Origin of the sequence: Streptomyces antarcticus, assembly GCF_026627255.1 — a bacterium.
Classification (GTDB): domain Bacteria; phylum Actinomycetota; class Actinomycetes; order Streptomycetales; family Streptomycetaceae; genus Streptomyces; species Streptomyces antarcticus.
Genome location: NZ_JAPNLM010000025.1, coordinates 1 through 57,050 on the forward strand (window position 1 = coordinate 1; position 57,050 = coordinate 57,050).

The 57,050-nt window shown below is 70.9% G+C and carries 50 protein-coding genes and 2 pseudogenes (1 of these 52 running past the window's edge); 22 read left to right on the forward strand and 30 right to left on the reverse strand.

The window, feature by feature from the left end:
- Positions 1-258 precede the first annotated feature (258 nt).
- From OTB16_RS29860 to OTB16_RS29875, 4 genes are read left to right on the forward strand one after another with little or no spacing between them, the layout of a single operon-like run.
- Positions 259-1,011, forward strand: coding sequence for a TnsA-like heteromeric transposase endonuclease subunit (locus tag OTB16_RS29860; protein WP_267724161.1), 753 nt, complete (start codon positions 259-261; stop codon positions 1,009-1,011).
- Positions 1,012-1,022: 11 nt separating this feature from the next.
- On the forward strand, positions 1,023-3,053 hold the full coding sequence (locus OTB16_RS29865; protein ID WP_267724162.1) for a helix-turn-helix domain-containing protein: 2,031 nt from the start codon (positions 1,023-1,025) through the stop codon (positions 3,051-3,053).
- Positions 3,050-4,138 (forward strand): TniB family NTP-binding protein, encoded by a 1,089-nt coding sequence (locus OTB16_RS29870; RefSeq protein ID WP_267724164.1) that lies wholly within the window; start codon positions 3,050-3,052, stop codon positions 4,136-4,138. Before OTB16_RS29865 ends, OTB16_RS29870 begins: the two co-directional genes overlap by 4 nt.
- Entirely contained in the window at positions 4,135-6,444 is a 2,310-nt protein-coding gene (locus tag OTB16_RS29875) for a TniQ family protein (RefSeq protein ID WP_267724166.1), read from the forward strand. The genes OTB16_RS29870 and OTB16_RS29875 overlap by 4 nt, the downstream gene beginning before the upstream one ends.
- 56 nt (positions 6,445-6,500) lie before the next feature.
- On the opposite strand, the gene OTB16_RS29880 is transcribed toward OTB16_RS29875, so the two are convergent.
- Positions 6,501-7,109, reverse strand: coding sequence for a hypothetical protein (locus tag OTB16_RS29880; RefSeq protein ID WP_267724168.1), 609 nt, complete (start codon positions 7,107-7,109; stop codon positions 6,501-6,503).
- Positions 7,067-7,585: an ATP-binding protein gene (locus tag OTB16_RS29885; RefSeq protein WP_324290896.1), complete on the reverse strand. Its 519-nt coding sequence runs from the start codon at positions 7,583-7,585 to the stop codon at positions 7,067-7,069. The genes OTB16_RS29880 and OTB16_RS29885 overlap by 43 nt, the downstream gene beginning before the upstream one ends.
- 130 nt (positions 7,586-7,715) lie before the next feature.
- On the opposite strand from OTB16_RS29885, the gene OTB16_RS29890 reads away from it, so the two are divergent.
- Positions 7,716-8,639, forward strand: a complete 924-nt coding sequence (locus OTB16_RS29890) for a helix-turn-helix domain-containing protein (RefSeq protein ID WP_267724170.1) — start codon at positions 7,716-7,718, stop codon at positions 8,637-8,639.
- Positions 8,636-8,962 (forward strand): hypothetical protein, encoded by a 327-nt coding sequence (locus tag OTB16_RS29895; RefSeq protein ID WP_267724172.1) that lies wholly within the window; start codon positions 8,636-8,638, stop codon positions 8,960-8,962. The genes OTB16_RS29890 and OTB16_RS29895 overlap by 4 nt, the downstream gene beginning before the upstream one ends.
- Positions 8,963-9,013: 51 nt before the next feature.
- On the opposite strand, the gene cutA is transcribed toward OTB16_RS29895, so the two are convergent.
- Complete coding sequence (cutA, locus tag OTB16_RS29900; protein WP_040025600.1) at positions 9,014-9,340, reverse strand: divalent-cation tolerance protein CutA; 327 nt, start codon at positions 9,338-9,340, stop codon at positions 9,014-9,016.
- Between the two features lie 279 nt (positions 9,341-9,619).
- The gene (locus OTB16_RS29905) at positions 9,620-10,486 is read right to left on the reverse strand and encodes a PDDEXK family nuclease (RefSeq protein ID WP_267724176.1); all 867 of its coding nucleotides are present in this window, start codon (positions 10,484-10,486) and stop codon (positions 9,620-9,622) included.
- Between OTB16_RS29905 and OTB16_RS29910 the strand changes: the two are divergent.
- From OTB16_RS29910 to OTB16_RS29930, 5 genes and pseudogenes are all read left to right on the forward strand, one after another.
- Positions 10,478-11,352, forward strand: a pseudogene (locus tag OTB16_RS29910) (transposase); the annotation flags it as partial. The gene OTB16_RS29905 and the pseudogene OTB16_RS29910 overlap by 9 nt on opposite strands.
- A gap of 84 nt (positions 11,353-11,436) precedes the next feature.
- Complete coding sequence (locus OTB16_RS29915) at positions 11,437-12,210, forward strand: GIY-YIG nuclease family protein (protein WP_267724178.1); 774 nt, start codon at positions 11,437-11,439, stop codon at positions 12,208-12,210.
- On the forward strand, positions 12,207-13,334 hold the full coding sequence (locus tag OTB16_RS29920; protein WP_267724180.1) for a PD-(D/E)XK nuclease family protein: 1,128 nt from the start codon (positions 12,207-12,209) through the stop codon (positions 13,332-13,334). The genes OTB16_RS29915 and OTB16_RS29920 overlap by 4 nt, the downstream gene beginning before the upstream one ends.
- A 446-nt stretch (positions 13,335-13,780) precedes the next feature.
- A complete protein-coding gene (locus OTB16_RS29925; RefSeq protein WP_160310979.1) occupies positions 13,781-14,044 on the forward strand; it encodes a hypothetical protein in 264 nt (87 codons plus the stop codon).
- A gap of 155 nt (positions 14,045-14,199) precedes the next feature.
- Positions 14,200-15,000, forward strand: coding sequence for a hypothetical protein (locus OTB16_RS29930; RefSeq protein ID WP_267724184.1), 801 nt, complete (start codon positions 14,200-14,202; stop codon positions 14,998-15,000).
- A 159-nt stretch (positions 15,001-15,159) separates the two neighbouring features.
- Here OTB16_RS29930 and OTB16_RS29935 read toward each other — a convergent pair whose 3' ends face one another.
- The gene (locus OTB16_RS29935; protein ID WP_030577858.1) at positions 15,160-15,393 is read right to left on the reverse strand and encodes a helix-turn-helix transcriptional regulator; all 234 of its coding nucleotides are present in this window, start codon (positions 15,391-15,393) and stop codon (positions 15,160-15,162) included.
- 374 nt (positions 15,394-15,767) lie between these two features.
- Here OTB16_RS29935 and OTB16_RS29940 point away from each other — a divergent pair, with 374 nt between their 5' ends.
- On the forward strand, positions 15,768-17,042 hold the full coding sequence (locus OTB16_RS29940) for a tyrosine-type recombinase/integrase (protein ID WP_267724187.1): 1,275 nt from the start codon (positions 15,768-15,770) through the stop codon (positions 17,040-17,042).
- A 226-nt stretch (positions 17,043-17,268) separates the two neighbouring features.
- On the opposite strand, the gene OTB16_RS29945 is transcribed toward OTB16_RS29940, so the two are convergent.
- Positions 17,269-17,799, reverse strand: a complete 531-nt coding sequence (locus OTB16_RS29945; protein WP_267724189.1) for a site-specific integrase — start codon at positions 17,797-17,799, stop codon at positions 17,269-17,271.
- Positions 17,800-17,867: 68 nt separating this feature from the next.
- On the opposite strand from OTB16_RS29945, the pseudogene OTB16_RS39695 reads away from it, so the two are divergent.
- From OTB16_RS39695 to OTB16_RS29955, 3 genes and pseudogenes are all read left to right on the forward strand, one after another.
- A pseudogene (locus tag OTB16_RS39695) lies at positions 17,868-18,118 on the forward strand (hypothetical protein); the annotation flags it as partial.
- 391 nt (positions 18,119-18,509) lie between these two features.
- Positions 18,510-18,929 (forward strand): SRPBCC family protein, encoded by a 420-nt coding sequence (locus OTB16_RS29950; RefSeq protein WP_267724191.1) that lies wholly within the window; start codon positions 18,510-18,512, stop codon positions 18,927-18,929.
- Between the two features lie 135 nt (positions 18,930-19,064).
- On the forward strand, positions 19,065-19,304 hold the full coding sequence (locus OTB16_RS29955; protein ID WP_267724193.1) for a hypothetical protein: 240 nt from the start codon (positions 19,065-19,067) through the stop codon (positions 19,302-19,304).
- A 272-nt stretch (positions 19,305-19,576) separates the two neighbouring features.
- Here the strand turns inward: OTB16_RS29955 and OTB16_RS29960 are convergent, their stop codons facing one another.
- On the reverse strand, positions 19,577-20,026 hold the full coding sequence (locus tag OTB16_RS29960) for an SRPBCC family protein (protein WP_267724355.1): 450 nt from the start codon (positions 20,024-20,026) through the stop codon (positions 19,577-19,579).
- A gap of 781 nt (positions 20,027-20,807) precedes the next feature.
- Here OTB16_RS29960 and OTB16_RS29965 point away from each other — a divergent pair.
- Positions 20,808-21,317 (forward strand): hypothetical protein, encoded by a 510-nt coding sequence (locus OTB16_RS29965; protein WP_267724195.1) that lies wholly within the window; start codon positions 20,808-20,810, stop codon positions 21,315-21,317.
- A 75-nt stretch (positions 21,318-21,392) separates the two neighbouring features.
- Entirely contained in the window at positions 21,393-21,854 is a 462-nt protein-coding gene (locus OTB16_RS29970; RefSeq protein WP_267724197.1) for a hypothetical protein, read from the forward strand.
- Between the two features lie 151 nt (positions 21,855-22,005).
- On the opposite strand, the gene OTB16_RS29975 is transcribed toward OTB16_RS29970, so the two are convergent.
- From OTB16_RS29975 to OTB16_RS30000, 6 genes are all read right to left on the reverse strand, one after another.
- Entirely contained in the window at positions 22,006-22,149 is a 144-nt protein-coding gene (locus tag OTB16_RS29975; protein WP_267724199.1) for a hypothetical protein, read from the reverse strand.
- Positions 22,150-22,355: 206 nt separating this feature from the next.
- The gene (locus OTB16_RS29980; protein ID WP_420717828.1) at positions 22,356-24,329 is read right to left on the reverse strand and encodes an APC family permease; all 1,974 of its coding nucleotides are present in this window, start codon (positions 24,327-24,329) and stop codon (positions 22,356-22,358) included.
- Between the two features lie 27 nt (positions 24,330-24,356).
- On the reverse strand, positions 24,357-24,701 hold the full coding sequence (locus OTB16_RS29985; protein WP_267724202.1) for a hypothetical protein: 345 nt from the start codon (positions 24,699-24,701) through the stop codon (positions 24,357-24,359).
- A gap of 48 nt (positions 24,702-24,749) precedes the next feature.
- Positions 24,750-25,799: an ABC transporter ATP-binding protein gene (locus OTB16_RS29990; protein WP_267724204.1), complete on the reverse strand. Its 1,050-nt coding sequence runs from the start codon at positions 25,797-25,799 to the stop codon at positions 24,750-24,752.
- A complete protein-coding gene (locus tag OTB16_RS29995; RefSeq protein ID WP_267724205.1) occupies positions 25,796-27,391 on the reverse strand; it encodes an ABC transporter permease in 1,596 nt (531 codons plus the stop codon). Before OTB16_RS29995 ends, OTB16_RS29990 begins: the two co-directional genes overlap by 4 nt.
- A 6-nt stretch (positions 27,392-27,397) precedes the next feature.
- Positions 27,398-28,393: an iron ABC transporter substrate-binding protein gene (locus OTB16_RS30000; protein WP_267724207.1), complete on the reverse strand. Its 996-nt coding sequence runs from the start codon at positions 28,391-28,393 to the stop codon at positions 27,398-27,400.
- Positions 28,394-28,634: 241 nt separating this feature from the next.
- Between OTB16_RS30000 and OTB16_RS30005 the strand changes: the two genes are divergently transcribed.
- Entirely contained in the window at positions 28,635-31,181 is a 2,547-nt protein-coding gene (locus OTB16_RS30005; RefSeq protein WP_267724209.1) for an AMP-binding protein, read from the forward strand.
- On the opposite strand, the gene OTB16_RS39700 is transcribed toward OTB16_RS30005, so the two are convergent.
- Entirely contained in the window at positions 31,178-32,077 is a 900-nt protein-coding gene (locus tag OTB16_RS39700) for a zinc ribbon domain-containing protein (RefSeq protein ID WP_420717826.1), read from the reverse strand. The two genes, OTB16_RS30005 and OTB16_RS39700, sit on opposite strands and share 4 nt — an antisense overlap.
- A gap of 1,241 nt (positions 32,078-33,318) precedes the next feature.
- The gene (locus tag OTB16_RS30015) at positions 33,319-34,002 is read right to left on the reverse strand and encodes an IS607 family transposase (protein ID WP_267724213.1); all 684 of its coding nucleotides are present in this window, start codon (positions 34,000-34,002) and stop codon (positions 33,319-33,321) included.
- A gap of 402 nt (positions 34,003-34,404) precedes the next feature.
- Here OTB16_RS30015 and OTB16_RS30020 point away from each other — a divergent pair, with 402 nt between their 5' ends.
- Positions 34,405-35,808, forward strand: a complete 1,404-nt coding sequence (locus OTB16_RS30020) for a cytochrome P450 (protein WP_267724215.1) — start codon at positions 34,405-34,407, stop codon at positions 35,806-35,808.
- A 10-nt stretch (positions 35,809-35,818) separates the two neighbouring features.
- Positions 35,819-36,448 carry a class I SAM-dependent methyltransferase gene (locus OTB16_RS30025; protein WP_267724217.1) on the forward strand — a complete coding sequence of 210 codons (630 nt, stop codon included), beginning with the start codon at positions 35,819-35,821 and terminating at the stop codon, positions 36,446-36,448.
- Here the strand turns inward: OTB16_RS30025 and OTB16_RS30030 are convergent.
- Positions 36,445-37,977 (reverse strand): MFS transporter, encoded by a 1,533-nt coding sequence (locus OTB16_RS30030; protein ID WP_324290899.1) that lies wholly within the window; start codon positions 37,975-37,977, stop codon positions 36,445-36,447. The genes OTB16_RS30025 and OTB16_RS30030 overlap by 4 nt on opposite strands.
- A 98-nt stretch (positions 37,978-38,075) precedes the next feature.
- Here OTB16_RS30030 and OTB16_RS30035 point away from each other — a divergent pair, with 98 nt between their 5' ends.
- Entirely contained in the window at positions 38,076-40,223 is a 2,148-nt protein-coding gene (locus tag OTB16_RS30035) for a S9 family peptidase (RefSeq protein ID WP_267724221.1), read from the forward strand.
- Positions 40,224-40,307: 84 nt separating this feature from the next.
- Here OTB16_RS30035 and OTB16_RS30040 read toward each other — a convergent pair whose 3' ends face one another.
- Genes OTB16_RS30040 through OTB16_RS30060 form a run of 5 tightly spaced genes read right to left on the reverse strand, consistent with a single transcriptional unit; the run spans position 40,308 to position 46,077 of the window.
- A complete protein-coding gene (locus OTB16_RS30040; protein ID WP_267724223.1) occupies positions 40,308-41,363 on the reverse strand; it encodes an ABC transporter ATP-binding protein in 1,056 nt (351 codons plus the stop codon).
- A complete protein-coding gene (locus tag OTB16_RS30045; RefSeq protein WP_267724225.1) occupies positions 41,360-42,370 on the reverse strand; it encodes an ABC transporter ATP-binding protein in 1,011 nt (336 codons plus the stop codon). The genes OTB16_RS30040 and OTB16_RS30045 overlap by 4 nt, the downstream gene beginning before the upstream one ends.
- Positions 42,370-43,356 carry an ABC transporter permease gene (locus tag OTB16_RS30050; protein ID WP_267724227.1) on the reverse strand — a complete coding sequence of 329 codons (987 nt, stop codon included), beginning with the start codon at positions 43,354-43,356 and terminating at the stop codon, positions 42,370-42,372. The genes OTB16_RS30045 and OTB16_RS30050 overlap by 1 nt, the downstream gene beginning before the upstream one ends.
- A complete protein-coding gene (locus tag OTB16_RS30055) occupies positions 43,353-44,303 on the reverse strand; it encodes an ABC transporter permease (protein WP_267724229.1) in 951 nt (316 codons plus the stop codon). Before OTB16_RS30055 ends, OTB16_RS30050 begins: the two co-directional genes overlap by 4 nt.
- A 28-nt stretch (positions 44,304-44,331) precedes the next feature.
- On the reverse strand, positions 44,332-46,077 hold the full coding sequence (locus OTB16_RS30060) for an ABC transporter substrate-binding protein (protein ID WP_267724231.1): 1,746 nt from the start codon (positions 46,075-46,077) through the stop codon (positions 44,332-44,334).
- Positions 46,078-46,385: 308 nt separating this feature from the next.
- Between OTB16_RS30060 and OTB16_RS30065 the strand changes: the two genes are divergently transcribed.
- The gene (locus tag OTB16_RS30065; protein WP_267724233.1) at positions 46,386-47,309 is read left to right on the forward strand and encodes an NADP-dependent oxidoreductase; all 924 of its coding nucleotides are present in this window, start codon (positions 46,386-46,388) and stop codon (positions 47,307-47,309) included.
- A 20-nt stretch (positions 47,310-47,329) separates the two neighbouring features.
- Here OTB16_RS30065 and OTB16_RS30070 read toward each other — a convergent pair whose 3' ends face one another.
- From OTB16_RS30070 to OTB16_RS30110, 9 genes are all read right to left on the reverse strand, one after another.
- Positions 47,330-48,040 carry a GntR family transcriptional regulator gene (locus tag OTB16_RS30070; RefSeq protein ID WP_267724235.1) on the reverse strand — a complete coding sequence of 237 codons (711 nt, stop codon included), beginning with the start codon at positions 48,038-48,040 and terminating at the stop codon, positions 47,330-47,332.
- A 40-nt stretch (positions 48,041-48,080) separates the two neighbouring features.
- Positions 48,081-49,076, reverse strand: a complete 996-nt coding sequence (locus OTB16_RS30075; RefSeq protein WP_267724236.1) for an ornithine cyclodeaminase family protein — start codon at positions 49,074-49,076, stop codon at positions 48,081-48,083.
- The gene (locus tag OTB16_RS30080; protein WP_267724357.1) at positions 49,073-50,107 is read right to left on the reverse strand and encodes a proline racemase family protein; all 1,035 of its coding nucleotides are present in this window, start codon (positions 50,105-50,107) and stop codon (positions 49,073-49,075) included. Before OTB16_RS30080 ends, OTB16_RS30075 begins: the two co-directional genes overlap by 4 nt.
- Entirely contained in the window at positions 50,095-51,099 is a 1,005-nt protein-coding gene (locus OTB16_RS30085; RefSeq protein WP_267724238.1) for a proline racemase family protein, read from the reverse strand. Before OTB16_RS30085 ends, OTB16_RS30080 begins: the two co-directional genes overlap by 13 nt.
- A gap of 17 nt (positions 51,100-51,116) precedes the next feature.
- The gene (locus OTB16_RS30090) at positions 51,117-52,043 is read right to left on the reverse strand and encodes a dihydrodipicolinate synthase family protein (RefSeq protein WP_267724240.1); all 927 of its coding nucleotides are present in this window, start codon (positions 52,041-52,043) and stop codon (positions 51,117-51,119) included.
- Between the two features lie 76 nt (positions 52,044-52,119).
- Positions 52,120-53,694 (reverse strand): FAD/NAD(P)-dependent oxidoreductase, encoded by a 1,575-nt coding sequence (locus OTB16_RS30095; protein ID WP_267724242.1) that lies wholly within the window; start codon positions 53,692-53,694, stop codon positions 52,120-52,122.
- Entirely contained in the window at positions 53,675-53,986 is a 312-nt protein-coding gene (locus OTB16_RS30100; protein WP_267724244.1) for a (2Fe-2S)-binding protein, read from the reverse strand. The genes OTB16_RS30095 and OTB16_RS30100 overlap by 20 nt, the downstream gene beginning before the upstream one ends.
- A complete protein-coding gene (locus OTB16_RS30105; protein WP_267724246.1) occupies positions 53,986-55,197 on the reverse strand; it encodes an NAD(P)/FAD-dependent oxidoreductase in 1,212 nt (403 codons plus the stop codon). The genes OTB16_RS30100 and OTB16_RS30105 overlap by 1 nt, the downstream gene beginning before the upstream one ends.
- A gap of 154 nt (positions 55,198-55,351) precedes the next feature.
- A protein-coding gene (locus OTB16_RS30110) for a collagenase (RefSeq protein WP_267724248.1) crosses the window boundary here: on the reverse strand, positions 55,352-57,050 show its 3' portion. 689 nt of this gene lie beyond the right edge of the window; only the last 1,699 of its 2,388 coding nucleotides appear in the window; its start codon lies beyond the right edge, outside the window — the gene reads right to left on this strand; its stop codon occupies positions 55,352-55,354.

The window sequence follows — 57,050 nt, forward strand, 5'->3', positions numbered from 1 at the left end:
CCCCTGGACCAACCCGAGGCCCAGGAGACCCCGGCCTCGGGCCAGCCAACACCGACCAGGCGACTACGACCGACCCCGCCAGCCCCGACCACCCACCCGCTTGCCCGTTACCGACCCACGCTCCTAGGTACGGCGTCAGCGTCACGCTGACAGTTCGCGGTCCAGCCTTTCGTTTGGTTTGTCCGCCTTTCCGCTCACGTTAGCGCTGGTGGTGGCCAGTGTCCTGGTGTCGGCAACATCGGGCACGAAGGGGCGGCCATGGGGACTGGTGCAGGCGACGCGGATGCGACAGATTGCCGGACAGTCCGGGTCACGTATCGGCGGGCCAACGAACGACTGGTCGAGGCTGAGCTCGACCGGGTTCCGGTGGACGAAGTCGCCGGCGGACTTCCGGTACGCGAGTTCCGTTGGTACCGGGGCCAGAAGCACTATTCGGGCTGGTACCACGCCTCGACAACAGGTCGGATGGTGGCGTACGAGAGCCGGTTGGAGCTCGCCCGAATCCTGATCGCCGACTTCGCCGGTGACATCGTGGAGATCGCGGCCCAGCCCTTCCAACTGGTCGGCTCGGACGGTACCCGCATCCGCCGCCATGTTCCCGATCTGTTCCTTGTCCACGCCGGCGGTCTGGTGACCGTCGTGGACGTCAAATCCCCCTCACGCATGAAGGATCCCAAGGTGATCGCACAGTTCGACTGGACACGCCAGGTGTGTTCGCGCCGCGGCTGGGTCTATGAGACCTGGTCGGGGGCCGAGCCTGCTGTCGTGGAGAACGTGCGCTTCCTGGCCGGCTACCGGCGCCGCAATCTGGTGGAAACCTCGCTCATTGCACGCGTGCTGGACGCCGCGGTGGACCAGCCGACGATCGGCGGCGTCGAGGCCGCCCTGGCCGGACACCACTCGTGCGAGATCGTCCGTCCGGTCGTCCTGCACCTGGTCTGGTCCGGCCAGCTCGTCACCGACCTGTGTGCTCCGCTGAACCGTGCGAGCCGCATCCGGGTGGCGGCATGAGTGCGTACGCGATGACCCTGTTTCCAGGGGCCCGGCTCTTCTTCAGCGGTGACGCCGTCGAGGTCGTGGACGTCGAGGGTCTGCACACGACGGTCCGCAACGAGCGGACGGGCGAGTACAGGTCCGTTCCGCTCGGACGGCTGGCAGCCGGAGCCCGGTCGATCGGTGTTCCCGCGCCGACCGGCTCAAACGGGGTTGGCCTGCTGCTGGCGGGCTTGTCGGCAGACCAGCGTCAGAGGCTGGAGGAACGGGCGGGGCACGTCCGGGAGGTGCTCAGCGGCTACCGGTCCGGGCATGTCGGCAGTGCTTTGCCGAGCGAGCCCAGGCCCGCTTACGATCCCGATCTTCCGCTGAAGGACCGAACTGCGGCCAAGGCCGCTGAGCTGGGTGTTTCGGCTCGCACGATTGAGCGGTGGCTGACCGCCTACCGGGAAAGTGGTGAGGCCGGCCTCGTCGATGCCCGCACGGGGAGGATCTCCAACGTCGATCCCCGCTGGGAGGAGGCGGTGCGCCGGGTGATGGCGGAGTCGGTGACCGGCTCGACCCCCACACGGTCGGCTCTACTGCTGTGGGCCGAGGAACGGCTGACCAGCGAGTACGGCAAGGGGACGGTTCCGATCCCGTCCCGGAGCACGGCCTACGCCCGGCTCGCCTGGCTGGCCAAGGGCACGAACGCGGTGTCCGGCAGCGCCAAGGCCCGCCGCTCGATCGCGGAGAGGCCGCAGGGCACTTACGGACGACTGAGGGCCACCCGGCCCGGTGAGTACGTCGTGCTCGACACCCAGGACCTGGACATCTACGCCATGGAACCGGTGACCTGCCGCTGGGTTCCGGTCCAGCTCACCGTCGCCCAGGACCTGTTCTCGCGCTGCATCGTCGGCCTGCGGGTGACGGCCTGCTCCACGAAGGCAGTGGACGTCGCCGGAGTGCTGTTCGAGGCGGTCTGCCCTCCCCTGGACGACACGGTCCGGCCCGCGCTCGCTCCTTACCACGGGCTGTGGGACGAGGTGGTGTTCACCGAGGACAGGCTCACCCCCGGCGGCGGACTGTGTCCGCCAGAGACGCTGGTCATCGACCACGGGCGGGCGTTCATGTCCGCGCACGTGATCGGCGTCTGCACCCGGCTGGGGATGTCCATTCAGCCGGCCCAGCCGAAGAAGCCCACGGACAAACCAACCGTCGAACGCTTCTTCCGCACCCTGCGGGAAGGGCTGATCCAGCACCTTCCCGCCTACAAGGGGCCCGACGTCCACAGCCGCGGGCAGGCGGTCGAGGACGCCGCGTTCTTCTTCATCCACGAGGTGGAGGAGATCATCCGCGAGTGGATCACGGAGGTCTATCACCGGCGTGAGCACGACGGACTGGTCATCCCGCAGTGGCCGAAGCTGTCGCTGTCCCCGTTGGAGATGCTGCGCATCGGCCTGGCCCGCGCCGGACGACTGCGCATGCCGGCCTCGCCGAACCTGGCCTTCCAGTTCCTCGCGGTCAAGCCGCGCACGATCCAGCACTACGGGGTCGAGGTCGACGGCCTGCGTTACAACGGGCCCGTGCTGGATGGCTACCGCAACGCACCGAGTCCTTATGCCGGTCTCGGGCGGCAGTGGCCGATCCACGTCAACCCTGACGACGTGCGGTTCGTCTACTTCCAGGACCCGGCCGACGACTCCTGGCATCCGCTGCTCTGGGAACACGCTCCGGCGCTGAAGATGGCCTTCAGCGGTGAGGCCGCCGCCTATGCTCGCCGTCTGGCCGCACGCGAGGGCCGGCACATCGACGCCTCTCAGGCCCTGTCGGATCTTCTGGCCCGTTGGGACCAGGGGATGGTCACCGACCGGCGCGAACGCCGCATGGCGGTGCGGCTGTCGGCAGATCGCCGCGCCCTGTCCCTGCCGGTGCTGCCCGAGCAGTCCGGCCCCTTGACGCCTCCGGAGCTGAGGCTGGTGCCCGACCTGCCGGCCGGGGACAGCGATGAGGAGGACGAGCTGTTCGACGCCCCCGAGGGCGACGACTTCTACGCCGACGCCTTCGAGGTGATCGAGTGAGGCAGCCCAACCTGTTCAGCCTCTCCCGCAAGGAGGGCTGGCGCCGCTTCGCCGACGCCGCGCCGCGGCAGCGGCCCGAGACCCTGCCCCGGGCCCAACTGGCCGCGCTGACCGAGGCGGCAGCCGAGGACTACAACGACTCCCGGCACGACTGGCACGCGAACTTCGGCATCATCCAGACGCCTCAACTCGCGGGCATCCACGACGAACTCGAACAGATCGTCGCCGCCAATCGGCAGGACGGCGACCGCATCCGTTCCGCCGCCGTCATCGACGCACTGCCGGGCCTGGGCAAGACCACCATCGCCAACCTGTTCGGCCGCGACTTCGACCGCCAGCAGATGCGCCGCTTGTCCACGGTCACCGAGGCCGGACACGAACGCATCCCCATCTTCCGTGTCGGCCTGACCTCCAACACCACCCTGCGAACCCTGAACCGGATGATCTGCGAGTACTACGGCCACCCCGCCACTGACCGGGCGAACGCCGCCGCCCTGGCCAGCCACGCGCTGGACTGCGTCCTGTCCTGCGAGACCCAGCTCGGCATCATCGACGACATCCACTTCATCGACCTGGACCGCCGCGACGGCCTGGCGGTGTCCAACCACCTCAAGTGGCTCGCCAACGAGCTGCCGGTCACCTTCGTCTATGTCGGTGCCGGCCTCGCCGAGCGGCGGTTCTTCGCAGACGGGCTGACCGGCAAGAATGTGGCCCTGGCCCAGACCGCCCGCCGCTGGACCCGCCTGGGTGTCGATCCGTTCCGTCTCGACACCGAGCAGGGCCGACGCCACTGGCGGAGCCTGATCAAGTCCACCGAACGTCAGCTCGTCCTCGCCGAGCACCGGCCCGGGATGCTGCTGCGCCACGCCGACTACCTTTTCGAACGCACCAGCGGGCACATCGGGTCGTACTTCACGCTGCTCATGCGCGGCTGCTACCGCGCGATCCGCACCGGCACGGAAGCCATCACCCGCGAGGTCCTGGACGGCGTCCGGCTCGATGAGGCGTCCGAGCAGGCACGCAAGCAGCTGGCCGCCACCATGGCTCACGCGAAGATCACTTCCGTGCTCGGTGATGCCTCGTGACCGAAGCACGTGTCCTGCCGCTGCGGATCCCGATCCTGGACGGCGAGAGTCTCGACAGCTGGCTGGAGACACTGGGCCGCCGCAACGGCCTGACGCTCTCCGCGTTCCTGCGCGTCCTGGGTATGCCCCGGCAACACCTCACCCGCCTGCTGGTCAGCGCCCCGCCCGTCGCCGTGCTGCGCGAGCTGGAGATCCGCACCGGCCTGCCGGCGGGTCGCCTCGATCAGGCGGTGATCGGCAGCGACTTCCCCCTCGGCCCCAGGCGGCAACGACGATGCCGGTTCTGTCCCCAGTGCCTGGCCGAGCGGGAAGGACGGTGGCTGCGGAAGTGGTGGCTGCCCTGGACGTTCGCCTGCACCACGCACGAGGCCCTGCTGCACGACACCTGTTCCGGCTGCGGCGAAGGAGTACGCATCAGGCTCCCCGGACACACTCTGCGGTTCCCGGCGGGAACCTGCACCCTCGGTTCCCGGCTCACGTCGGTCTGCGGCACCGACCTGACCAGCTCCGACGTTCTGCCGCTGGACTCCGATCATCCATTGCTCGCCGCTCAGCACCGCGTCGACGTCCTGCTCGCCACGCCGTCCACGGCCGGCACGGTCCTGGCCGACCTGAACCAGTGCACGCCATGGCTGATGCACACGATCGACGACAACGACATCCAGACGATGGGCCGGACGGTCCGCGAGCGCTGGCGCCGCCGGCCGCTGGCCACCCGGACTCCGGCCGACCGGGTCAAGCCGCTCGACGCCGCCACCAGCGGTGTCATCGCCCACGCGGCCCTGGCCTTCCTCGACACACCCGACGACGACTCGGCCGTCCACGCTGTCCACGTCCTGCGGTCCCGGCGCGACACCCCGAACAAGGTGATCCCCAAGGGCATGACCGCCGAGCAATGGTCCCGGCTCTCGCCAGGCACACGGCGCCGTTTCCTGCACGCCGGCGATCAGATCATGGGCGCCCTGGACCGCGTCCGCTTCTCCTCCTCCACCCCACGCGCCCGCGTCCCCGAACCCGGCGATCGCAGCGCGAGCGCACGCATCCGAAACGTTCCGCAGCTGCTCTGGCCCGGTTGGACAGTGCGACTCATGCCCCAGGAGGGGATGCAAGAGAACCTGTTCCGCGGCATCGCCGCCGCACTGCTTCTCCTGCCCGGGGAACCTGTCCTTCGGGCACGCGGCGTCACCGACCGATTGGGACCGCACCTGCCGAACGCCATGACCGTCACCTTGCAACGAGCCCTCAAGTCCGGCCACCCGGACGTGCTCACCGCACTCTGCAACCTCGCCCACCATCTCGACGACCACGGCAGCCCCATCGACTACGAACGTCGGCGGCACATCATCCCCGCGGCCCCGATCAGTCCCGACCAGTGGCGCGAGCTGTGTTTCCGCACCGGCACCCAGCCCGGTGAACAGCTCAGCGCCAAGACCACCCAGGCCCCCCGCTACCTCAACGCCCAGCGCTACCTCAACCAGCTCCTCACCGGCGCCGACCTCACCGACCCCCGCCATCCCCTCGTCCTGCGATCGGCGCCCGACCGCTCCCGGTACTTCGCCTTCCCGCCCTCCCTGACCCTCGACCAGCGAGATGCCCTCCACCAGCACGCGATCGGCATCCTGCACGACCTGAACATCGACGAGCCACTGACCTGGGAACCACCGCAAGAATGCGCCGACGGACTCGATCTCCCCGGCCGGCACCTCGACGACATCGACCTGGAAGAAGTACGCCGCATCGTCATCACCGAACAACGCGCACCGCGAGAAGCTGCCAAGGATCTGGACACCACCCTGACCCACATCCGGTTCGCACTCGAACGGGTTCCCCGCGAACCGCGCGAGTGGGCCAGGTCATCGAGCCTCGGCTCCTGGCGCCTCCACCAACAGGCCAAAGAGGTCCTCACCACCGCCTTCCTGCAACGCGAGTACATCGACAGCGACAAGACCCTGGCTCGCATCGCCCAGGAAACCGGAATCCCCCGCCACATCGCCGTCGCCCAAGCCCGCGCACGACCGATCCATTCGGCGCGGCCGGCAGGCGCGACAGCCGGTGAAAGCGCGAGAGGTCGAAGCCACGCCCCTGAACCTCAGCCGCGGGCACGGCGAAGAGGTCGATGCCGTCTTCGCTGGGCGGCGACGGGGCGGCTTCCCGGATGGCGAGGAGCGCTTCGCCCTGCTCGCGGTGCGGCAGGAGGCGCGGCGCGCGATCGGTGTGTCCCTCGAAAGTCATGGTCAGCCCTCGGCCAGGTGTATTTGAAGGTGAAGGCGAGCGCGACGCTCACGGTGGCGATCAGGGCGATCTGAGCGCTGATCTGCCGCCAGCCCCAGCCCTTCCTGTCCATCCAGCGCAGTGGACGCCTTCAAGTCGGCGCGACGGGCTCCTCGGAGATCACGAGGTGGAGAAACGCCCGGCAGTGCTCGCCCAGATGTTTGATCACGGCGTCGTACTCGTCGTCATCGGAGCTGATGTTGTGCCGGTCGAGAACGATCACGCCGTCGGCCAAGCCCTCTCGGAGCTGCCGCTCGGCTTCCCGCCAACCAGGTCGATCCCAAGGCGGCGTGTAGACGCCCTGGCTCGCACTGGATGCCGGGAAGTACGTCGTGGTCACCGGGACGGCCACATCGTGGAGCCGGGCGGCGATCGCGTAACCGAGCTGGTCGGCCTCAGCCTGTAGCGTTCCCCAGTCCTCGTCAGGTCGGGCCCTCGGAGTCGGTACCAAGCTGTACGCCAGCACGCGCAGCGACTGATCGTCCTGCGTGTCGACGACCTGTCGGTAGAAGTGCTCACGGAAGCCTCGGAGTTGGCCGGCTCGGGACTGGCGCTTCACCCGGGGAGAGGTGCGGGGCCATCTCGGGTGGTCGTTGCCAGCAATCGGCGACCCAGCGCCCGTGTGCTTCTCACGTCCCCAGTCGAAGGCAACGAGGCTCAACACGTCGGGTCCGTGCTTGATTGCGTCGTGCGGTGACATGGGGGTGCCTCCGTGAGAGTGGGGATGACCGCGTACGTAGTTCGGCCGCCGTCCGCGACGCCCCACCGAAGCGACAGGCAGGCGACGAGGTGCAGCCCTCGACCACCGAGGCCAGCGGCACTTGCGCGTCGTCGCCTCGCCGGTGCGGTGCTGTCGTCGGTGACTCGGATTCGAAGCTCGTGATCGTCGTGTCGCAGTCGCAGTCGAACATCCCCGGAACCGTGGATGATCGCGTTGGACACCAACTCCGAGACGACGAGCCGGGCGTCCTCTGCCGGCGCGTCCGGCAACGACCACTGCTTCAGCACGGTGGCCGTGGTTCGCCGTGCTTGAGCGACGTGCACATCCACCGGCTCCATGACCATCTCGAAGACGTGAGAGGCCAGCGGACACCGAGCGGTCGCGGCGCCGACGAGGTGGGCGCCACAGTCGTCGCCCCCAGGTCGAGGTGGCGTTGCTGTCCGGTGCGTGGTCATGCGCACATCGCACCGTGGCTGCGCGATCCGGAACAGGGGAAACCGGAGGGGGGAAATCTTTGTCAAGGGGGGAAATCAGGGGGGAGTTGAGGAGAGTATTGGCTTTCTCCCACGAACAGGGGTCAGACTCATGGCAGTGGATCCGTTTGCCGATCTGCTCCGTCACCTGCGGCGTAACGCGGATCGGACGCAGGACGAGCAGGCCGGTGCGATCAACGCCGCTTCCGGCCGGGCAACGATGACCCGCCGAGAGGTCAATCGGTACGAGAACGGTGCCAACGTTCCGACGGACCACACCCTGGGGAACATCGCTTTGGCTTGCGGCGTCCCGCTGGAGCCGCTGCTGCGCGAGGCGAAAGCCGCCCGCGCCAGGCGGCGAGAGAAGAACAAGGCCGAGGCGGAGGACCTGGACGACGTGAAACGCCGAACGCTGCTGGGAGGCGCAGTCATCAGTGCGGCTGCGGCTGCCGAGCCGTGGGGCCGGCTGGCCTATGCCCTCAGCAAAGGTTCCAAGATCGACCCTGAGTCAGCGGGGGTGCTTATTGATCATGCGGCCCGGTTGCACGTGGACGAGCTGAGCGAGAGCGCGCTCAGCCTGCAGTCTCGGGTCGAGGCACACTTGGACGCGATCACCGCAGCCCTTCCCCGCGCCGGAACCCACGAGCGAGCACTGACCATCGCGGCGGGAGAGACCGCAGCTCTTGCCGGATGGGTTGCCTGGGACCTCGGCGAGCACGACAAGGCCATCTCCTATTACGGAGTGACCTCGGAGTGCGCGAAGAAGGCTGGGCACCCCCCTCTGCGCGCCCTGGCTCTGGGCTACGCGAGCTATGGTGCCCCCAGCCCTGCGAAGGCGCTGGAAATGCTCTCGCAGGCAGCTCAGGACGTACGCGGACGTGGCAATGCAACCGCCGCAGCATGGGCCCTGGGCCGGTACGCGGAGGAGGCCGCTCAGTCAGGCGATGACGCTGCGGCCCTTCGCGCGCTGGACCAGGCCAAGTTCGCCTATGACTTCGCCGACCATCGAGCGAGCAGGCGTGGGTCCGCTTCGTGACGCCGTACCGGATTGACTCCTTCGCCCTCTCGGTCTACGGCGAACTCAAGCGTCAGGAGCTGACGGCCACGGCCGACTCCGCAGTCGAGCGCCTCGGTGGTGAACTCCCCGAGTCCGGTGTGGTCGTCCTGGGGGACCTGGCGTCCGCCCTTCTGCGCGGCGGCGACGTAGACCGCGGGGCCTACGTCGCGCACCAGTTCGCGGCAGCGGCGGAGTCGAAGCCCAACACCATGGGCCGTCAGCGGGCGCAGGCCATCGCTGCCGGGCTCCCCGACACCGAGCATGACCTGGCCAGCCACCTGCTGACGTTCGCGACGCTGTGAAGCGTCCAAGCGCACGGGCTCGGTGAGAGCGAGGCGCTGCGGTGGTGACCTCTACTGCGGACGCGTCTCGTCGACGACCCAGGACAAGTACGCCTCCGACCCTCCGGTCACAGGCAGCGTGACCCACTGGGGGACGTCGTACGGGTGCCTCTCGTGCAGCCATGCCTCAAGCGCGGGGAGGCGATCCGCCGACGTCATGTAGGAGATCCGCCACTCCTGAGCCGCTTCGACCTTCCCCTGCCACCAGTAGAAGGCGGTGATGGGCGCATCGATGTGAACGCCCGCCGCCAGTTTGCTCTCAACAGCGCCTCTGGCGAGGGTCTTCGCCTGCTCCTCGTCGTCACTCGTCGTCTGCGCGATCACGATCTCGGGGTCCATGCGGCTACCTCTCCACCTCGGGTACCGCGACCCTACCCATGTGTTCGACGCAGGCCAGCGAGAGGGGCGGAGGCGGCCCGTAGTGTTCGAGCCGCCATGATTTGAAAACGCCGGGCGCGCGAATCTGTTCCAGGCCTGCCGGGTTCAGCGCCCCCAGCCGACCGTCCCTGGGGAGCCGTCGAAGTGTCGCCGCCTCGTGGCGGCAGCACGGCGCCCAGTCGGAGCCGGGCGAGAGTGGACCTTCACCCGCGAGTGGGCGAGCATTACGCGCCCGCGCCCTCACGCTTCGTACGGGGCCTCCGAGCGAGAGTCCTCCGAGTCAGCGGCCTCTGCCTCAGCTATCTGTTCGGCGATCTCCCTGCGGATGGCCACCGTGTCCGCAGGAGACCACCCCGAGCCGCTCCCGAAAGGCAGCACACGGTCGTGGGGCTGGTACAGCTCCTCGCTTTCCAGACTGCGGCGACAGGCGCGGCACTTCCACGGACGGCGCAGGGTGATCCACTGTCTGAGCCCGCACCAGGGGCACAACGCGAAGTACGCGCTGGGCCCGTGAGCGGCAGCCCAACTGGCGTAGCCCGACCGGCTACGAGCCACGTTGATGTCGCCGTGGGCGCGTTCCGCGACCCAGCCAAGGAGGACCATCTCGCCACCGGGCCACGCGCAGGCGCAGGGGCCGTCGCAACGGCAGGCGCGCACCTTGCCCAGCTCGACGGCCTTTTCCTTGCGGGGGGTGGCTGGCCCCTTGACCTCAAGCCATGTCCCGATCTCGGGCAGCCAGAAGTCCGGCAGGTAATGCGCCCCCGACGGCAAGGTGAACTGCTCGGGCTCGTACTGCCAGAGGATGCTTTGAGTGTCGAGGGTGCGGGCCCAGTCGGCTTCGAGCCGAGAACGGAAGGTGGTGCCGCTGTACACCGTCGATACGGCCTCGATGGGCTGGCCCTCTTCGGGGAGGTCCGTCACGGCGTCTCCGTTCTGGGTCAGTTCTGCGCCGCCCCGCAGTTTGACCGCTAACCTCGCGCTTTCATGAAGCGAGCTGTCCGACGGGTGGTCACGTAGGCGAGACGCGCTTCTGAACAGCAAGAATACGGCTTCTCTACTTTGTTGGCCATCACCGAGCTCGCCCTCAACAATGGCGAAATGCTCCACTCACAGGCCGGGTCGGTGCTGCTGGCCGAGATGGTCTGCAAGTCCGGTCTGAACACCGCGATATCGGTGGCACTCACGCCGTGGCGCAAGCCGCGGGCCGTGCACGATCCGGGGAAGATCCTGCTGGATGTGGCCTTGGCCGTCGCACTCGGCGGGGGCTGTCTGGCCGACATCGGCATGCTGCGGGCCGAGCCGGATGTTCGGCCCGGTGGCCTCCGATCCCGCAGTCTCCCGTGTCATCGACAGACTCGCCGCATCCGCCCGAAAGCCCACGCGGCGATCCGGGACGCACGTTCCCGAGCACGGGGCGGGTCTGGGAACTGGCCGGTGCGTACAGTCCGGCCACCGACGGCCAGGTGATCGTGGACATCGGCGGAGTGCTAACCCTCGCGCACTCCGAGAAACAGGACGCCACCGCGACCCGGAAGAAGACCTTCGGCCACCACCCCCTCGTCGCGTTCGTCGACCACGGCCAGGCCGGGTCCGGGGAGCCGGTGGCCTCCCTGCTGCGGCCCGGCAACGCAGGCTTCAACACCGCCGCGGACCACATCGAAACCGCCCGACTCGCCCTGGCACAACTCCTCAAGGCTCTGCGGCTGGGACGGCAGACACTGATCCGCACCGACTCCGGCGGCAGCATCCACGCCTGATGGGCAGCGGCTGTCGTATTCCGTCGGAATGACCATCACCGACGCCATCCACCAAAGCCGTACTGAAGATCCCTAAGAAGGCGTGGACGCCGGCCCTAATACGCCGGCGGCACCGAACGGCCCGGCGCCTGGGCTGCGGAGATCGCCGATATGCCCGACCTGGGCACCTGGCCCAGGGGGATGGGGCTGGTCGTCCGGGAGGAGCGGCCTCACCCCCGGAAAAGCCGCACCCCACACGCACAGCGTCCCCGTCAGCGAACTGATGAGAACCCATGAACGATTGAGACTAACCTCCGTTCCATGCAGTTCACCCTCGATGGCGAATCCTTCGAGCTGACGCCCACGCTTGTTCGTGGGCGTCTTGCTGGTCACGTGCCCGAGGAGATCCGCGAGTACTGGGTCGAAGTAGATGGTGTGCGTTGGCCGGTCAAGCAGGTCATCTTCCTTGCGACAGGTGCCAAGCGCAGCAGGTTTCAGTCGCAGGCCTCTCGGCGGTGGCTGCAGAACCTCGGGTTCTTGATCGGTGCCGGATCCTCGGCCGCCGAGAGCGGCTCAATCCCGCGGCTGACCGGCGCGGCGCGTCGTAGGCCCTTCGACGAGTCCCAGCTCAAGGAACTGGAGGCGCTCGACGTCCGCGTTGCGTTCTCGTGGCTGAGCGCCGGCCCGATCACGCTGGACAAAGTCGGCCTGCCGAGGTTTCCCGGACTCCCGCGAGCGCCAGGGCTCTACCGCTACGATTTCGGTGTGGACGACGACGGCATCCGCGTGCTCTACATCGGGGAGTCCGTGGAGCTGGCCAGGCGAGCCAGCAACTACCGCAACGCCAAGACGGATCGCTCTAGTCAGCGCACCAGCCGCCGCATCCACAAGGAGATCGTCGGCCACTTGGAGTCCGGCGGTTCGATCGCATTCGCCATCGCAACGTCAGTCCGCTGGGGTGACAATGTCGAGCTGGACCTGCGGCTCAAGTCCGCCCGTCGCCTTGCCGAGAACGCTGCGGTGCTCCTCGCGCAGTCGCAGTCCAGGATCCGCGTGCTCAACATCGACGCGGAGCTGGGAGAGGGCAGCGAGTGAGCAGTCTTCCGGACCTTCGCTTCCTGCTCTCGATCAACAGCGAGAACGCGTGGAGCGATCTGCTCGCCACCCTCATGAATGCCGACCAGGCGATCACCCGCTCCGTCCTCGGCATCGACGCTGTTGGCCCGCTCCAGATCCGTCGGGAGGTCTCGAAGTCGCGGGGCCGGAAGGCATCGGATCGCCCCGACCTGGTGGTGGAGGCGAACGGTCAGGTTGTCGCTGTCGTCGAAGTGAAGCTGCTTGCCGGCCTCGGAATTGAACAGTTGGAGCGGTACTACAGATACGTCGCCGAGGAGGACCGAGACGACTGCCGGTTCGTGGCGGTCTCGCTTCAGCGCATCCGTCTCGACACCACCCATGCCCAGGACTGGCAGAACCTCACCTGGGAAGAGCTCATCGCTCCCTTCGCCTCGTCCCCGGTACCGTGGGCCGCGACGACCGCTACAGCCTGGACGAGCCACATCGAGTCCCAGGTGCCGGAGGTGGATGGCCACACAATCTGGAATCAGATCGACGGTATCGACCTGTACCTCGCCCTCCGGCTTCGTGCTGCCTATATGTACGACAACGTCGCCTTGCCCGGCGGCTCATCGAAGGCCATCCGGGAGATCGGCTCCGGTGGCCTGTACGTCGCGATCGTGGACGCCCCGATTCCGGGCAGCGGCTACACCGTCCGTTGGGATGCCACCGAGAGCTTGCCGACTCAGGAGGTTGGCAATCTCGTCGACAGCAGCGGGCTTCGCGGGGTCGACTTCCGCTTCTTCCTCGCGCAGCAGCGAGTCACCTCCTCCAAGGCCTTCGACTGGGATCACCTGGCGCTGCTCTGGCAGGAGTACCTCGCCCAAGAGGACTGGATTCCGTGGAGACCCCATCCGCCGCGCAAGACCTTGCAGTGGGAGAAGGATGGCGTGGCTAGACTCAAGGCGCTCGGTGCTCCAGCGTTCCTCGGCGCTGGCTACGGCGAGAAGCAGGCCAAGCTCAGCGGTGAAGTCGAGTTCGGCGCGCGCTTTGTGCTGCCGCCCTCAACCACACTCAAGGAAGCCACCGAGGTGCTCAGCAGGGTGGCTGTGATCGGGTCCCGGATGGCACAGCACGCGACTCAGCCGCAAGGGAGACTGTGATCGCATTAATCGACGGAGAATCTGACAGCGGCGATGCAGGGGTGGACGGATAGATGATGGGCGACTTTGGACCCGACCGCTTGCGGCAGCTCTTCGGCGACCCGAACGAGAACGGGGTCTACCTGGTCGGCGTCGTGGAGTTCTCGGACGATGCGAGCGAGGACCAGTGGTCGTACGTCGGGAACACTCAGATGGGGACCCTGGAGTCAGTTGCCAGCAGGCTCGGCTATGAGCGGCGTGACATCAGGATTACGGAGCCCTACCGAGAGCCTGGCCGTGGGGTGCTGCCGGACGGAACAGAGCTGGCAGTCACCTCGACCACCGTGCCGGGGAGCGCATCCTGGCATCGGAGTAGCCGGGAGCCAACGCCGGAGGAACGGCTCCGGTGGGCAGGGCATCCAGTGCCGCCGCCACCTCCACCCGAGCCGGTGCCGGTCGGTCCCAACATGGAGACGGCGAGGCCTCGGATCGAGGAGCACCAGGGCGAGGTCTTCTACACGAAGACCGGCAAGCCCTTCACCTACCGGACCAACCACTACACCCTGGTCATCGTCGAGAGTCGGCGCAACGTGCAGTGGCACGAGATCAGGTCAGCGCTGGAGGCATGGCCGATCGCGGGGCCGTCGGAGATTCCACGATGCCCCGAACGTTCTGGGCGGTACGTCTACGGGATCGTGTCCGACGAGCGGATCCGGCAAGGGGACTGGTGACAACCTTGGACCTGCGGCTCTGTGGCGGCTGATGCGATGCTCGCCGAACCTGCCAAATCGTCGGACGCTACAGCTACGGTCATGAGTGAGGTTCTACTACCGCGACTTCCTCGCCGACCGAGCGCCGAGGAAGACCCGAGCACTGACGAGGACGCATGGCCGAGGACCAGGAGTACGACGAGGTCGACGCAGTTGTTCGTATCCCCAAGGGCGAGCACCTCGCCGACTCGCGGAAGAGCAAAGGCTGGAGCCGTGGGTTCACTCCCAAGACGAGTGACAAGGGGCCGGAGCACGTTGAGATCCGCCTGAAGGCCGAAAAGGAGTCAGGTTTCACAGACAAGCCCGAGATCGTCTACGTCACCAAGTACGTGGAGGATCAGCGTCCTCAGCTCACCCCCGGCCAACAGGCCGTGGCTGACATCACGGGCCAGATCATCGAGGGTCTCGTAGAAATCGCAAAACCTCACGTTGCCCACTGGTGGCACACCCAGGCCGTACCGGTCCTCGTTGCCAAGGGCGAAGCCTTGGTGCTGAAGCAACAGGCCCGCAGAGCCCAGAAGAAGGCCTTGCGGGCCGGGGCCACGACGACACCTCCTGCTGCCGTCCCGGGAGGCGAGGCGGACGCGCCTTCCCAAGATCTGGCCACCGCGCCCAGCGACCCGAAGGTCACTGTGACGAGCCAGCAGTTCCAGCAGATGTTCATGACTTGGCTCGCTCGTGAGGACGCCCAGCAGGCACTCTGGAGCCTCATCGTGAATGCCCAAGTCGAGGATGGCGGTGCTGCCACCCTGGCATGGCAGCAGGAACTGAAAGAGCTTTCGCCTGAGCAGCGAACCGAGGGGGTCATGGAGTTCCTCGCTAACAACCCCTCAATTCTGGAGGACTTCGCTCGTCAGCTCATGGACAGCATGGCCCTCGGGCTCGGCGAGACGGCTCTCAGGCGCGACCGGGCGTAGGGGGCCGTGCCGTTTCAGGATGGCGTCACTAGAAGGGGCCTCCGACCTGCGTCGGAGGCCCTCTCCAAGGCAAAGCCGCTGGTGGCGTCAGGCGAGTCGGGCTGTACGCCGGGTTCTGTCGCCCGACCAAGGACAAGGGCACCAGCCAATTTTGGCCGATCAGGTCGCGCGATTCACTGCTTGAGCTTCCAGCCATGCCTCTACCTCCGACCAGCGGTAGCGCAAATAGCGGCCGACCTTGTGGGCTCGCGGACCCTGGTGTCGGTGATTCCATATGTAGACCGTATTCAGAGGTACGCCCAGGAAGTCGGCCAGCTCCTCCGCGCTCATCAAGGGACAACGGTCCCCCGCGCCACTAGCGGCTTCTTCTGCGCGGGCAGTGGTTCGACGCATGGGCACTCCAGAACGGTTCGAAGCGGGCAGGAAAGAACCACGTGAGCGGTATTCCGCCGTGGTGGTGCACGGAACGTTTGCATTAAATTCCGGCCGGACCAAACAGAGGGCCTTTCGACGAAATGCCTACGCCTCTTGCGAACTCTCGAAGGACACCGGCGAATCTTCGCTGAGGTGAAATCTTCTCTACCACTCTGCACCCTTTGTCGCGAAGACCCCAAGAATGCATTTGACATCTTCAGCTCGCCTGGATCAACATCCAATTCACTCAGGGCGCGATGAACGGGCAGACAATCTCGCCGTCGACGATGGCCCTGATTAGAAAGAGTCCACAAATAGACTCAAAGGGCCGTTGGAAACTAGGAGTTGAGTCGATGCCGTACGACCGCTGGCACAAGTCGCGCCCGAAAGACGGGGAGTCGACCTGCAAGGAACACGGCAAAGTCCCGACGCGGGATCACGGGACGGGGAAGCGGTGGCAGGCCCGATGGCGCAACCGGGAAGATGTCCAGCAGACGGAGCTGTTCCGCACCGAGGTCGAAGCCCGCAAGCACGAGACCAAGATGCGGTCCGGAGTGGACGACGGTTCGTACATCAACCCTCGCGCCGGTGAGGTCAGGGTCGGTGAACTCGCCCTTACGTGGCTCAAGGGGCACGAACACAAGAATCCACGGACTTACCGACGCCACAAGGAGCGGATTCTCCTGCACGTCGTTCCTACCGCAGTCGGGAAGATGCGCGTAAAGGACGTGAACGCCTCATCTTTGCTGGACTGGCTGCACGACCGTCGCAGGCTGCTCGAAAGTTCCACACTGCGCCTGGTCTTCGACAATCTTCGGGCTGTCTTTGACCTGGCCGTGGACGACAGCCTGATACACAAAAATCCGTGCCTCGCCAAATCGGTGCAGGACGCCAAGCCGAAGCGAGGAGGTGGCGGCCGGGCAGAGCTGACCCTGACATGGGAGGACACCGAGAAGATTCGTGCCGAACTTCCCGACCGCTATAAAGCACTCGTCGACTGTGGTCGCGGCCTGGGTCTTCGGCAAGGAGAGATATTCGGCCTGTCACCAGAAGATATCGACTGGGCACATCCGGACGGTGCCATGGTGCACGTGCAACGGCAAGTAGTCCACGACGGCTCGTTCCTCGTATACGACCTCCCCAAGGGCGGAGACGACGAGGACCCGAAGGACCGGTGGGTCAAGCTGACCGACGACGTGGCCATCCCCCTGCGCGAGCACATGCAGAAGTACCCGCCGGTCGAGGTGACCCGACCGTGGGGCAGCAAAGGCGGCGACCCGGTCACGGTGCGGCTGATCTTCTACACCCGGGAGAAGACCGCCATTCAGTCGAATTGGTTCAACTCCTACCGCTGGAAGCCCGCCCTGGCGTCGGCCGGCCTCATCAAGCCCCTTGAGCCCGACGCGAAGGGACGACGCTGGGAGAAGTCCCGCGACGTGATGATGCACGCGCTCCGACACCTGTACGCGTCGATGATGATCAACGGCGGGGTAGACGTGTACACGCTCGCGGACCGCCTCGGACACGCCGATCCCGCGTTTACCCTGCGTAAATACGTGCACCGGGTCGTGGGAGCCGGTTCCAAGGTCCGCATCGCGGTCCGTAGCGCCTACAGCAGGGCCGCGTGAGTCCTGCTCCGTTCGGCTTGTGCAACAACCGTGCAAGATGATCTTCAAGAGGGATCATTTGCCCAGGTCAGAAGCTTTGTCTATGAGTTCCGCGACATCTGACAAACGGCTGCCGCCGCACCCTATCCGACCTGCCAATACAGGGGTCGGTAAGGGATGCGGCGCCGTCTGTGGGACTTCTCTGGGACCTTGGGCCCCGGCGGGCGTTCCCGGGACCCCCTCCCGGCTACCCGAACACGGCGTCGATGGCGGCGGTGCCGCGGGCGCCCGCACGGGGCAGGAAGTGCGCGTACTCCCTCAGGGTGAAGCCGGGGTCGGAGTGCCCCAGCCACTGGGCGAGGGAGACAACCGACTGACTGGCCTCCAGCCGCTCGGAGGCGCAGAAATGGCGCAGCGCGTGGAAGCCGTGCTCCCGGGAGGGCTCCCAGACACGCTTGCCATCCGCACGTTGCTCCATGCCTCCGATCACGCCGGCCTTGGTCAGAGCCGGCTTCCACACGTAGGAGTTGAAGTAGTTCCGGTTGACCGCCTTGCGCTCACCTCCGGTCACGAGCAGGCCGTACGTCCCGGCCGACGGTGCTTGACCTCCACCGCCGTCTGCGGGGGCCTCGGGTCGTCCCAGGCCATGGTGACTGGCACTGGTGCACACGTGTCCGCGTACCGTCTGGCTGCCTGCCTGCGCCAGGCTGGAGGTCAGCGCCACGTCCCGGACCTTGCGGCCCTTGGGCAGCGCGAAGCACAGCCTCGCGTGCACCATCTTGACCTGCCGCTGGACGTGGACGACTCCCCCGCCGAAGTCGAAGACTTCAAGGCTGAGTCCGAACGCAAACGGACTTGTCGCTGGTCAGCGTGGACTCCACCGCGGTCCGCGCCCACCACGACGCCGCAGGGCTCCGCGTCAGCAAGCACCTCATGGAGGCCCTGGAAGAAGCCGCGCAGGACCAGGAAACAGCCCGGCAAAGAGGGGCGGACCGGAGGAACAGAACGGACAGGCCGAGCGCCGGCGCGTCCGGCGCGGACACAGGCTCCGCCTGAAGGAAGCCCTGCTCGGCAGGTCTCGTGGCGGTCTCACGACGACAGCACCAGCGACCAGGACGGCCCCAGCAGCCCGCCGGCACACCTGAACGGCCCAACCAGCGTGACGCACGGCCGCCGCACGCGTTGACAGCGACGACACGTGCCCGCCTGCCCGTCCATCCCGGGCCGGTACCCGTGTGACGGTCCTGCCACCCAGCCCGGCGGCAGGACCGTCGTCGTCCCGCCCCGGACGCTCCAACGCTCACAGGAGTCACCCAGCACGGCCGGGCTCCACCAGACGGGTGGTCTTCGCCGCTTCGCCCGGCAGAAGGGCCAGGCCGGCAGGCCCGGAGAACCAGGCCGGGAGCGGGGCTGATGGCCATATCCGCTGTCCTCTTGATGCGGACTTGGCCTGTTTCGTCTGTCGGGGTGAGAGGGAACGGGATGTCCATGGGTGACTACGACGCTTCGATCAGCGTGGCGGCTTCTCCGACGGTGCTGTTCAGCTACCTCGCCGATGTGCAGAACCTTCCCGCCTACATGCCGCGGCTGACCTCCGCGAAGCCGCACGACGGCGACCGGGTCACCGTCACCGCCCACATCGAACCGCCGGGCGAGCCGGAGCGGGACGTCAAGAGCGAGGCATGGATCCGGGTGCTGGAGAACGGCAAGTCACTGGAATGGGGAGCGCCCGGGCCGCATGACTACCGCGGCCGGCTGCATGTGGCCGCCGGTGAAGACGAGGACCACTCCCGGCTCTCCGTGGAACTGCACACCGAGCGCATCGAGGGCGAACAGGTCATCGACGGCCTCGAGGAGGCGCTGGACGGCATCAGGGCCGCCGTCGAGGCAGCCGAAGCCGGCCGGTAGTCCGACGAGCGATCCCGGCGCCTTCGCACCAGCGCATCCGGAGCGGGCAGGTAGGAGCGGGGCCTGTCCTCCGGATGCGTGAGAGGGGCATGTGGGCGACGGTGGAAGCTCTGCCGTCGCATCCCGAGGAGCGCCATGATCGTCAAAATGCTGCACGACAAGGGCCTGCGGAGTGAGCACGCCAACACCATCGCCTGCCTGACCATCGGTTTGTCCGTCGCCTCGTGGCTGACGTCGATGAAGGTGGAACCGGCGGGTATCGACCGGGCCGACAGGTGGGGGATCTTCGTCGCCACATGGCCGGCGACCTGGTTCGGCCTCGGACAAGCCCTCGCGCAGTACGAACGCGCCGACGCACTGCAGGGAGACATGTAGCCCCTGCGGGCCGACTACAGCAACCGCTGTACGCCGAGGCAACCCCGGACCGCACTGCCGACTTCCGGCGTCGCGTCGGGGGCGGGCAGGGCCCGGCCGGTCCGAGGGTGCGGATCCGGTCGGGCCCTGGTCTGAATCGGTACCAGTCGACGCACCAGCTACGGCGGGGTGGGTACCGGTATCCGGCAGGCACAGGCCTGGCCAGGCCAGGCCGCAGCGAACACTAGGCGGAAGGCCCGACTTCCCCGAGAGGACGTTCCTTCCCCGCGGGGTCAGACTTCGCCGCGCCAGGAGCCGGATTCGGCGCCGCGGGACTCGATGTAGTCCTTGAACCGCTTGAGGTCGCCAGTGACCTGACGCTTGACGAAGCCGAGCTTGTCGCCGAGGTTCTCGGCGAAGCCCTCGGGGTCGTAGTCCAGCTGGAGCATGACCTTGGTCTTGTTCTCGGCCAGGCGGTGGAAGGTGACCACACCGGCCTGCTTGGCCTCTCCGCCGACGGTCGTCCAGGCGACGCGCTCGTCAGGAATCTGCTCGGTGATCTCAGCGTCGAACTCCCGCTCGACACCGCCCACCTTGGCCTTCCAGTGGGTGAGGGTGTCGTTGACCTGGGTGATCTTCTCCACCCCCTCCATGAACTGCGGGAACGTCTCGAACTGCGTCCACTGGTTGTAGACGGTGCGGACCGGAACATCGACCTCGATGGACTCTTCGACCTGCGACACGTGACAGCCCTTCATTTCGTACGGCCGCACCGGCTGGAGCCCGCCGGTGCGGGGAGACGGGTTCATGAATGCCCCCACGACGCTGCTGCCCACCCAGGGGCAGTCCATGACCCCCCGAACGGGGCCCTGATCCAGCCGCACCCCTAGCCGGGGCGCAGGACATCCGGCCGGGCCCGCCCGTGGTGGGCCGTCGCCGGCACCCGCAGTCCTCGTGAAGCATCCGCGAGTCCTGCACACGGCCGGGGGAACGCCGGGCCACGATGGTGGGCTCCCGGGCCCAGCACCCGCGGGTGAGAGGAGTACGAGCCACCGAGGCCACGTAGCGGTGGCCGGCGGCGCAGGCCGGCTGGGCGGCGCCGAGGGCCGCGACGGCCACGAGCGCGGTGGAGATGGACAGCGCGATTCTTCACCAGAGCACAGCGATCAGCCTCACGTTCTGCGTGGGGGGCGGTGAGTTGAGGAAGCGCGCTACTTCCAGCAGGGCGGGGGCACCGGCGAGTACCCCTCGGTACGGATGTCGCCCGTTATGGGCGCATGTCTATTTCTCCGCGCGCAGATTCCTCCTGTTTGCGCCACGTACGCGCGTCGAGCGGCGCCGGCCCGGGATGGTGCGGACGCAATAGTCGGCGGTTCGAGATCTGTGCCTGAGTCCGCCAAGACGGTGCGTCCTCCCTCTGGCGGACGCGCGTAGACCTAGGGCACCATCTCCTTGCTCGCAGCACACCCGGATCCACCTGCACTGCCGTCCCACCGTCACGGTCCCCAGCAGGAGGCACGCCCGATGAAACTCCGCTCCGTCCTCACCGCTCTCGCCTTGGTCCTCGGCGCGCTCTTCGCCCCCGGCGTCGGCGTCCTTGGTGGCGCCACCGACGCCCACGCAGTCAGCAAGATCAGCCACGCCACCGCCACCTCGAAGTTCAACAGCTCCGGGATCACCTGGTCCTCGTCCGGCGGCTGCTCCGACCGCAACAACCCGACCTGTACGTCCTTCGAGCAGCTCAACCTCGCCACCGCACAAGGCGCCCAGACCCTCAAGAGCGCCAGCGGCTGCGCCCTGAACATCACCGGCGGCACCGAGACGGGGCACGCCGGCGGCACCTACTCACACTGGAACGGCTACAAGCTCGACTTCAGCAAGTACACGTGCGTCGGCAACTACATCAAGAACACGTTCACCTACATCGGCGTGCGCGGCGACGGCGCCCCGCAGTGGAAGTCCGGCGCCGGCAACGTCTACGCCGACGAAGGCAACCACTGGGACGTGACCTTCTACAACTGCGGCGGCTGCTGACCTCGCGGCGCCGCGTTGGGTGGACCACTGCAATCCACCCAGGCACGCGTTCCGGAAACGCCTGTCGTCGGCGACATGCGCCAACTCGTCAGCGGACTCGGCGGTCAGACCATGGAAGACCGGAGGCTGATCGAGCGTTCGAGGCGGCCGTCCACCATCTATTTCAGCCCGCGGGTCTCGATGCCCGTCTTCGGCGCGCTCGTCGCAGTGTGCGAGGCGGCCGTGGTGGTAGCAACTGCCTCAAGGCCCCTGAGCCCTGGTGCGGCGCTGGAAGAAGGCCGACACGCGGTAGACGTGCCGGCCTTCTCGCGAGTGGGATCAGGAGTCGCCGTCGCGGGCGGCGCGGACGAGTTCCTCAAGGAGGTCTTCCATCGTGACGAAGCCGGCCACCGCGCTCGAGACCGCGGCAACGGCCCCCAGCGCATCGCCGGCTTCTCCCCGCAGCAGGCCGCCCGGTGGCCCACGCTGACCGCAGCGCGGGCCACCCGTCCCCTCCCTCTGACAGAGAATAGGAACAAGCGACGCGACTGGCTCTGACACCGCATGGAGCCGTGCGGAACCCGGAAACCGCCTCACCCTCCAGCGGCCCCGGCACGCATGACCTCCGTCGCCGGGGGACGGACCTCCCCTACCGGCACGTCGGCCTCGGCCCTGCGCCGCTGCCGGACAGGTCAGCTGGCGCCGGAGTTCAGGGCCGGTAGATCATTTCGAGGAGGAAGGCGGCGATGAGCATCCATACGCCGATGCCGATCAGCCACCACCACTCAGCGAGGACACCTGCCGTGACGAGGACAGCGGCCCCGATCGTCAGGCTGATGATCCTGGGCCGCATTCCCCATTCCCGAAGGGCTTTCATTCTCTGTAGTCCCGTCAGTGGTCAGCATGTCCCCGTGCGGAGGGCGTGCGGCGCCCCCTCGTCGTGGAGGCTCACGCACGGGAGTCTAGGCACGATGCGGGTGGCGCGACGGGCGAGATCCGCCTCTGCGGACGGCGTGTCCGGCGTGTTGCCGGTGGTCTGCCCGGCTGGCGTGGTCGGGGTCAGCCACCGACGTGGATGCCGGGGCGGCGGTCTGGGTCGGGTTCGTGTTTGCGGATGATCTCGCGGGTGACCGGTGCGGTGTCTCCGCGTCCCAGGAGGAAGTAGCGGACCATGTGGACCAGCGGGCTGCCTTCGGCCCAGGCGAAGTAGCAGTGCGGCTGGACGCCGGTGGCGTCGCGCAGGGCCAGCAGGATGGCGGCGATGGCGTTGGGAGCGGCCGGTGCGGCTGCGCGCAGGATCCGGTGGCCGTCCACGTCGACGCCATGGATGGTGAGGGTGTCGCTGAAGTCGGACGGGTCGACGACGTCGATCTCGAGGAACAGCACGTCGGCCGGGCCGGGCACCGGGTTGACGCCGCGCTGCTCGCGTTCCTTGTCGCTGTACTCGGCGACGTCGCCGGCCTGGCGGCGGTTGGCGATGATGTTGATGGCGTTGTCGTGGGCGAGGGTGTCCTTGATGAACCGGCGGGCGTCGCTGTCGAAGACGATGCGGTCGGCGCGCAGTTCGGTGGTGCGTGAGACCCGGGAGATCAGCGACACGATCATGATCCCGGCGATGAAGAAGGCGGAGATGACGATGCCGTCGGGCTTGTCAATGATGTTGGCGACCAGGGCGTAGAGCAGGACCGCGGTGAGCAGGGCGAAGCCGATGGTCGTCGCGCGCCGGCGGTGGCGGGCGACGGAGACGGTGACGGCGAAGGCGCCGGAGACCATCATGGCGAGGATGCCGGTGGCGTAGGCGCCGGCCTGCTCGTCGACGTCGGCGTCAAAGGCGATCGTGATGGCGATGCACAGGGCCGTGTAGACGATCACGACGGGGCGTACGGCGCGTCCCCACTCGGGGGCCATGCCGTAGTCGGGCAGGTAGCGGGGGACGATGTTGACCAGTCCCGCCATGGCGGAGGCGCCGGCGAACCACAGGATCAGGATGGTGCTGATGTCGTAGACGGTGCCGAACACCTCTCCGACATGTTCGTGGGCAAGCCATGCCAGGGCACGGCCGTTCGCGGCGCCGCCCGGCTCGAACAGCTCGTGCGGGATGAGAAGGGTGGTGACGAAACTCGCGGACAGCAGGTACACGCTCATGATGAGAGCGGCGGTGGTCAGCAGCCTGCGGGTGTTGCGGATCCGCGCGCGCAGCCGCTGCTCCGCATCCGCCCCGTCGGCGGCGACGAGCGGCATCATGCTCACGCCGGTCTCGAAGCCCGACAGGCCCAGCACCAGCAGCGGGAAGGCGAGCAGCGCGGGGCCCACCAGATCGCCGAAGCCGCCTCCGCCCGCGGCGAGGGCATCGGTCCACGTCGACCAGGTGCCCGGCGTGGTGAAGACGTGGGTCAGGCCGATGCCGATGACGACCGCGTTCAGGGCGAGGAAGACGGCGACCAAGGGGATGGCCACGCTGACCGCCTCGCTGAACCCGAGCAGGAACACGCCGCCGAGCACCAGCAGCAGCGCGACGGTGAGGGCGACCTCGTGGCCGTGGAGCACCGCAGGGAAGAAGGGGTTCTCCACGACGTGCACGGACGCGTCGGCGGTGGACAGGGTGATGGTGATGATCCAGGACGTGGCAACGAACCCGAGCAGGATCAACACGAACAGCTTGCCCCACCAGAACGGCAGCAGGTCTTCCAGCATCGCCACCGAACCGGCGCCGTGCGGGCTCTCCTTCGCCACCCGCCTGTACATCGGCAGCATCCCCAGCAAGGTCAGCGCCACGATCAGCAGCGTCGCCAACGGGGAGACCGCACCGGCCGCCAGCGCGGCGATCGCCGGTACGTAGGCCAGACTGGAGAAGTAGTCGACCCCGGTCAGGCACATCACTTTCCACCAGGCGTGCGGCTCGGCATGCCCTTCGCCGGCCGCCGGCCCCACCGGCTGCACCCGATGACGCAGCAGCCATCCCGCCAGGCCCCTGGTGGGGTGTGCCCGCAGAGCCGGACTGTCCACCACTTCCGGCACGACCGGACCTTGCATGTCCTTCATGTCCCCCACCACTTTCCCTCACAGCCTCAAGACACCGTTGACAGCAGCGCACCAGCGCCACGGCACGATCATCGAGTATCCGACCGGCAGAAGCCGCCGCGGCGCATCGTCAAAGCGGCCGAGGCCGTACACGACCGGCCGCGCCCCCTCGGGCAGGACGGGTACCGCACGGCGAGGTTCGTCGCCCCGGGCGGCGGCACGGTCACCGACAAGGCGACCGTGGGCACCAGTAACCGGCCGCAGCCCCTCCGGAAGCAGCACGTCAGGATCGGATCCGTTCTCACCGCGCGGCGACGGCCTCGGGGGCTCGGGCGTGCCGGTGGAGAACTCGCACTCGTCGTCCGTCGTGGCGGGGCCGTGCATGATCCGGATCCTCCCGCCTGCCGACGGCGGCGGGGAGCACGTCCGGAATCACACGGCGGCGGAGTGCAGGGTCGCCTCCCCCATCACTTCGATGCCCGTGCGCTCGCCGGGACGGGCGGCTGTTGGGCTGGGGACTCGGACATCGATGGGCTCGTCGATGCCGTCCACGGCGACGGTGACCATGGCGTCGTGGCCGTAGAAGCGGACGTCGGTCACCGTGCCGCTGGCTTCGGCCGCATCCGGAGCGGTCAGTCGAAGCTGCTCGGGCCGCAGCAGCACCACGCCCTCGCGGAGCCGGCCGGGCGGGTCCGTCAGTGGGATGCGGCCCAGCGCGGTGGCCGCCATGTCCTGGTCCGCAGTGCCGCTGACGAGTACCGCGTCACCGACGAAGGCGGCGACCCAGGGGTCGGCGGGACGGCTGTACACCTCGTGCGGTGTGTCGCACTGGGCCACGCGGCCGTCCCGGACGACGGCGACGAGGTCAGCGGTGGAGAGGGCTTCCTGCTGGTCGTGGGTCACCAGCAGGGCGGTGGCTCCAGTGGCGCGCAGGGCCGCGCGTACGTCGGCCCGTACGCCGGTGCGCAGGGCGGCGTCGAGGGCGTTGAACGGCTCGTCGAGGAGGACCAGGGCGGGTTCCGGTGCCAGGGCCCGGGCCAGGGCGATGCGCTGCTGCTGGCCGCCGGACAGCTCGTGCGGCATCCGGTCGCCGTAGCCGGCCAGGCCGACGAGTTCGAGCATCTCCTCCGTACGCCGCCGCCGGGCGGCCCGGTCGAGGCCGGTCAGGCCGAAGGCGACGTTGCGGGCCACGCTCAGGTGCGGGAAGAGCGCGCCTTCCTGGGGCACGATGCCGATGCGGCGGCGTTCGGGCGGAAGGTGGACTCCGGGGCCGCTGAGTGTGCGTCCGTCGAGGGTGATGGTGCCCGCGTCGGCGCGCAGGAAGCCCGCGATGATGCGCAGCAGCGTGGTCTTGCCGCAGCCCGAGGGGCCGAGGACAGCGGTCAGTGCGCCGCCGGGGACGGTGAGGTCGAGGCCGTCGAGGACCGGCGCCGCACCGGGGCCGTACGCCTTGGCCAGTCCGGCGATCTGCAGGTCGGTCATGTGCGGTGCCTTCCGAGGAAGTAGGACGGGATGGCGGCCAGCAGGATCAGCGCCGCGGCGTAGGGCGCCGCGGCGGCGAAGGCTCCGGTGCCGGTTTCCGTCCACAGGCGGGTGGCCAGGGTGTCCATCCCGGTGGGGCGCAGCAGGAGGGTGGCGGGCAGTTCCTTCATGCACACGACGAAGGTGAGCGCGGCTCCGGCACCGACCCCGGGCGCGGCCAGCGGCACGGTCACCTCGCGCAGCACGCGCAGCGGGGAGCGGCCGAGGGAGCGGGCGACGTCCTCCAGGACGGGCGGGGACTGGAGGACGGCCGCGCGGGTCCCCGCGACGGCGACGGGCAGGAAGAGCACGGCGTACGCGCAGACCAGCAGCGGGAGTTCCTGGTAGACCGGTTCGGCGTAGCGGACCGCGAAGAAGACCAGGGACAGGGCCACGGTGATGCCCGGAAGGGCGTGGCCGGCGTAGGCCGACTGCTCCAGCAGCCGGGCGGTCCGGCCGCGGTAGCGGGCGGCGATCACGCCGACCGGCAGGGCGAGCAGGCTGGTGAGCGCGGCTCCCGCTGCGGCGACGCCGAGGGTGGTGGCGGCGGTGTCGAGGAGCGTTGCCGGGTCCCAGGTCGCGGAGTTGCCGACGGCGAGCCAGTACCCGAGCGTCGCCAGCGGGGTGAGGACGGCGACGCCGGTGACCGCCGCGCACCAGGCCAGCGCGGGCGCCCGCCAGCGGCCCAGCCGGGCGGGGACGGCGGGGCGCGCGGTGCCGCCGCCTGTCCTGGCGTGGCCGGCCCGGCCCCGGGTCCGCGCCTCGGCTGCGACCAGCAGGATCGTCATCACCACGAGGACGACGCTGAGCGCGGCAGCCGGAGTGCGGTCGAAGCTGGCCCGGTAGGAGGTGTAGATGCCGCGGGTGAAGGTGTCGTACCGCATCAGCGACACGGCGCCGAAGTCGGAGAACACGTACAGCGCGACGAGCACCGCCCCGCCGGCGGCCGCGGGCCGCAACTGCGGCAGCGTCACCCGCAGGAAGGTCTTCAGCGGCCCGTGGCCGAGCGAGCGGGCGACCTCCTCCTGCGCCGGATCGGTGCCCCGGAGCGCGGCGGTGACGGGGAGGTACACGTACGGGAAGCTCACCAGGGTCAGCGCGAGGGCGGACCCGGTGAAGCCGGCCAGTTCCGGGAAGGCGGACAGCCAGGCGAACGCGGCGACGTAGCTCGGCACGGCCAGCGGCAGGGTCACCAGCACCGACCAGGCGCGGGCGCCGGGCAGGTCGGTCCGTACGGTCAGCCAGGCCAGCGAGACGCCCAGAACCAGGCAGGCCGAGACGACCACGGCGGCCAGTGCGAGGCTGCGGCCGAGTAGTTGGGCGGTGCGCTCGTCGTCGATGACCTCCCAGGCGAAGGCCGGGCCGCGCTCCAGGGAGCGGACGGCGAGGTAGCCGAGCGGGAGCAGGGCGAACACGGCGGCGACGGCCGCGGGAATCAGCAGGACGGCAGGCGGACGGCGCCCGGCACGCCGCCGCCCGGTCGGCGTGGTGGCGCCGGCCGGGCGGTGGGCGGTGGCGGGATCCGTCGGCGTGACGGGATCCGTGGAGGGCATGACGGGTCAGACCATCCCGGCTTCCTGGAGCATCTTCAGGGTCTCCTGAAGCGATTCCAGCTTCCCGAGGTCGATCTTCGGGGCGTCCAGGGTGGCCAGCGGCGGAAGGCCCTTGACCGTGCTGGTCACGCCCGAGGCGAGCGGGTACTCCTTGGTGTCCTCGGCGAAGTACTTCTGCGCCTTCTCCGAGAGCAGGAAGTCGACGGCCTTCTGGGCGACCGGGGCCTGGTCGCTTCCCTTGACGATGGCGACACCGGCGGTGTTGACGAGACCGCCCGCGTCACCGCCGGGGAGGAAGTGGATCTTCGCCTTGACCTTGCCCTCGCCCTTCTCGGCGACCTGCTCGTACCAGTAGTAGTGGTTGACCAGTCCGAGCGAGACCTCGCCCTTGCCGACCGCCTCCAGCACCTTGAGGTTGTTGTCGTACACCTTCGGCTCGTTGGCCTTCAGCCCCTTCAGCCAGGTGCGGGTTGCGTCGTCGCCCTCCAGGACGCGCATGCCGGTGACGAAGGCCTGGAAGGAGGCGTTCGTCGGGACGTAGCCGATCTTGCCCTTCCACTCCGGCTTGACCAGGTCGTGGACGGTGTCCGGCACCTTGGCGACCTGTCCGGGGTGGTAGGCGAGGACGCGGACCCGCCCGGAGGTGCCCACCCAGTCACCCGCGCCGCCGCGGAAGCCGGGGTCCACCTTGTCGAGGGACGCCTGCGGAAGCTTCTCCAGCAGGCCCTTGGTGGACAGGGCCCCGAGGGCGCCGGCGTCCTGGGAGAAGAACAGTCCGGCCTTGGTCTTGCCGCCTTCTTCCTGGATCTGGGCGGCGAGTTCAGCGCTCTCGCCGTAGCGGACGGCGACCGTGGTGCCGACGGCCTTCTCCAGCTCGTCGAGGAGCGGCTTGACCAGCTTCTCGTTGCGGCCCGAGTAGATGACGAGCCCTGCGTCGTCCTCGTCGACGCCGCAGCCTGCGACGGCGGGGAGAAGAAGTGCCGCCGCGAAGAGAGCGGTCAAGCGTCGGACCAAGGGGCGTCGCATGGGAAGCCTTCCTGCAAGGGCAGCGGAGAAACCGGGGAACGCCCCATAACTAAGGTAAAGCTAACCTAAAGGTCAAGGGTGACGCACGCAACAATGCGACCGCGCCCGCGCATCGGCGGAGCCGAGCCTACCGCTTGTTTTCCTGTCGATCTTCCGTGAGTCATCTGTGACTTTCCTGTGACTATCGGGCGAGGTAAGGCTTTCCTAAGATGCGCTCGTGACAGTCCTTCCCGACCACCTCCCAGGCACCACGTCGGTCCCGTTCGCCCTAGGCCTCGCCGCCCACGGCGACCGGACCGCCGTCATCACGGCCGACGGCCCGGTCAGCTATGCCGAGTTGGCCGTGCGCGTGCACGCGACGGCCCGCCGCCTCGGCAGGGAACGCCGTCTGGTCCTGCTGGTCGGTTCCAACACCGTCGACGCCCTCGTCGTCCACCTTGCCGCCCTCGCGGCCGGGCACCCCGTCCTCCTGGTGCCGGGCGACCACCCCGAAGCCGTCCAGTCCCTGATCGACGCGTACGACCCGGACGTCGTGGCCCGTCCCGAGGGCGGGGAGATGCTGCTCGACGAGCGGCGCAAAGTCTCGGCGCACGAGCTGCACCCGGAACTCGCCCTGCTGCTGAGCACCTCGGGCTCGACCGGATCGCCGAAGCTCGTCCGGCTGTCGCACGAGAACCTCCAGACCAACGCCGAGTCCATCGCGCAGTACCTGGACATCCGGGACACCGACCGCGCCGCGACCACCCTGCCCCTGCACTACTGCTACGGCCTGTCCGTCGTGCACAGCCACCTCCTGCGCGGCGCCGGGCTGATCCTGACCGACCTGTCGGTGGCCGACACCTGCTTCTGGGAGCTTTTCAAGGCCGGCCGGGGGACAGCCCTCGCCGGGGTTCCGTACACCTTCGACCTGCTCGACCGGGTCGGTTTCGCCGCCATGGAACTGCCCCACCTGCGCTACGTCACCCAGGCGGGCGGCCGCCTGGCGCCCGACCGGGTCCGCCGGTACGCCGCACTCGGCCGCGCCGCCGGCTGGAAGCTCTTCGTGATGTACGGCCAGACCGAGGCGACGGCCCGCATGGCCTACCTGCCGCCGCACCTCGCGGAAACCCACCCCGAGGCGGCGGGAATCCCGATCCCCGGCGGCTCCTTCCGCCTTCAGCCGCTACCCGACAGCCCCGACGAGGACACCGGCGAACTGGTCTACTCGGGACCCAATGTCATGCTCGGCTACGCGCATGCCCCCGACGACCTCGCGCTGGGCCGGACCGTGCACGAACTCCACACCGGCGACATCGCCCGCGGCACCCCCGAGGGGCTGTACGAGATCGTCGGACGGCGCACCCGTTTCGCGAAGATCCTCGGCCTGCGCATCGACCCCGGGCAGGTCGAGGCGATGCTCGCCCGGCACGGGGTCAGCGCCCTGTGCACCGGCGACGACGAAGCACTGCGGGTCGCGGCCGTCGGCAGCCACGACTCCGATGCCCGCCGGATAGCCAGGCGCGTGGCCCGCGACTGCGGTCTGCCGGCCCGCGCCGTCCACGTCAGCATCCTGACCGCCCTCCCCCGCCTCCCCACGGGCAAGCCCGACTACCGGGCGGTGCGCGAACTGACCCGTCAGGCCGCCGGCCCCACCACCGGCCCCGCGGTCACGCCGAACGGCGACCCCGAAAGCCTGCGCCTGCTCTACTCGCGGGTCCTCGACCGCTCGGACGTGACGGATGACAGCTCCTTCGTCAGCCTGGGCGGCGATTCGCTCTCGTACGTCGAGATGTCGATCCAGCTCGAAGAGCGGCTCGGTCACCTGCCGCCCGGCTGGCACACGACACCGATCCGGGATCTCAGGCAGCCCGAGCATGCGGACACCTCCCGCAGGCGGAGCCTGGAGACGAGCGTCGCGCTCCGCGCCCTGGCGATCTTCTGCGTCGTCGGCTCGCACGTCCACGTGTTCGGCATCAAGGGCGGGGCGCACATCCTGCTCGCGGTCGCCGGATACAACTTCGCCCGCTTCCACCTCACCACTGCCGAACGTCGCGTACGCGTACGCCGGGGCTGGACCAGCGTCGCCCGCGTCGCGCTGCCGAGCATGGCCTGGATCGGCCTGATCCTGCTCCTCAACGACGACTACACGCTCGCCAATCTCTTCCTGCTCGACAGCGTCCTCGGCCCCGACGACCTCAAGACCGGTATGCACTTCTGGTTCATCGAGGCTCTCGTCTACATCCTGATCGGCGCCGTCGGCCTCCTGGGCCTGCCCGCGGTAGACCGGTGGGAACGCCGCTTCCCGTACGCCCTGCCCCTCACACTCGCCGGCCTGGGACTCCTCACCCGCTACGACCTCGTCGGCCTGCCGGACCGCGAGCACATCCCCGACGCAATCACCGTCTTCTGGCTGTTCGTGCTCGGCTGGGCGGCGGCGAAGGCCACCACCGTGCGACAGCGCCTCCTGGTCACCGCCGCGGCCCTGGCCACCGTGCCGGGCTTCTTCCCCGGCGACCCCGGACGCGAGGCGATCATCGTCGCCGGATTCGCGCTGCTGGTCTGGGTACCCAGCCTCCCCAGCCGCGAGCGCCTCAACCAACTGGCCGGCCTGCTCGCAAGCAGCTCCCTCTACATCTACCTGACCCACTGGCAGATCTTCCCGCTCATCGACGGATTCTCCCGGCACCTGGCGTTCCTCTCCTCCCTCCTCTTCGGCATCGCTTACGCGGCCGGCGCCACCCGCCTGATGAAAGGCCTGTCCGCGCGCGGACGAAAGCGTCTCTAGAACTCTGTGTGTGCCTGTGGGTTCCAGGCTTTTCGGGCGCGGCGTGGCCGTCTGCGGTCGCCGTCCGGTGGTCCGAACCTCGGGGTGAGGGGGTGGACCTCGGTGGCGTGCAGGTGGTGGAAGCCGGTCCGCTCGGCGGCGCGGGTGCGTCGTCGGCAGGTTCTGTGTGAGAGCCGCATCCGGCCGGATCGAAGAGGGTCTTCTTCGATCCGGTGGGGTGCGGGTACTCCATGACCTGGCACCGGCCCGAATACGGCTGGTGTCGTGGTGTCATGCCCCGCCGGACGCTGGACTGCTCCCGAGGCGGGGGCGGTGGCGGGGACCGTACGCACATCGGGCATACGGCGGGAAGTGTGTGAGCCCGGGGCTGGCTGTCCGTCGCCGCGCCGGGCACCTCGGTGCCGGGTGCCGCTCGGCCTGCTGGGGGTGGGGTGCCCCTTGCCCGGGGTGGCCTTGGGCCCGCGCGGCCGGGGCGGGGCCGTCTCCGCGCGGCGCAGTCGGCGCAGGTGGCGGGTGGCTTTCTTCGGGCGGCGGACCAAAGCCACCGTGCCCTCCACGGTGGTGCGGATACTCCGGGCGCCGGTGGCGCGTTCGGTGGTGGTGTGGGCCTGGGCGAGCAGGCCGCGGGAGATGATCCGGCGGGCGGCGGCGTGATCCCGGTCCATCGACAGGTGGCAGCCCGCGCAGTGCGCCCACTTCCAGCCCCGCTCGGCCAGCCGGTCGGGGGCCGGGTGGTGAGTGAGGTTGCCGAGGCAGCCGGGGCACAGCTTGGAGGTGCCCCGGGCCGGGACGGTGACCACCGCGATCTGGGCCTTCGCGGCCAGGTGGCGCAGTCGCCTCAGCCACCGTGCCGCGCACCTGTCCGGACAGGCGGGCGTTTGCCTTGCGATGGCCACGTGCTTCCAGGGTGGCGAGGTCTTCGAGGTAGATGACGCTCGCGCCGAGCGCTACCGCCTGGTCGACCGCCCAGCGGGCGGCCGCCCAGGCCAGCGCGGTATTCAGCCGTCGGATCCGGGCACACACCCGCCGGTGCCCGGCTTCCAGCATCTGGGCCCGGTCGAGGTGTTCGCCCCAGGCCAGGTGCGGGGAGCCGAGCCCGTCCGCGAGGGCCTGGCAGCGCTCACGCTTGACGGCGAGGTGCTCGCGCACGCCGCGCAGCCGGTGCAGCGCGGCGCTGATCACCGTGGCGTCGAAGATCAGGGGACGGCCGTCGGTGACCACCCGGCGGGTGGGGCCGCGTCCGGTCAGGCGGCCCAGGACGCCGGTGAGCAGGGTGTTGACGCCCCAGTCGAAGCCGAGCGCCACCTGGTGCCCGCTCGCCCTGGTGGCCGGGGCGGGCCGGGAGTGCGGCAGGTCGACGGCGATCCTCCCGCTGGGGGTGGGGCGCAGGGTCGGAGTGTGCAGCAGCGCATCCGGCGCGATCGTGCCGGGCAGCCGGATGTCGATCACGTGCCAGGCCCAGTCACGGCCCGTGGCAGGGGCGGCACGCAGGGGGAGCCTGACCCGCAGCCGGGCGGTGGCCGCATCCACCCGGGCCAGGGTGACCTGCTGGCGGTCCATCGCCGCCAGCAACACCTGTGGGGCCACCTGCGGCGGGCCCTCCACCGCGCACAGCCCCGCGGGCAGGCGCCCATGCCCGGCCATGAATCTGCGGATCTGCCGGGTACGGTTGCGGATTTCGGCCCCGCTCACCTGGGCGGGCAACAGCGCACGCAGCGCCGTCCACTCCGCATCGGTGCGCCGGCTCGGATCGGCGGGCCAGGCGGCGAGGACGGCGGCCACGATGCTGCGCCGGTGCAGGGCCAGGCGCAGGGTGCGCGCCGCGTACTCCTCAGCCCCCCGGCGCACCCGGTCCGGGACATACACCCCTGCCGGGGGCGTGAGAGTCTGCGGCCAGTTCAGGCGGCGCATCGCCATCCAGCCCTTTGACGGCAGGCCTTCGCCCCGCTCGTCGAGACCGGCACTCAGCACGTCCAGGGAGTCCTCGTCCCACCGGGCGGCCACCAGAACACCGGTCAGCTCCCGGCTCAACTGGGCCAGAAACCCCACCCGTTCCAGCAAAGCCCGCTGCCCGACCCACTCGCCCGTGCCCTCCAGGACGCCGTGGAAAGCGGTACAGGTCGCCGTTGCCATCAACCTAGCCACGATCTTCACCCGCAACTCCGGCTCCGGCTCCGGCTCCGGCTCCGGGGGCAGGGGCAGGGGCAGGGGCAGGATGTTCCACGCGGCCCCCGGCTTCGGCCAGAAGCCGCCGACGCGCCTCGCGTGAGCGCATCCCGTACATGCGACCGGCGAAGGTGGCCACCAGTGACATGAAATCGTCCAGCAGCTCCTCCATCCCCCCGGCCGCCCCCTTGGCATGCAACACCTCGACCGTGACGCGGTGATGGGCCAGAACCTGGATCAACCAGCCCCCGCCGAAGCGGGCCAGCCGGTCGCCGTGAGTGACCCGCACATGGGTGAACTCACCCTTCGCGGCCCGCTTCAACAGCCGGTCAAGCCCCGGCCGTGACTCCCGCAGCCCCGAAGCACGGTCCTTGAAGACCACGACCACCGGCCCCGAAGCGGATGCCCGCAACTCGGCCTCCTGCGCGGCCAGCGACGACTCCTGCCCACTGGTGCCCGAAACCCGCACGTACAGCGCCTCACGACGCCCGGCCACATCCGGGCAGCCGGTCAGAACGTCCAACGCCTCGCGGGAAAAGCGCCGTTCACGTCCCACCCACACCACCGGAACCCTGCCCTCGTTCGCCCACAGCCGCAACGTGCCAGGGTGCACACCCACCCGCCGCGCAGCCACCGCCAACCGAAGAAGTTCCATGACGAGAGAACCTACGACCCCGGCCGCACCCGCCACCCCAAACCGGCACGAACATCACACCATCGCAGGAAACGGGGCGGAACTATCCACAGATCCACACGCGTCCCGCTATGCAGCATCCACAAGGATCCCTAAGCCTTGATCCACGGGCGTGGTCCGGAGCGCTGCTGCTGTGCGCGCTCTTCGCCTCTCTGACGGGGCTCGCTCGTCCCGCGATGGCGATGCCGGGGCCGATGGACTGCTCACTCAGGTTCCCGCACCCGTGGCCCCGTGCCCCGCCTCCGGCGGCGGCCCTCCGTAGGCCGGTGGGCGGCGTTTTCCGGCCGGATGGGGCCCGGATCCTCGCCACGCGCCGGACCGTTCGGCAGAATCGGGCCGTCGGTACGGGACGAGGGGGCGGCCATGGCACTGGGGACGAACACGGATGCGGGTACGGCGGTGCCGGGGCTGGCGGGGGTCCCGCTCCTCGGGTCGCTGCTCGACCTGAAGGCGGACTCGCTCGGCACCTATCTGCGGGCCCGGCACCGGCACGGCGACGTCGTACGGATCGCGGCGGGGCCACCCGGCCTGCGCGCGCAGCTGTACTGCGTCTTCTCCCCCGAGGGCGCGCAGCAGGTCCTCGCCTCGGAGTCGGCCAACTTCCGCAAGGACAATCCCTTCTACCAGGAGCTACGGGACTCCTTCGGCAACGGGCTGCTGACCAGCCAGGACGAGGACTACGTGCGCCAGCGGCGGCTGGTGCAGCCGCTGTTCACCCGCCGCCGGGTGGACGGTTACGCCGACGCCGTCGCCGCCGAGACCCGCGCCATCCTCGACTCCTGGCAGGAGGCCCGCGACGGAGTCGTCGACGTCTGCGAGGAGATGACGCACCTCGCGCTGCGCGCGGTCTCCCGCATCCTCTTCGGTACCGACGCGGACGCCACCGTCGAGGTCGTCAACCGGTGCTTCCCCGTCATCACCGACTACGTGCTGCGCCGCGGCTACTCCCCCGCCACCATCCCGCGCACCTGGCCCACCCCCTCCAACAGGCGGGCGGCGGCGGCGTTGGACGAGTTGTACGCGGTCTGCGACAGGATCATCGGCGAGCGGCGCGCCGCCCCCTCGGACGGTCCCGGTGGGGAGGACCTGCTGACGCTGCTCGCGGCCGCCGACAACCCGGTGACCGGCGGGGACTCCGGCGGGGGGTTCGACGCCGCCGAGCTGCGCGACCAGGTCCTGATCTTCCTGCTCGCGGGGCACGAGACGACCGCCACCTCCCTCGCCTTCGCCCTGCACCTACTGGCCCGCCATCCGGCCGCGCAGGACCGGGCCCGCGAGGAGATCTCCCGGGTGCTGGGCGACCGTACGCCCGGGGCCGCCGACCTGGACCGCCTGCCGTACGTCACGCAGGTACTCAAGGAGGCCATGCGGCTCTACCCGGCCGCCCCGGTCATCGGCCGCAAGGCGGTGGCGGCCACCGAGATCGGCGGCCACACCGTTCCGGCGGGCGCCGACGTGATACTGGCGCCGTGGGTGACGCACCGCCACCCGGACCACTGGCCGGACCCGGACCGTTTCGACCCCGACCGCTTCACCCCGGAGGCCGAGGCCGGGCGGCACCGCTACGCGTGGTTCCCCTTCGGCGGCGGGCCGCGCGCCTGCATCGGGCAGCACTTCTCCATGCTGGAGTCGGTGATCGCGCTGGCGATGATCCTGCGGGACCACGCGTTCGAGGCCGTGGACACCGAGATCCCGGTCAGCGCCGGAATCACCCTGCGGACCGAGGGCCCTGTCCGCTGCCGGATCCGGCGTCCGGCCGGCTGGTAGCCTCCCTCCCGTGGCGGAGCACCAGGACGAGACCAGGGCGGCCTACGACGGGGTCGTCGAGCTGTACGCGTCGCTGTTCGCCGACCGGCTGGAGACGCGGCCGTTCACGCGGGCCATGGTCGGCACGTTCGCCGAGCTGGTGCGCGCGACGGGGAACCCCCGGGCGGCCGACGTCGGGTGCGGGCCCGGACACATGACGGCCGTACTGGACGGCCTGGGACTGGACGCCTTCGGGCTCGACCTTTCCCCGGCCATGGTCGGCCACGCCCGCCGGGCCCATCCGGCACTGCGGTTCGACGAGGCGCGGATGGAGGACCTGCCGGTCGGGGACGGCGCGCTCGGCGGCGTACTGGCCCACTACTCGATGATCCACACGCCGCCCGGGGAACTGCCCGCGCTCCTCGCCGAACAGGTGCGGGTCCTGGCGCCGGGGGGCCTGCTCCTGGTCTCGTTCTTCGCGGCCGACGCACCGGAGCCGGTCCGCTTCGACCACAGGGTGACCCCCGCCTACAGCTGGCCGGTGGACCGGTTCGCCGGCCTGCTGGCCGGCGCCGGGCTCGACCCGTTCGCCCGGCTGCTCCACGACCCGGCCTCCGAACGGGGCTTCCTCGACGCCCACGTACTGGCCCGGCGCCCCTAGACCGCGGTCGGGGTGTGGGTGCCCTTGAGGCGTTCGAGGTCCGAGGGCCTGACCTGGATGACGAGCAGTGCGATCAGCGCCGTGGCCAGGGTGAAGACCGCCGCCGCCACGAAGGCCGCGCTCACGCCCGAGGTGAGGACCTGGTCGCTCCACGGTTTCGGGAACTCCCGCGTCCGCACGAAGTACGCCTTCTGCTCCGGGGTCGCCGTGCTCAGGAAGGAACCCGCCTGTTCCTTGGCCTCGTTGCGGCTGGCGGTGCCGAACACCGTGACCAGGATGGACAGGCCCAGCGAACCGCCCACCTGCTGCATGGTGTTCAGCAGTCCGGAGGCCGCGCCGGACTCCCGGTCCGGCACGTTGGACAGCGCCATCAGCGTCAGGGAGACGAACTGCATGCCCATGCCCGCGCTGAACAGCAGCATCGGGCCGAGGATGCTGCCCAGGTACGTCGAGTGGACGTCGGTCTGCGTGAGCCACGCCAGGCCGGACGCCGAGAGCACCGAGCCGGTGACCATGAACGGCTTCGGCCCGTACTTCGGCAGGAGTTGGGAGGTGAGTCCGGCCGTGACCGCGATCATCGCGCTGACCGGGAGGAAGGCGAGCCCGGCCTGGATCGGGCTGAAGCCCAGCACGTTCTGTACGAACAGGGTCAGGAAGAAGAACATGCCGAAGATCGCGCAGGCGAAGAAGAGCATGATCGCGTACGTCCCGGCCCGGTTGCGGTCGGCGAACATGTGCAGCGGGGTGATCGGCTGGGGCGAGCGCCGCTCGTTCAGGACGAAGAGGGTCAGCAGGACCGCGGCGGCCCCGAAGGAGCCCAGGGTGAGCGCGTCCGTCCAGCCGTCCTGGGACGCGCGGATGAATCCGTAGACGAGCGCGACCATGCCGAGCGTGGACAGCAGGGCCCCCGCTGCGTCGAAGTGGCCCGGGTGGCGTTTCGATTCGCGGATGACCCGGGGGGTCGCGAGGGCGATCAGCGCGGCTATGGGGACGTTGACGAACAGTACCCAGCGCCAGTTGAGCCACTCCACGAGAATGCCGCCCGCGAGCAGCCCGATCGCGCCGCCGGCCGCCGATACGCCGGCGAACACGCCGAACGCCCGGGTGCGTTCCGGGCCTTCACGGAACGTGGTGGTGATCAGCGCGAGCGCGGTCGGCGAGGCGATGGCTCCGCCGACGCCCTGGAGGGCCCGGGCGGCCATCAGCTGGCCGGAGTTCTGGGCGAAGCCGCCCAGCAGCGAGGCCAGGCCGAAGAGCAGGACGCCGAAGATGAAGACGCGCCGCCGGCCGAGTATGTCGCCGGCCCGGCCGCCGAGCAGGAGCAGTCCGCCGAAGGTGAGGGTGTAGGCGTTGACGACCCAGGACAGGCTCTCGGTGGAGAAGCCGAGGTCCGTCTGGATGTGCGGCAGCGCGATGTTCACGATGGTGATGTCGAGAACGACCATGAGCTGGCAGGAGGCGAGCACGAACAGCGCGAGCCCGTTCCCGCCCCCGCGGACCTTGCCGTCGGTCCCGTTGCTGTTCGGCAGTGCGTTCGGGTCCACCTAGTCGACGCTAAGCCCGCACCTCATGGGTCACCACTCGAACAGCCTAGTAGCAGTGATATTTCACATGTCACACTTCTGCAATGGACGACTTCCTCAGGCTCTCCGCCGACACCTCCCGCTTCACCTACGGCGCCCCGCGCGCGTTCGCCTTCGGGGACGACGGCGGGCTGCTCTGGTTCCTCCGCTCCACCGGTCCCACCGACGCCTTCGACAGCCTCTGGGTGCTCGATACGGCCACCGGAGCCGAGACCCGGCTCGCCGACCCCCGCGCGCTGTGCCCAGGTTCCGGCACGCTGTCCGGACCCGTGCCCGATGCCGGTACCGGACCCGTGCCCGGCGTCCTCCCCGTCGCCGAGCGCCGGCTGCGCGAGCGGATCCGGCTCGTCGCCGCCGGGATCGGCTCGTACGCGCTCTCCGGCGACGGGCGCAGCGCCGTCTTCGCCCTCCACGGGCGGCTCTACCGGGTCGCCGCCGGTGCGGCCGGCCCGCCCGAGGAGGTCCCGGTCGCGGGCCCCGCCTTCGACCCCCGCCCCGACGCGGACGGCTCCCGCACCGCGTACGTCACCGGGGACGCCCTCCACCTCGCCCCGGGCGGACGGATCAGCCCCGCCGACGGGGCCCGCTGGGGCGTGGCCGAGTTCGCCGCCGCCGAGGAGCTCGGCCGCTCCCGCGGACACTGGTGGTCCCCCGACGGGCTGGCCCTGCTCGCCGCCCGCGTCGACGAATCCGCCCTCCCCCGGCGCTACTTCACCGACCCCGCCCACCCCGAACTCCCGGCCGAGGACTTCGCGTACCCGGAGGCCGGCGGACCCAACGCGGACGTCCAGCTGTGGGTGCTCGGCCCCTCGGGCGCCCGGGTCCGGATCGACTGGGACGCCGAGGAGTACCCGTACGTCTCCGACGCCGGCTGGGCCACCGGTGGCGCGGTCATCCGTGACACAGCCGCCGCCGACGCAGCCGCCGGCGAGATCCTGCTGACCGTGCAGGACCGCCTCCAGCGCACCGTCCTGCTGCTCTCCGCCGACCCGGCCACCGGCCGCACCCGGGAGCTGTCGCGCACCGAACACCCGCGGTGGGTGGACCCGATGGTGCCCGGCACCCCGGCGCGGCTGCCCGACGGGCGGATGCTGACCGCCGCCGACACCCCGGGCGGGACCGCGCGCGCCCTCGCCCTCGACGGCGTCCCGCTCACCGGGGACGGGATCCAGGTCCGGCGCGCGGCCGGCGTCCACGCGGGTCGGCTGCTGGTCGAGGCCGGCCTGCGCGACCCCTCCGAGCAGCAGGTGCTGCTGCTGGACCCGGAGACCGGCGGGGTGACCCCGCTCGCCGACGGGTCCGGGGTCAACAGCGTGCTCGCCGCGGGCGGGACGCTGCTGCTGACCCGGGCCGCCGCCGACGGGATCCGGCGGACCGTACGCACCCCCGACGGGCGGGAGTTCACCCCCGTCGACCTGTCGCAGCCGCTGCCGTACCGGGTGGCGCCGGTGCTGGAGCGGGTCACCGAGCACGGGGTCCCCACCGCCCTGGTACTGCCCCGCGGCCACGTGCCCGGGCGGCGGCTGCCGGTGCTGGTCGACGCGTACGGCGGCCCCGGCTACCAGGACGTCAGCGCCGAGCCGCGCCGCTGGCAGGCCAAGCAGTGGTGGGCCGACCAGGGCTTCGCGGTGGTGACCGTCGACAACCGCGGCACCCCGTACGTCTCGCCCGCCTTCACGCACGCCGTGTACCGCGGCTTCTCCGAGGTCACCCTGGAGGACCAGGTCGCGGCGCTCCACGCGCTCGGCGCCCGGCACCCGGACCTCGACCTCGGCCGGGTCGGGGTGCGCGGCTGGTCCTACGGCGGCTACCTGTCCGCCCTGGCGGTCCTGCGCCGCCCGGACGTCTTCCACGCGGCGTCGGCCGGGGCCGCGCCGACGGACTTCCGGCACTACGACACCGCGTACACCGAGCGGTACCTCGGCCTGCCGCAGGAGGACCCCGGGGTCTACGAGCGGGACTCGCTGATCCCCGACGCCCCGAAACTGACCCGGCCGCTGCTGCTCACCACGGGCCTCGCCGACGACAACGTGCACCCCTCCCACACGCTGCGCCTGTCCCGGGCCCTGACCGACGCGGGCCGCCCGCACCGTCTGCTGGCGCTGCCGGGGGTCACGCACATGACACCGGGCGGGACGCGGGAGAAGGTGATGGCGCTGGAGCTGGAGTTCTTCCGCGAGGTGCTGGGCTGAGCTCGCGGCGCCACCGGGCAGGGGTATGGCGGGACCCCGGAGACGCCATCGGCTCCGGGGCCCCGCCTCTTCCCGTGATCCCCGTCAGTCACCCGGGAAGTGACAGGCCACCTCGCGGGAGGCGGCGGGCCGCAACACCGGCCGTTCGGTGCGGCAGATGTCCCGCGCCTTGAAGCAGCGCGGGTGGAAGGCGCAGCCCGGGGGTGGGGCGGCCGGGCGATTGGGGCCTCCCCTGCTCGAACGAAGTTGAGAGCTTGGGGAAGGCTCGCCGAGCAGCACGATCCGCTCCCGCCGCCGTTCCGCCGCCGGGTCGGGCAGCGGGACGGCGGACAGCAGTGCCCGCGTGTACGGGTGCTGCGGGGTCTCGTAGAGGGACGCGCGGTCCCCGATCTCGACGATCCGGCCCAGGTACATGACGGCGACGCGGTCGCTGACCCGCTTGACCACCGACAGGTCGTGCGCGATGAACACGTACGCGAGCCCGAGCTCGGCGCGCAGCCGCTCCATCAGGTTCACGATCTGGGCCTGTACGGACACGTCGAGGGCGGAGACCGGCTCGTCGGCGACGATCAGCCGCGGGCTGGTGGACAGCGAGCGGGCGATGCCGATGCGCTGGGCCTGGCCGCCGGAGAACTCGTGCGGGTAGCGGTCGATGTGTTCGGGGATCAGCCCGACGAGGTCCATCAGCTCGGCGGCCCGGCGGCGGGCGTCCCCGGCGCTCCAGCCCCGCACCAGCAGCGGGTCGGAGATGATCCGGGCCACCGTCTGGCGGGGGTTGAGGGAGGAGTGGGGGTCCTGGAAGACCATCTGGATGTTCCGGCGCAGCGGCCGCAGCGCCCGCTGGGAGAGCCGGCTGATGTCGCGGCCTTCGAAGGCGACGGTGCCGGAGGTGGGCTCCAGCAGCCGTACGAGCATCCGGCCGGTGGTGGACTTCCCGCAGCCCGACTCCCCGACCAGGCCGAGGGTGCGGCCGGGCATCAGGTCGAAGGAGACCCCGTCGACGGCGCGCACGGGCGCCCCCCGGCGCCCGGTCACGGACCGTTTCCCGGGGAAGGTCATGGTGAGGTCCCGTACGGACAGCAGCGGTTCGGCGCCGGTGCTCCCGGGAGTCCCGGCGGCGGTGGTGGTCGTGGCGGTCATCGGGTGGCCTCCTCGGCGGTCCGGGCCCCGGCGAAGTGGCAGGCCGCGGTCCGCGGTGGCCCGTTCCCGTACGGTTCGAGCTCCGGGCGTACGTCGGCGCAGCGCGCGGCGGCGCGGCCGCAGCGCGGGGCGAAGGCGCAGCCGGGGGCCGGGGCGAGCAGGGACGGCGGCGAGCCGGGGATGAAGGGCAGGGGGCCGTCGTCGGCGTCGTCGAGCCGGGGCAGCGAGTCGAGCAGGCCGCGGGTGTAGGGGTGCGCGGGGTCGGCGAACAGCTCGTCGACGGGCGCCTGTTCGGCGGCGCGGCCGCCGTACATGACGAGGACCTCATGGGCCACGCGGGCGACGACGCCCAGGTCGTGCGTGATCATCACGACGCCGAGGCCGCGTTCCTGCTGGAGCCGGGCGATCAGCTCCAGGATCTGGGCCTGCACGGTGACGTCGAGGGCGGTGGTCGGCTCGTCGGCGATCAGCAGGTCGGGCTCGCAGGCCAGGGCCATGGCGATCATCGCGCGCTGGCGCATGCCGCCGGAGAACTGGTGCGGGTACTCCCCCGCCCGGCGGGCGGGTTCCGGGATGCCGACCTCGCCGAGCATGTCGACGGCGCGGGCGCGGGCGGCGGCCCGCCGGGCCTTGAAGTGCACCCGGTAGTGTTCCGCGATCTGCTCGCCGACCGTGTAGTAGGGGTGCAGGCTGGACAGCGGGTCCTGGAAGATCATCGCGATGCGGCGGCCCCGTACGGCGGACAGCTGCCGCTCGGAGAGGCCGGTCAGCTCCCGTCCGGCGAGGGCGACGGAGCCGCTGATCTCGGCGCCGCCCCGGTGCAGGCCCATGAGGGCGAGCGAGGTGACGGACTTGCCCGAGCCGGACTCGCCGACGATCCCGAGGGTGCGTCCGGCGTCAACGGTGAAGCCGAGGGAGTCGACGGCCCGTACGGGGCCGCGCGGGGTGGTGAACGTGACGCACAGGTCGCGCACGTGGAGCAGGGGGGTGTTCGCGGCGGCGGCCATCAGTACCTCACCCTCGGGTCGATGACGGCGTACAGGAGGTCGACCGCGAGGTTCGCGACGACGATGAAGAACGCGGCGAGCAGGGTGACCCCGAGGACGACCGGCTGGTCGGAGCTGACCAGCGCGCCGTAGAACAGCCGCCCGACGCCGGGGAGTCCGAAGATGGACTCGGTGATGACGGCTCCGGCGAGGAGCCCGCCGAGATCCATGCCGAAGATGGTGAGGATGGGGGTCATCCCGGAGCGCAGCCCGTGTTTGACGACGACGGTGCGCTCGGGCATGCCCTTGGCGCGGGCGGTGCGGATGTACGGCTCGGCCATGGCCTCGATCATCGAACCGCGGCTCTGGCGGGCGTACATGGCGGCGTACAGCAGGGCGAGCGCCGTCCAGGGCAGCAGCAGGTTGGCGGCCCAGGACAGGGGGCCGTCGGTGAACGCCCGGTAGGTGGGGTAGGGCAGCAGTCCGGCGACGCGGATGACGCCGTGGATGAGCAGGACGGACGTGAAGTAGACGGGCAGTGAGGCAGCGGCGACCGCGCCGACCATGAGGGCCTTGTCGGTGGCGGTGTCCTTGCGCAGGGCGGCGGTGACCCCGGCGCCGAGGCCGAGGACGAGCCACAGGACGGCGGCGCCGGCGGCGAGCGACGCGGAGACGGGGAGCCGGTCCATCAGCAGGTCCCAGACGGGCAGGGAGTTCTCGTAGGAGTAGCCCAGGCAGGGGAAGCCGCAGTGCACGGCGTACGGGCCGGTGCCGAGGGTGCGCCCGGTGAAGATGCCGGTCAGGAAGTCGGCGAACTGGCGCCACAGCGGCTGGTCGAGGCCGAGGTAGGCCCGTACGTCGGCCAGCCGCTCGGCGCTGCAGGTCTTGCCGCAGGCGGCGGCGGCCGGGTCGGCGGGCAGGACGTGGAAGATCAGGAAGGTGACGGCGGCGATGGCGAGGAGCACGCCGGCGAGGGCGAGGAGCCGGCGGGCGAGGTAGAGGATCACGTGCGGCCGCCCCTCGGGTCGAGGATGTCGCGCAGGGCGTCGCCGAGCAGGGTGAAGGCGAGCACCGCGAGGAAGAGGAAGACGCTGGGGATGACGAAGTACATGGGGTCGGTCTCGTAGAAGGCGACGGACTCGGCGATCATCTGGCCCCAGGAGGGGGTGGGCGGGCGGACTCCCACGCCGAGGTAGCTGAGCGCCGCCTCGGTGCTGATCATGCCGGGGATGAGCAGGGTGGTGTAGGCGATGACCGGGCCCGAGACGCCCGGCAGGATGTCGCGGGTCAGGATGCGCCAGGATCCGGCGCCGCCGACGCGGGCGGCGTCGACGTACTCGCGGTGTTTGAGGGACAGGGTCTGGCCGCGGACGACGCGGGCGACGCCGGGCCAGCCGAAGACGCCGATGACCGCGGTCATCAGCACGATCCGGTTGACGTCCTTGGCCACGGACAGCATCGCGATCATGAAGATCAGCGAGGGGAACGACATGGTCAGGTCCATGAGCCGGGACAGGACCGCGTCGGTCCGGCCGGCGAAGTAGCCGGCGGCGATCCCGGCGGCGGTGCCGGTGACCACCACGATGGCGGTGGCGGCGAAGGCGATCAGCAGGGAGACCTGCGCGCCGTGGACCACGCGGGCGAACAGGTCGCGGCCGGTGACGGGTTCGACGCCGAGCCAGTGCTCGGCGCTGATCCCGCCGAAGGAGCCCAGCGGCTGGCCTCCGAGGTAGGGGTCGATGGCGGTCTTGTCGAACTCCTCGGGGGACCAGCCGCCGAGCGCGCCCAGCCAGGGGGCGGTGGCGGCCATGAGGACGAAGAGGAGGACGACGCAGAGGCTGACGCGGACGGCGGGGCGGCGGCGGAGTTCCCGCCGGGCGAGCTGCCAGGGGCTGCTGCCCGGCGGGACCTCCTTCGCCTCCGGTGCGCCGGCGGCGGGTGCGGTGGTGGTCATCGCGGGGTGCGGGGGTGTTCGTCCGGCCTCAGCCCTGGCTCTTCGACGGGTCCTTGAGGCCGACCGCGGCGTAGTCGATGGTGCCGGTCCACACGGGGTGGCCGAAGGCGCCCGCGATGTTGGAGCCGACGAGCAGCGGCTTGCGCTCCAGGATGAGCGGGACGGACGGGGACTTCTTCATCAGCTCCGCGTCGAGGTCGATCCAGGCCTGGTTGGCCTGCTTGGCGTCGGCCATGGCATTGATCTCGTCGATCCGCTTCATGGTCGCGTCGTCGCGGAACTGGCTGTAGTTGCCCTGGTTGCCCTTGTCCTTGATGGTGCGTCCGTCGAAGACGAAGGGGATCCAGGTGGAGCCGGAGGGGTAGTCGGGGCACCAGCCGGCGAGGGTCATGTCGGGCGTGGTGGAGAGGTCGCCGATGACGTCGTAGTAGGCGCCCGGGTCGACGGTGTCGACGACGACCTCGATGCCGGCGCGGGACAGGCCCTGCTGGAGGGCCTCCGCCTTGCCCTTGTCGCCGGTGGAGACGGACAGGGAGACCTTCAGCTTCTCCTTTCCGGCGGCCTTGAGGAGTTCCTTCGCCCTGGCCGGGTCACCCGCCGGGGCGATCTTCAAAGTGTCGGCCTGCCGGCCGCCGGAGAGCGCCGGGGGCAGGTAGGCGGTGGCGACCTCGTTGAGGGCCGGGCCGCCGCCCGCGGTGACCACGGCCTCCTTGTCCACGGCGTACTGCACGGCCTCGCGGACCTTGGGGTCGTCGAAGGGGGCCCGGGAGTTGTTCAGGTGGAGCAGCTCGGTACAGCCCTGCGACTCGGCGAGCAGCCGTGCCTTGACGTCCGCCTTGGGGAGGACCTTGGGGGCGCTCTCGGGGCGCATGTCGGCGTACTGGACGGCGGAGGCGTCGGCGCCCTCGCCGGCGATGACGCGGTCGTCGATCTGGCCGCCCTTGAGGCCCATGACGACCACGAACCGGTCCGGGTAGGCCTTGCGGACGGTGTCGGTGGCGGCGTCCCAGTGCTCGTTGCGGACCAGGACCAGCTTCTTGTCGCGGTCGTACGACTCGATCTTGTACGGGCCGGAGGAGAACGGGCGGGCGTCGTACTGGGTGCCCTTCTCCTGGGACTGGGGGACGGGGGCGAAGGTCGGGAGGGTGGCCGTCGCGGAGAACTCGGCTACGGGACGCTTGAGTTCGAAGATGATCGTCCGGTCGTCGGGGGTCTTCACGGAGTCCAGGTGCCGGCCCTGGAGAGGACCCTTGTAGCCCTCGGTACCGGCCAGGTACTGGGCGGCGTAGTCGGGGCCGCCGGTGAGGTCGGGGGCGAAGGAGCGCTCGACGTTGTACTTGACGTCCTGGGCCCTGACCGGCGAGCCGTCCTCGTACTTCACGCCCTCCTTGAGGGTGAAGGTCCAGGTGCGGCCGCCGTTGGAGGGGGTGCCGAGGTCGGTGGCGAGGTCGGGGACCAGCTCGCTCCCGGCCTTGCCGGGCTCGGCCTTGAAGGTGACGAGCGTGCGGTAGAGCAGGCGGGTGCCGAAGTCCATGGTCGGCATGACCCAGTTGCGGGCGGGGTCTAGGTGGGCGAAGTCCTGGTTGGACAGCACGGTGAGCGTGCCGCCCTTGACCGGGGCGCCGCCGAGCACCTTCCCGTCGTTCGCGGCGGCGGGGTTGGCGGCTCCCGCGCCGGCGGCCCCCTTCTTGGCGGTGTCGGAGCAGCCCGACGCGCCGAGTGCGAGTGCGGCCACCAGGGCGGTGGCGAGGGCGGGTTGGGTGCGCTTGGTCATGGGTCACTCCAGTGAAGGGCCGCGCTCTACGATGTGACCGGTAACATAGTAATGTGAAATTGCACTGACAAGGGGTGGGAGCCGACGTTATCCAGCCGTGTCCGAGCGCGGACTGACGGAGCGTCGGGCCCGGCGTTGGGGCCCCGCCGTCGGGCCCCAGGGGCCGGAGGCGGATCCGGGGCAGCGGCGAGCGCCGTTCAGGGGCATCCGTGCGCGCGGCGCGCGGTGGCGCGGCCGCCGGGGAGGGCCCGTCCCGCACCCTGTATCCCGCACCGGCCCCCGACCGCCGCCTCCCCAGGAGTTCCCCGATGCCGAAGGCCATCCGTTTCAGCGAGTACGGCGACGCCGACGTCCTGCGCCTGGAGGAGGTGCCGCTGCCCGAGCCCGGGGAGGGACAGGTCCGCGTCAAGGTGACGGCCGCCGGGGTCAACGGCCTCGACTGGAAGGTCCGCCGTGGCTGCCTCAGCGGGGGCGAGCCCCCGGCCGCGCCGATGGGCACCGGCCTGGAGCTGTCCGGCGTCGTCGACGCGGTGGGTCCCGGCGTGCACCAGTGGCGCCCCGGCCAGGCGGTCTTCGGCGGCTCGGCCGACCGCGCCGCCGCCGCGGAGTACGACCTCGCCGCCGCCGGAGACCTCGTCGCCAAGCCCGACTGGCTCGGTTTCGAGGAGGCCGCGGCCCTGCCCGTGGCGACCGAGACGGCCTACCGCACCCTGCGCCTGCTCGACGTCCGCGAGGGCCAGACCCTGCTGATCCACGCCGCGGCGGGCGGTGTCGGCCTGCTCGCCGGGCAGATCGCCCGGGCCCGGGGCGCCGCCGTGATCGGCACGGCGGCCACCCGGAACCACGCCTTCCTCCGCGAGGTCGGCATCAGCCCGGTCCTGTACGGCGACGGCCTCTTCGACCGGGTGCGCGCCATGGCCCCGCAGGGCGTCGACGCCGTCCTGGACTGCTCGGGCCGCGGCGAACTGGCCGGTTCGGTCGCGCTGACCGGCGGCCCGGACCGGGTCGTCACCATCGCCGACCCCGTCGGCGCGGCCGAGCACGGGGTCCGCTTCACCGGCGAGGCCGGCTCGCTCGCGGAGGCGGTCACCGAGGTGCTGCCGCTGGTCGAGGCGGGCCGGGTCCGCATCCCCATCGACTCGGTCTTCCCCCTGGAGGGGGCGGCCGACGCGCAGCGCCACAGCGAGAACGGCCATCTCCAGGGCAAGGTACTGATCAGGCCCGGCGCCTGACGGCCCCTCCGGGAGACGGTCTAGAGGCCGGAGCCGAGGCGGCCCGGAAGGCGGCCGACCGGTTCGTCGCGGCCCTGGGCCCAGAGCGAGCGGACGTGGCCGAGGTGGCGGACCATGCAGGCCTCGGCCGCTTCCGCGTCGCCGGTGAGCATCAGGTCGAGCAGCTCGATGTGCTCCTCCGCCGAGGACACCAGCTTGCCGGCCTCGTCGAGGCCCGTGAGCCCGTACAGGCGGGAGCGCTTGCGCAGGTCGCCCACGGTCTCGACCAGCCGGTCGTTGCCCGCGAGGCCGAGCAGGGTGAGGTGGAAGCGGCGGTCCGCCTCCAGGTAGCCGATGAGGTTGTGCTCGCGCGCGCTGGTGACGATCTCCTCGGCGATGGGCCGCAGCGCCTCCAGCTGCTCGGCGGTGGCGATCTTCGTGATCCGGCCGATGGTCGGCACCTCGATCATCGTGCGCAGTTCGGTGTACTGGTCGAGGTCGCGCTCGCTGACCTCGGTGATGCGGAAGCCCTTGTTGCGGACCGGCTCGACCAGGCCCTCGCGGGCCAGGTCGAGCATGGCCTCGCGCACCGGGGTGGCCGAGACGCCGAGTTCGGCTGCGAGTCCGGGGGCGGAGTAGACGCTCCCGGGGCGCAGTTCGCCCGCTATCAGGGCTGCTCGGAGGGCGTGGCCGACCTGGTCGCGGAGCCGTTCCTGGGCCTTGATGAGACTGTGCTGCTTCAGGTCACCCATTGCATTTCCTCCGGACATCGCAGAGGAACAGCGTACAATGTCACGTTGCGCTGTTCGCCCCGGCCGCCTGGAACAAGGCGACCGCCACGGCAAGATCCTCCCAGGCCATGCCGACACTCTTGAAGAGCTGTGGACAACCCGGCGCCCGCCCTCCCGGTGCCTGCCCACCCGGTGCCCGCCCGCCCGGCAGCCGCCCGGCGACCAGGTCGGCGAGGGTGCCGGTGATGTGGCCGGGCCCGATGGCGCCCTCCGCCTCCGGGATCAGCAGGTCCCCCGCCTCCCGCAGGGCCGCCGCCCGCGATTCCACGTACACGGCCGACCTCCGCACGAGGGCCGTGTCCGTCTCCCGGGCCGTCGGCTCGTGCGAGCCGACGGCGACGACGGTGGCGCCCGGACTCACCAGGGTTCCGTCGAAGAGGGGTGCGCGGGACGAGGTGCAGCACACGACCAGATCGGCGCCGGCCACGTCACCGGGCCCGCCCGCGCGGGCGGGTGTGCCGAGGGACCGGGCGTACGCCGCGAGCTTGCGCGCGCCCGCCGGATCGCGGGCCACGACCACCGCCCCGGCCAGCTCCCGTACGGCGAGCAGCGCATCCAGGTGCCCGAACGCCTGCGGCCCCGAGCCGAAGAGCACCAGCCGCAGCGGACGCCCGGCCGGCGCGAGGTGGCGTACGGCGAGGGCCGAGACCGCCGGGGTGCGCAGCGCGGTGAGGGCCGCGCCGTCGAACAGGGCCAGCGGCCGCAGGGTGGGGCCGTCCAGCAGCAGGTAGGAGCCGGTGATCCGGGGCAGCCCGCGGGCCGCGTTCCCTGGCGCGACCCCGGCGATCTTCACCCCGGCGTACGCCGCGGACGCGGCGGGCATCAGCAGCAGTTCCCCGCCGGGCACGGCCACCGAGGTGCGCTGCGGGCAGCCCTCCGGGTCGGGCCCCTCCTGGAGGGCTGCAGCCAGGGCGTCGACCGCCGCGGCCGGGGTGATCAGCCGGGCCGTCTCCTCCGCGCCGAACTGCGGGAGGCCCGCCCCGCCGGGCCCGTTCACAGCGCGAAGCCGGTGCCGAGGGGGTCGTACGGGTCCACCAGGAAGGTGTGCTCCCCGGTCCGGTAGGCGGTCCCGGTGACCTCGGTGACCGCGCCCGGCAGCATCCGGCCGGTGAACACGGTGCCGGTGACGGACTCGTGGAGCAGGTCCTCCCCCGGGCCGAGCCGCCCGTCCTGCGCGAGCAGCGCGAGCCGCGCCGAGGTGCCGGAGCCGCAGGGCGAGCGGTCGACCTGGCCGTCGGCGAAGACGGTGGCGTTGCGCTGGTGCGGCCCGAAGGGGGTGTCGGGCAGCTCCTCGTGGAGGATCACCCCGTACACGCCGGAGAGCAGTGCTCCGCCCGGGTGCCATGTGGCGGGGTGGCCGGCCAGCGCGGCCCGGATCTCCCGGCCGGCGCGGACCAGGGCGGGCAGTGCCTCGCGCGAGACGTCCAGGCCGAGGTCCCGGGCGGCGACGGAGGCGTAACAGGCTCCCGCGTACGCGATGTCCACCTCGGCGACGCCGGCCGAGGTGGCGACGGGGACCTTGCGGGCGCCGACCCGCGCCGGGACGTTGCGGAAGGTGACCCCGGTGGTGCGGCCGCCGCCCCGGTGCACGACGGCGGTGACCCGGCCGGACGGCACGTCGATGCGCACCTGGGCGTCGCCGTCGTCGGGGGCGGCGACCCGGCCGGTGTCCACGGCCCAGGCGCCGAGCGCCATGGCGCCGTGGCCGCAGGCGGTGGAGTAGCCGTCCTTGTGCCAGAACAGGACGCCGAAGTGGGCGCCGTCGTCGTCGGGCGGCACGACGAACCCGCCGTACATCCCGGCGTGCCCGCGCGGTTCCCGTACGAGCAGGCGCCGTACGTCGTCCAGCGGACCCCGGCGCGGAGCGGTTCCGGATCCCCCCGGGCCGATGGCGGTGGCGCAGCGCTCGGCGACGGTGTCGCCGGGTACGGCCGCGACCGGGTCACGGGTGAGGTCGACGATCCGGAAGGGCTCGCCGGCGGCGTGGTAGTCGGTGGTCCGCACCGGGGGGACGGTCACAGGAGGAATCCTCCGGGGAAGGGGTCGGCCGGGTCGAGGAAGTACTGCGCGGTGCCGGTGATCCAGGCGCGCCCGGTGACGGTGGGGACGACGGCCGGCAGTCCGCCGACGGTGGTCTCCCCGATCAGCCGGCCGGTGAACTCGGTTCCGATGAACGACTCGTTGGCGAAGTCGGTGTCCAGCGGCAGGAGTCCACGGGCGTGCAGCTGCGCCATGCGGGCGCTGGTCCCCGTACCGCAGGGAGAGCGGTCGAACCAGCCGGGGTGGATGGCCATGGCGTGGCGGGAGCGGCGGGCGTCGGATCCGGGGGCGGCGAGGTAGACGTGCTTGAGGCCGGCGATGGCGGGGTCCTCGGGGTGGACGGGCCGGTCGTCGCAGGCGTTGACCGCGTCCATGACGGCGAGTCCGGCGGCGAGGAGGTCGTCCTTGCGGGCGCGGTCGAACGGCAGGCCCAGGTCGTCCAGTTCGACGAAGGCGTAGAAGTTGCCGCCGTAGGCGAGGTCGTAGGTGACGGTGCCGTACCCGGGGACGTCGGCCTTCAGGCCAAGGCCGACGCTGAAGGAGGGGACGTTGGTGAGGGTGACGGCGGTCGCCGCCCCGTCCTCGACGCGGACGTCGACGCTGACCAGCCCGGCCGGGGTGTCGAGCCGTACGGTGGTGACCGGCTCGACGACGGGCACCATGCCGGTCTCGACGAGGACGGTGGCGACCCCGATGGTGCCGTGCCCGCACATGGGGAGCAGGCCCGACACCTCGATGTAGAGGACGCCGAAGTCGGCGTCCGGCCGGGTGGGGGGCTGCAGGACGGCGCCGCTCATCGCGGAGTGGCCGCGCGGCTCGTACATCAGCAGGGTGCGGATGCGGTCCGAGTGCTCGATGAAGTGGAGCCGCTTCTCGGCCATGGTGGCGCCGGGGATCACCCCGACTCCCCCGGTGATCACCCGGGTCGGCATGCCCTCGGTGTGCGAGTCAACCGCGTGGTAGATGTGGCGCGTGCGCATGGGATCCCCCCGGACGGCTAGTTGAGACCCTCGGCGAGGGCCTTCTCGGTGGCGGCGCGGACGGCGGCCTCGGTCTCGCCCGTGAGCGGGAAGCGGGGCGGGCGGGTGGCGCCGCCGGGGCGGCCGGCCAGGTCCATGGAGAGCTTGATGGCCTGGACGAACTCGGTCTTGGAGTCCCAGCGAAGCAGGGAGTGCAGGGACTTGTAGAGCGGCAGGGCGGTGTCGAGGTCGCCGGCGACGGCGGCCCGGTAGAGGGTGGCGCAGGACTGCGGCAGGGCGTTGGGGTAGCCGGCGATCCAGCCGACCGCGCCGGCGAGGGCGAGTTCGAGGAGAACGTCGTCGGCGCCGATCAGCAGGTCCAGGCCGGGGGCGAGCTCGGCGATCTCGTAGGCGCGGCGCACGTCCCCGCTGAACTCCTTGACGGCGACGATCGATCCGTCGGCGTGGAGGCGGGCGAGGAGCGCCGGGGTCAGGTCCACCTTGGTGTCGATGGGGTTGTTGTACGCGACGACGGGCAGTCCGGCCGCGGCCACGTCGGCGTAGTGGGCGCGGACGGCGTCCTCGTCGGCCCGGAAGGCGTTCGGGGGCAGCAGGAGGACGGATCCGGCGCCGGCCTCGGCGGCCTGGTCCGCCCAGCGGCGGGCTTCGGCGCTGCCGTAGGCGGCGACGCCGGGCATGACCCGGCGTCCGTCGCCGGCGGCCTCGACGGCGGTGCGGACGACGCGGGCCCGCTCCTCGTCGGTCAGGGTCTGGTACTCGCCGAGGGAGCCGTTGGGGACCACGCCGTCGCAGCCGTTGGCGATGAGCCAGGCGACGTGTTCGGCGTACGCGTCGTGGTCGACGCTGAGGTCCTCGCGCAGGGGCAGGGCGGTGGCGACCATGATTCCGTGCCAGGGCCGGGTACGGGCGTCGCTGCGGGGCGCGGGGGTGGGCGCGTGGTTCATGTGGTGACTCCCTAGTGTGGTGTGTGACATTTTACTAGCGCGTACGAGGCGGCCACAAGGGCCCGGACGGTGCGGATCAGCGCCCCGCGCGCGGCGGTGGGGCGGCGGGGGGCCGGGTGGGGGCCTGGCCGGCGGGGGCCTGACCAGTGGGTGCCTCGCCGGCGGGGGCCTGGCCGGCGGGGGCCCCGCCGGCGGGCCGGAGTTCGGCGAGCCGCCCCAGGGTGACCGGGCAGGACAGCGGGCGCCGGTCGGCGGCCGGCTCCTCCCCGGCGAGCGCGGCGACGGCCGGGCCGCACATCCGGCCCTGGCACCAGCCCATGCCCGCCCGGGTGAGGAGTTTGGCCGTACGGGCGTCCCGGGCGCCGAGGTCCCGCACGGCCTCGCGCACCAGCCCGGCCGGGACCTCCTCGCAGCGGCACACGGGGGTGTCGTCGCGCAGCCAGCCGGTCCACCCGCCGCCGGGCCGGTGGGCGGCGCCCATCGCGTCGGCGAAGGCCCGCAGCCGGGCGCGGCGGCGGACCAGGGCGCCGGGGACCGGGCGCCCGGCAATCGCGTGGGCGGCGATCTCCCCCTCGGCCAGGGCGAGGTCGGCGCCGCCGATGCCGCCGGTCTCCCCCGCGGACCAGATGCCGGGCACGGAGGTGCGCTGGCCGGCGTCCAGGTCCAGGGCGACGGCGCCGTCGGCGCTGCGGCGGGTGGCGCACCCCAGGCCGGTGGCGAGTTCCAGCTGCGGCAGCAGCCCGTGGCCCACCGCGAGCGCGTCGCAGGCGATCCGGCGGCCGGTGCCGGGCAGCGGCCGCCAGTCCCGGTCGAGGCGGGCCACGGTGACCGCCTCGACCCGGTCGGTGCCGTGGGCCTCGGTGACGGCGTACCGGGTCAGGAGCCGGACGCGGTGGCGCAGCAGGGCCCCGCCGTACGCGGCGCCTTCGGCGAGCTTGCGGGGGTTGCGCAGCAGCACGCCGGCCCGCCGGGCGTACCCGGTGTACGCGGCGGCCTCCACCACCGCCGGGACCCCGGCCCCGGCCGCGGCGAGGGACCCGGCCACGGCGAGCAGCAGCGGCCCGCTCCCGGCGACGACGACGCGCCGGCCCGGCAGGACCAGCCCGGACTTGAGCATGGCCTGCGCCCCGCCGGCCCCGACCACCCCCGGGAGGGTCCAGCCGGGGAAGGGCAGTTGGCGCTCGTACGCGCCGGTGGCGATGAGGACGGCCCGCGCCCGCACGGCCGCGGCGCGCTCCTCGGGGCCGTGGCCGGCGACGGCGTGCAGGAGCCAGCCGTCGCCGTCCGGGACCACCGTCCAGACGTGGTGCTCGGCGAGGTGGCCGATCCGCCCGGCCGCCGCGTGGGCGCGCAGGGCGGCTTCCCTGGCGGCGAACGCGGCCCAGCCGTGGTGCAGGGCCTCGGGGCGGGCGGCGCCGAGGCCGGGGGCTGGATGGCGGTAGAACTGGCCGCCCGCCCGCTCCCCCGCGTCGAGGAGGGCGACCCGCAGGCCGAGCCCGGCGGCGGTGACGGCGGCGGCCAGCCCGGCGGGACCGGCGCCGACGACGGCGAGGTCGACGGGGGCGGCGTCGGCAGCGGTGACGGCAGCAGCGGTGGCGGTGACGGCGGCGGCGGCGGCCGGGCGGGCGGGCTCAGACGGCGAGGTCGGCATGTCCGGTGCCCTCCTGGGTGGTGACGTCGTCCCCGGGACGGGCCGGAACGAGGCAGGCGCGCTGGTTGGGGCGGCCGTTGACGGTGACGAGGCAGTCGTAGCAGGCCCCGATGCCGCAGAACGCCCCGCGCGGGGCGCCGGTCCCGCGGGTGGTCCGCCAGGCGAGGATGCCCGCGGCCCACAGCACGGCGGCGATGGACTGGCCCGGCTGGACGGGGAGTTCGCGGCCGTCGAAGCGGACGGTGTGCTCCGCGGCCGGGGCGCCGCCGACCAGTGAGCGGGGGCTGCGCATCAGGGGGTCCTCCTCGGGGGGTGCGGCGGCGGCGCCGACGCGGGCTGGTGCGGCTGCTGCGGCGGCGGGGCCTGGTCGAAGCGGTCGGGGCGGAACGGCCCCCAGGGGAGCGGGGGTTCGGTGCCCGTCAGGGCGGCGGCGATCAGCGCGCCGGTGCCGGGGGCCAGGCCGATGCCGGCGCCCTCGTGGCCGCAGGCGTGCAGCAGGCCGGGGACGCGGGGGTCCGGGCCGATCGCCGGGAGGTGGTCGGGGAGGTAGGGGCGGAAGCCGTGGTAGGCGCGGAGCACCCGGACGTCCGCCAGTACGGGGAACAGGGCGGCCGCCTGGACGGCGAGGCGGCGCAGCGCCTCGGTGGAGAGGGCGCGGTCGAAGCCGACGCGTTCGCGGGTGGCACCGATCAGCACCGGGCCCGCCGGGGTGCCCTCGACGACCGCCGAGGACTGCAGGGCCGCCGAGCCGCTGGCGACGTCCGCGATGTAGTCGGCGGCGTAGACCTTGTGCCGGACCACCCGCGGCAGCGGCTCGGTCACCAGGACGAAGCCGCGGCGCGGGAGCACGGGCAGGGCGGCCCCGGCGAGGTAGGCGACGCGCCCGCCCCAGGTGCCGGCGGCATTGACCACGGCGGGGGCGGCGAGTTCACGCCGGGCGGTGCGTACGCCCCGTACCGCGCCCGAGGCGTCCCGCAGGACCGCGGTGACCTCCTCGCCGAGGTGGAGCTCCGCACCCGAGGCGGCCAGCAGGCGCGCGGCGGCCTGGGCGGGCTGGACCTGGGCGTCCTGCGGGTAGTGGAACCCGCCCGCGAGGCCGGGGGCCAGGTGCGGCTCCAGTTCGTGCAGGGCGCCGGCGTCCACGTCCACGGCGGTGACCCCGGCGGCGCGCTGCCCCTCGGCGAAGGCGCGGAGCGCTGTGAGGGCCCTCTCGTCGGGGGCGACGACCAGGCCGCCCTTGGCCTCGTACTCGACGGGGGCGGGGAGCACGGCGGCGAGTTCGCGCCAGAGCCCGGCGGAGAGGAGGGCGAGGGCGAGCTCGGGGCCGGCCTCCTTGTCGGAGACCAGCAGGTTGCCCTCGCCCGCGCCGGTGGTGCCGCCCGCCACGGGGCCCCGGTCGACCACGGCCACGGAGAGGCCGGCGCGGGCCGCGTAGTAGGCGCAGGCCGCTCCGACGACGCCGGCGCCGATGATGACGGCGTCCGGGGAGTGTCTCTTGAGCACGGCAGTAATATGTCACATTCTTTAGAGGCTGCCCAGACCGTCCGACCGGCCCCGCGCCCGATGGGGCACGGGACCGGTCCGGTGCGGATCAGCCGGTGCGGAGAGGCCGGTGCGATCGGCCTGTGCGAGCGGCCTGTGCGGCGGCCGGTGCGGATCAGCCGCGGAGGGGGCCCTCACAGCTGTAGGAGGACGAGCCGGCGACCTTGTTGGTCCAGATCTCGATCGGCCCGAAGGAGCAGTTCATGTCGGCGAGGTTGTTGGAGGCCGCGCCCGCCCGGTCGAGGATGAAGTAGTCGACCGTCTCGGACATGTCCTTGAAGTTCTGGTCGTCGCTGCGCCAGTTCTTCAGGTTCGCGGTGATCCGGCCCGTACAGGTGAAGCGGCGCTTGCCCGGGTCGCCGTTCTCCACGCAGTCCGGGGTGTTGTAGGTCGCCGTGGCGAACGAGGACTTCACGGAGGCGAGCGCCGCGTCGCGCAGCTGCCCGTTGGGGGTGAAGGTGGTGTTCGGCACGAAGAGCTGGTCGACCTTGGCGATCTGCGCGGTGAGGAAGCGGTCGTAGTCGCGCTGGAGGTAGGTGTCGGCGCCCGTCCGGTGGCGCCATGCGTCGTACGCGGCGACGTCGTTGTTGCGCAGGTGGGTGTACATCTCGCGCAGCAGCGAGGGCTTCTCGGCCCACAGGAACTCGAAGAAGGTGCCCGCGTAGCTGTAGAAGCGGAAGCCGTCGCCGTCGTAGGTGGCGTTCAGGAGCTGCTCCACCGTCATCCGCGGGCCGCCGCCGGCCGTGTCGCTGATGATGCTCCTGACCAGTGACTTGCGGACGGCGATGCCGTTGTCGCGGGTGGCGCCGTCGAAGAACTCGGCCGTCCCCTCGTCCATGGCGGTCGTCCGGTCGCTCTCGTACCAGGGGCCCTCGCCGAAGAACCCGGGCACCGCGTACCGGCCGTTGAGGTAGTGCGTGTACTCGTGGCGGAAGAGCTCCTCGAGGGTGAGGGAGGAGTCCTGCGGGACGCGGCGCTGGTAGGTGTAGAAGGTGGCGCCGTTCTCGATGTAGATGCCGCCGTTGTTGGTGTCGTAGCCCGTCAGGATCGGGTGGTAGTTCTCGTAGTCGGCGCGCGAGCCGTACAGCACGATGTTCAGCGTCGTGTTGGGGTCGCCGGCCAGCGGCTGGTCGGTGCCGAGGACGCGGTGGAACTGGGCCTTGACCTGCTTGCTCGCGTAGTAGAGCTGGTCGACGGTGGCGTGGTCCAGGCCGGTGCGGACCTTGATGGCGCCGTTGTCGTAGGTGTAGGTGTAGGGGAAGATCTGCCGCTCGATGTCCTCCTTGCAGACCCCGTACGGCTTGCAGGCCTGGAAGTAGTTGAGCCAGGACACGACCTTGGCCCAGGGCTGGCTGCCGTTGCCGAAGGCCGTCCTGACGGGCTCCAGCATGGCGCCCAGGTCGGCGGTGATCTGGTCCCGCAGGGCCGGGATCTCGCCGAAGCGGCCGTACTCGCCGATCGCGTCGCGCACCACCCAGGCGTTGGCGGTGCCCTTGAGGTGGACGTAGCCCGCGAAGGCCTTGAAGGCGGCCCGGTAGGCGGGGTCGGCGGCCGCCGCGGACTGGAAGGCCGCGTCCTGGTTGCCCGGGTAGACGCCCAGGTAGTTGACGGACAGCGCGGCCAGCGCGGCGCCCGCCCAGCCGGCGTCGAGGTGGGTGGCCGGGTGGGCCGGGTCCATGGTGGCCAGGACCTTCTTGATCAGGCCCAGCTGGTGCTGGCGCAGGCCCGGCGCGCTGGCGGCGTAGAGCGCCTCGCGCAGGGTGTTGGCGTTGCTGCGGGTGACGTCGAAGGTGCGGGCGGCGGTGCCGAAGTCG

Bases quoted from the DNA above. Each gene is read 5' to 3' on its own strand.
- OTB16_RS29930 (WP_267724184.1), top strand. From the start codon at position 14,200: ATGGCCGAGGACCAGGAGTACGACGAGGTCGACGCAGTTGTTCGTATC.
- OTB16_RS29950 (WP_267724191.1), top strand. From the start codon at position 18,510: ATGGGTGACTACGACGCTTCGATCAGCGTGGCGGCTTCTCCGACGGTG.
- OTB16_RS29975 (WP_267724199.1), bottom strand. From the start codon at position 22,149: ATGCGGCCCAGGATCATCAGCCTGACGATCGGGGCCGCTGTCCTCGTC.
- OTB16_RS29945 (WP_267724189.1), bottom strand. From the start codon at position 17,799: ATGGTGCACGCGAGGCTGTGCTTCGCGCTGCCCAAGGGCCGCAAGGTC.
- OTB16_RS30015 (WP_267724213.1), bottom strand. From the start codon at position 34,002: ATGGAACTTCTTCGGTTGGCGGTGGCTGCGCGGCGGGTGGGTGTGCAC.
- OTB16_RS30055 (WP_267724229.1), bottom strand. From the start codon at position 44,303: ATGACCACCACCGCACCCGCCGCCGGCGCACCGGAGGCGAAGGAGGTC.
- OTB16_RS29955 (WP_267724193.1), top strand. From the start codon at position 19,065: ATGATCGTCAAAATGCTGCACGACAAGGGCCTGCGGAGTGAGCACGCC.
- OTB16_RS30100 (WP_267724244.1), bottom strand. From the start codon at position 53,986: ATGCGCAGCCCCCGCTCACTGGTCGGCGGCGCCCCGGCCGCGGAGCAC.
- OTB16_RS29990 (WP_267724204.1), bottom strand. From the start codon at position 25,799: ATGACCGACCTGCAGATCGCCGGACTGGCCAAGGCGTACGGCCCCGGT.
- OTB16_RS30065 (WP_267724233.1), top strand. From the start codon at position 46,386: ATGCCGAAGGCCATCCGTTTCAGCGAGTACGGCGACGCCGACGTCCTG.
- OTB16_RS29940 (WP_267724187.1), top strand. From the start codon at position 15,768: ATGCCGTACGACCGCTGGCACAAGTCGCGCCCGAAAGACGGGGAGTCG.
- OTB16_RS30095 (WP_267724242.1), bottom strand. From the start codon at position 53,694: ATGCCGACCTCGCCGTCTGAGCCCGCCCGCCCGGCCGCCGCCGCCGCC.
- OTB16_RS29970 (WP_267724197.1), top strand. From the start codon at position 21,393: ATGCGCCAACTCGTCAGCGGACTCGGCGGTCAGACCATGGAAGACCGG.
- OTB16_RS30085 (WP_267724238.1), bottom strand. From the start codon at position 51,099: ATGCGCACGCGCCACATCTACCACGCGGTTGACTCGCACACCGAGGGC.
- OTB16_RS29935 (WP_030577858.1), bottom strand. From the start codon at position 15,393: ATGCGTCGAACCACTGCCCGCGCAGAAGAAGCCGCTAGTGGCGCGGGG.
- OTB16_RS29965 (WP_267724195.1), top strand. From the start codon at position 20,808: ATGAAACTCCGCTCCGTCCTCACCGCTCTCGCCTTGGTCCTCGGCGCG.
- OTB16_RS30060 (WP_267724231.1), bottom strand. From the start codon at position 46,077: ATGACCAAGCGCACCCAACCCGCCCTCGCCACCGCCCTGGTGGCCGCA.
- OTB16_RS29860 (WP_267724161.1), top strand. From the start codon at position 259: ATGGGGACTGGTGCAGGCGACGCGGATGCGACAGATTGCCGGACAGTC.
- OTB16_RS30020 (WP_267724215.1), top strand. From the start codon at position 34,405: ATGGCACTGGGGACGAACACGGATGCGGGTACGGCGGTGCCGGGGCTG.
- OTB16_RS30090 (WP_267724240.1), bottom strand. From the start codon at position 52,043: ATGAACCACGCGCCCACCCCCGCGCCCCGCAGCGACGCCCGTACCCGG.
- OTB16_RS29885 (WP_324290896.1), bottom strand. From the start codon at position 7,585: ATGACCACGCACCGGACAGCAACGCCACCTCGACCTGGGGGCGACGAC.
- OTB16_RS29865 (WP_267724162.1), top strand. From the start codon at position 1,023: ATGACCCTGTTTCCAGGGGCCCGGCTCTTCTTCAGCGGTGACGCCGTC.
- OTB16_RS29880 (WP_267724168.1), bottom strand. From the start codon at position 7,109: ATGTCACCGCACGACGCAATCAAGCACGGACCCGACGTGTTGAGCCTC.
- OTB16_RS30035 (WP_267724221.1), top strand. From the start codon at position 38,076: ATGGACGACTTCCTCAGGCTCTCCGCCGACACCTCCCGCTTCACCTAC.
- OTB16_RS29915 (WP_267724178.1), top strand. From the start codon at position 11,437: ATGCAGTTCACCCTCGATGGCGAATCCTTCGAGCTGACGCCCACGCTT.
- OTB16_RS29980 (WP_420717828.1), bottom strand. From the start codon at position 24,329: ATGCAAGGTCCGGTCGTGCCGGAAGTGGTGGACAGTCCGGCTCTGCGG.
- OTB16_RS30045 (WP_267724225.1), bottom strand. From the start codon at position 42,370: ATGGCCGCCGCCGCGAACACCCCCCTGCTCCACGTGCGCGACCTGTGC.
- OTB16_RS30040 (WP_267724223.1), bottom strand. From the start codon at position 41,363: ATGACCGCCACGACCACCACCGCCGCCGGGACTCCCGGGAGCACCGGC.
- OTB16_RS29890 (WP_267724170.1), top strand. From the start codon at position 7,716: ATGGCAGTGGATCCGTTTGCCGATCTGCTCCGTCACCTGCGGCGTAAC.
- OTB16_RS29925 (WP_160310979.1), top strand. From the start codon at position 13,781: ATGGAGACGGCGAGGCCTCGGATCGAGGAGCACCAGGGCGAGGTCTTC.
- OTB16_RS30070 (WP_267724235.1), bottom strand. From the start codon at position 48,040: ATGGGTGACCTGAAGCAGCACAGTCTCATCAAGGCCCAGGAACGGCTC.
- OTB16_RS29985 (WP_267724202.1), bottom strand. From the start codon at position 24,701: ATGCACGGCCCCGCCACGACGGACGACGAGTGCGAGTTCTCCACCGGC.
- cutA (WP_040025600.1), bottom strand. From the start codon at position 9,340: ATGGACCCCGAGATCGTGATCGCGCAGACGACGAGTGACGACGAGGAG.
- OTB16_RS29995 (WP_267724205.1), bottom strand. From the start codon at position 27,391: ATGCCCTCCACGGATCCCGTCACGCCGACGGATCCCGCCACCGCCCAC.